At 59.5% G+C, this 57671-nt stretch carries 49 protein-coding genes (2 of these 49 only partly in view); 18 read left to right on the top strand and 31 right to left on the bottom strand.

The window, feature by feature from the left end; all coding sequences use genetic code 11:
* From HX823_RS18300 to hflK (HX823_RS18275), 6 genes are all read right to left on the bottom strand, one after another.
* On the bottom strand, positions 1 to 283 hold the 5' end (the start) of the coding sequence (locus HX823_RS18300; protein WP_177075858.1) for a DUF692 domain-containing protein. The gene continues 563 nt to the left of window position 1, outside the view; only the first 283 of its 846 coding nucleotides appear in the window; it begins with the start codon at positions 281 to 283; its stop codon lies beyond the left edge, outside the window.
* Positions 284 to 348: 65 nt separating this feature from the next.
* Positions 349 to 603 (bottom strand): membrane protein, encoded by a 255-nt coding sequence (locus tag HX823_RS18295; RefSeq protein WP_038845436.1) that lies wholly within the window; start codon positions 601 to 603, stop codon positions 349 to 351.
* Positions 604 to 719: 116 nt separating this feature from the next.
* On the bottom strand, positions 720 to 2606 hold the full coding sequence (locus HX823_RS18290; protein ID WP_028618562.1) for a cation-translocating P-type ATPase: 1887 nt from the start codon (positions 2604 to 2606) through the stop codon (positions 720 to 722).
* Positions 2603 to 3637, bottom strand: coding sequence for a protease modulator HflK (gene hflK / locus HX823_RS18285; protein WP_177075856.1), 1035 nt, complete (start codon positions 3635 to 3637; stop codon positions 2603 to 2605). The genes HX823_RS18290 and hflK (HX823_RS18285) overlap by 4 nt, the downstream gene beginning before the upstream one ends.
* On the bottom strand, positions 3634 to 4623 hold the full coding sequence (gene hflC / locus HX823_RS18280; protein ID WP_371317969.1) for a protease modulator HflC: 990 nt from the start codon (positions 4621 to 4623) through the stop codon (positions 3634 to 3636). Before hflC ends, hflK (HX823_RS18285) begins: the two co-directional genes overlap by 4 nt.
* A gap of 12 nt (positions 4624 to 4635) precedes the next feature.
* Entirely contained in the window at positions 4636 to 6540 is a 1905-nt protein-coding gene (gene hflK, locus HX823_RS18275) for a protease modulator HflK (RefSeq protein ID WP_177075854.1), read from the bottom strand.
* 304 nt (positions 6541 to 6844) lie between these two features.
* Here hflK (HX823_RS18275) and HX823_RS18270 point away from each other — a divergent pair, with 304 nt between their 5' ends.
* Genes HX823_RS18270 through HX823_RS18245 form a run of 6 tightly spaced genes read left to right on the top strand, consistent with a single transcriptional unit; the run spans position 6845 to position 12526 of the window.
* On the top strand, positions 6845 to 7468 hold the full coding sequence (locus HX823_RS18270; RefSeq protein ID WP_177075852.1) for a CDP-alcohol phosphatidyltransferase family protein: 624 nt from the start codon (positions 6845 to 6847) through the stop codon (positions 7466 to 7468).
* A gap of 11 nt (positions 7469 to 7479) precedes the next feature.
* Positions 7480 to 9228, top strand: a complete 1749-nt coding sequence (locus HX823_RS18265) for a bifunctional alpha/beta hydrolase/class I SAM-dependent methyltransferase (protein ID WP_177075849.1) — start codon at positions 7480 to 7482, stop codon at positions 9226 to 9228.
* Between the two features lie 2 nt (positions 9229 to 9230).
* Positions 9231 to 10529 (top strand): phosphatase PAP2/dual specificity phosphatase family protein, encoded by a 1299-nt coding sequence (locus HX823_RS18260; RefSeq protein WP_177075847.1) that lies wholly within the window; start codon positions 9231 to 9233, stop codon positions 10527 to 10529.
* Positions 10519 to 10962 (top strand): hypothetical protein, encoded by a 444-nt coding sequence (locus HX823_RS18255; RefSeq protein ID WP_033897222.1) that lies wholly within the window; start codon positions 10519 to 10521, stop codon positions 10960 to 10962. Before HX823_RS18260 ends, HX823_RS18255 begins: the two co-directional genes overlap by 11 nt.
* Before the next feature lie 9 nt (positions 10963 to 10971).
* Positions 10972 to 11592, top strand: coding sequence for a 1-acyl-sn-glycerol-3-phosphate acyltransferase (locus HX823_RS18250; protein ID WP_177075845.1), 621 nt, complete (start codon positions 10972 to 10974; stop codon positions 11590 to 11592).
* Between the two features lies 1 nt (position 11593).
* A complete protein-coding gene (locus tag HX823_RS18245; protein WP_010207670.1) occupies positions 11594 to 12526 on the top strand; it encodes a phosphatidate cytidylyltransferase in 933 nt (310 codons plus the stop codon).
* Between the two features lie 21 nt (positions 12527 to 12547).
* Here the strand turns inward: HX823_RS18245 and HX823_RS18240 are convergent, their stop codons facing one another.
* Positions 12548 to 13021 (bottom strand): Lrp/AsnC family transcriptional regulator, encoded by a 474-nt coding sequence (locus HX823_RS18240; protein ID WP_025854407.1) that lies wholly within the window; start codon positions 13019 to 13021, stop codon positions 12548 to 12550.
* Positions 13022 to 13156: 135 nt separating this feature from the next.
* Between HX823_RS18240 and HX823_RS18235 the strand changes: the two genes are divergently transcribed.
* The 3 genes from HX823_RS18235 to pbpC all read left to right on the top strand — a co-directional run bounded on the left by HX823_RS18235 (position 13157) and on the right by pbpC (position 21949).
* Positions 13157 to 13786 (top strand): LysE family translocator, encoded by a 630-nt coding sequence (locus HX823_RS18235; protein WP_177075843.1) that lies wholly within the window; start codon positions 13157 to 13159, stop codon positions 13784 to 13786.
* Positions 13787 to 13863: 77 nt separating this feature from the next.
* Positions 13864 to 19668 carry an MG2 domain-containing protein gene (locus tag HX823_RS18230; RefSeq protein WP_177075841.1) on the top strand — a complete coding sequence of 1935 codons (5805 nt, stop codon included), beginning with the start codon at positions 13864 to 13866 and terminating at the stop codon, positions 19666 to 19668.
* Positions 19649 to 21949 carry a penicillin-binding protein 1C gene (gene pbpC / locus HX823_RS18225; RefSeq protein ID WP_177075839.1) on the top strand — a complete coding sequence of 767 codons (2301 nt, stop codon included), beginning with the start codon at positions 19649 to 19651 and terminating at the stop codon, positions 21947 to 21949. Before HX823_RS18230 ends, pbpC begins: the two co-directional genes overlap by 20 nt.
* A 168-nt stretch (positions 21950 to 22117) precedes the next feature.
* On the opposite strand, the gene HX823_RS18220 is transcribed toward pbpC, so the two are convergent.
* The 18 genes from HX823_RS18220 to mnmG all read right to left on the bottom strand — a co-directional run bounded on the left by HX823_RS18220 (position 22118) and on the right by mnmG (position 39587).
* Positions 22118 to 23287: a Fic family protein gene (locus HX823_RS18220; RefSeq protein WP_256350153.1), complete on the bottom strand. Its 1170-nt coding sequence runs from the start codon at positions 23285 to 23287 to the stop codon at positions 22118 to 22120.
* 142 nt (positions 23288 to 23429) lie between these two features.
* Positions 23430 to 23813, bottom strand: a complete 384-nt coding sequence (locus HX823_RS18215) for a hypothetical protein (protein ID WP_038845407.1) — start codon at positions 23811 to 23813, stop codon at positions 23430 to 23432.
* Positions 23814 to 23873: 60 nt separating this feature from the next.
* Positions 23874 to 25706, bottom strand: coding sequence for a glutamine--fructose-6-phosphate transaminase (isomerizing) (gene glmS / locus HX823_RS18210; RefSeq protein ID WP_038845405.1), 1833 nt, complete (start codon positions 25704 to 25706; stop codon positions 23874 to 23876).
* Positions 25707 to 25716: 10 nt separating this feature from the next.
* Positions 25717 to 26484, bottom strand: a complete 768-nt coding sequence (locus HX823_RS18205; RefSeq protein ID WP_038845403.1) for a DeoR/GlpR family DNA-binding transcription regulator — start codon at positions 26482 to 26484, stop codon at positions 25717 to 25719.
* 128 nt (positions 26485 to 26612) lie between these two features.
* On the bottom strand, positions 26613 to 27980 hold the full coding sequence (gene glmU / locus HX823_RS18200; protein WP_177075837.1) for a bifunctional UDP-N-acetylglucosamine diphosphorylase/glucosamine-1-phosphate N-acetyltransferase GlmU: 1368 nt from the start codon (positions 27978 to 27980) through the stop codon (positions 26613 to 26615).
* Between the two features lie 123 nt (positions 27981 to 28103).
* Positions 28104 to 28520: a F0F1 ATP synthase subunit epsilon gene (locus HX823_RS18195; protein WP_003177061.1), complete on the bottom strand. Its 417-nt coding sequence runs from the start codon at positions 28518 to 28520 to the stop codon at positions 28104 to 28106.
* A 44-nt stretch (positions 28521 to 28564) separates the two neighbouring features.
* Positions 28565 to 29941 (bottom strand): F0F1 ATP synthase subunit beta, encoded by a 1377-nt coding sequence (gene atpD, locus HX823_RS18190; RefSeq protein WP_010207684.1) that lies wholly within the window; start codon positions 29939 to 29941, stop codon positions 28565 to 28567.
* A gap of 27 nt (positions 29942 to 29968) precedes the next feature.
* Positions 29969 to 30829 (bottom strand): F0F1 ATP synthase subunit gamma, encoded by an 861-nt coding sequence (gene atpG, locus HX823_RS18185; RefSeq protein ID WP_034139931.1) that lies wholly within the window; start codon positions 30827 to 30829, stop codon positions 29969 to 29971.
* A gap of 50 nt (positions 30830 to 30879) precedes the next feature.
* Positions 30880 to 32424 carry a F0F1 ATP synthase subunit alpha gene (gene atpA, locus HX823_RS18180; RefSeq protein WP_010207686.1) on the bottom strand — a complete coding sequence of 515 codons (1545 nt, stop codon included), beginning with the start codon at positions 32422 to 32424 and terminating at the stop codon, positions 30880 to 30882.
* A gap of 21 nt (positions 32425 to 32445) precedes the next feature.
* The gene (locus tag HX823_RS18175) at positions 32446 to 32982 is read right to left on the bottom strand and encodes a F0F1 ATP synthase subunit delta (protein ID WP_010207689.1); all 537 of its coding nucleotides are present in this window, start codon (positions 32980 to 32982) and stop codon (positions 32446 to 32448) included.
* A 12-nt stretch (positions 32983 to 32994) separates the two neighbouring features.
* On the bottom strand, positions 32995 to 33465 hold the full coding sequence (locus HX823_RS18170) for a F0F1 ATP synthase subunit B (RefSeq protein ID WP_008439543.1): 471 nt from the start codon (positions 33463 to 33465) through the stop codon (positions 32995 to 32997).
* Positions 33466 to 33521: 56 nt separating this feature from the next.
* Positions 33522 to 33779: a F0F1 ATP synthase subunit C gene (gene atpE, locus HX823_RS18165; RefSeq protein ID WP_002555987.1), complete on the bottom strand. Its 258-nt coding sequence runs from the start codon at positions 33777 to 33779 to the stop codon at positions 33522 to 33524.
* Between the two features lie 134 nt (positions 33780 to 33913).
* A complete protein-coding gene (atpB, locus tag HX823_RS18160; RefSeq protein WP_016978714.1) occupies positions 33914 to 34783 on the bottom strand; it encodes a F0F1 ATP synthase subunit A in 870 nt (289 codons plus the stop codon).
* A 16-nt stretch (positions 34784 to 34799) separates the two neighbouring features.
* Positions 34800 to 35207 carry a F0F1 ATP synthase subunit I gene (locus HX823_RS18155; protein WP_010565865.1) on the bottom strand — a complete coding sequence of 136 codons (408 nt, stop codon included), beginning with the start codon at positions 35205 to 35207 and terminating at the stop codon, positions 34800 to 34802.
* Positions 35208 to 35355: 148 nt separating this feature from the next.
* A complete protein-coding gene (locus HX823_RS18150; protein ID WP_038845392.1) occupies positions 35356 to 36228 on the bottom strand; it encodes a ParB/RepB/Spo0J family partition protein in 873 nt (290 codons plus the stop codon).
* A 9-nt stretch (positions 36229 to 36237) separates the two neighbouring features.
* Positions 36238 to 37035, bottom strand: a complete 798-nt coding sequence (locus HX823_RS18145) for a ParA family protein (protein WP_016978715.1) — start codon at positions 37033 to 37035, stop codon at positions 36238 to 36240.
* An 18-nt stretch (positions 37036 to 37053) separates the two neighbouring features.
* Positions 37054 to 37698 carry a 16S rRNA (guanine(527)-N(7))-methyltransferase RsmG gene (gene rsmG / locus HX823_RS18140; RefSeq protein WP_177075835.1) on the bottom strand — a complete coding sequence of 215 codons (645 nt, stop codon included), beginning with the start codon at positions 37696 to 37698 and terminating at the stop codon, positions 37054 to 37056.
* Entirely contained in the window at positions 37695 to 39587 is a 1893-nt protein-coding gene (mnmG, locus tag HX823_RS18135) for a tRNA uridine-5-carboxymethylaminomethyl(34) synthesis enzyme MnmG (RefSeq protein WP_025999919.1), read from the bottom strand. The genes rsmG and mnmG overlap by 4 nt, the downstream gene beginning before the upstream one ends.
* Before the next feature lie 564 nt (positions 39588 to 40151).
* Between mnmG and HX823_RS18130 the strand changes: the two genes are divergently transcribed.
* The 3 genes from HX823_RS18130 (at position 40152) to HX823_RS18120 (ending at position 44123) form a co-directional block, all read left to right on the top strand.
* Positions 40152 to 40658, top strand: coding sequence for a sigma-70 family RNA polymerase sigma factor (locus tag HX823_RS18130; protein ID WP_038845386.1), 507 nt, complete (start codon positions 40152 to 40154; stop codon positions 40656 to 40658).
* Positions 40658 to 41593 carry a FecR domain-containing protein gene (locus HX823_RS18125; RefSeq protein ID WP_177075833.1) on the top strand — a complete coding sequence of 312 codons (936 nt, stop codon included), beginning with the start codon at positions 40658 to 40660 and terminating at the stop codon, positions 41591 to 41593. Before HX823_RS18130 ends, HX823_RS18125 begins: the two co-directional genes overlap by 1 nt.
* A gap of 91 nt (positions 41594 to 41684) precedes the next feature.
* Complete coding sequence (locus HX823_RS18120) at positions 41685 to 44123, top strand: TonB-dependent siderophore receptor (protein ID WP_177075831.1); 2439 nt, start codon at positions 41685 to 41687, stop codon at positions 44121 to 44123.
* A gap of 19 nt (positions 44124 to 44142) precedes the next feature.
* On the opposite strand, the gene mnmE is transcribed toward HX823_RS18120, so the two are convergent.
* The 5 genes from mnmE to rpmH form a co-directional block, all read right to left on the bottom strand.
* The gene (mnmE, locus tag HX823_RS18115; protein ID WP_177075829.1) at positions 44143 to 45513 is read right to left on the bottom strand and encodes a tRNA uridine-5-carboxymethylaminomethyl(34) synthesis GTPase MnmE; all 1371 of its coding nucleotides are present in this window, start codon (positions 45511 to 45513) and stop codon (positions 44143 to 44145) included.
* 79 nt (positions 45514 to 45592) lie between these two features.
* Positions 45593 to 47275, bottom strand: coding sequence for a membrane protein insertase YidC (gene yidC, locus HX823_RS18110; protein WP_038845378.1), 1683 nt, complete (start codon positions 47273 to 47275; stop codon positions 45593 to 45595).
* A 2-nt stretch (positions 47276 to 47277) separates the two neighbouring features.
* The gene (gene yidD, locus HX823_RS18105) at positions 47278 to 47523 is read right to left on the bottom strand and encodes a membrane protein insertion efficiency factor YidD (protein WP_003213574.1); all 246 of its coding nucleotides are present in this window, start codon (positions 47521 to 47523) and stop codon (positions 47278 to 47280) included.
* The gene (gene rnpA, locus HX823_RS18100; protein ID WP_016978720.1) at positions 47516 to 47920 is read right to left on the bottom strand and encodes a ribonuclease P protein component; all 405 of its coding nucleotides are present in this window, start codon (positions 47918 to 47920) and stop codon (positions 47516 to 47518) included. The genes yidD and rnpA overlap by 8 nt, the downstream gene beginning before the upstream one ends.
* Positions 47921 to 47936: 16 nt before the next feature.
* Entirely contained in the window at positions 47937 to 48071 is a 135-nt protein-coding gene (rpmH, locus tag HX823_RS18095) for a 50S ribosomal protein L34 (protein ID WP_003213577.1), read from the bottom strand.
* Between the two features lie 584 nt (positions 48072 to 48655).
* Here rpmH and dnaA point away from each other — a divergent pair.
* Genes dnaA through gyrB form a run of 4 tightly spaced genes read left to right on the top strand, consistent with a single transcriptional unit; the run spans position 48656 to position 54861 of the window.
* A complete protein-coding gene (gene dnaA / locus HX823_RS18090; RefSeq protein ID WP_038845370.1) occupies positions 48656 to 50173 on the top strand; it encodes a chromosomal replication initiator protein DnaA in 1518 nt (505 codons plus the stop codon).
* 38 nt (positions 50174 to 50211) lie between these two features.
* Entirely contained in the window at positions 50212 to 51315 is a 1104-nt protein-coding gene (gene dnaN, locus HX823_RS18085; RefSeq protein WP_016970682.1) for a DNA polymerase III subunit beta, read from the top strand.
* A gap of 20 nt (positions 51316 to 51335) precedes the next feature.
* Positions 51336 to 52439, top strand: a complete 1104-nt coding sequence (recF, locus tag HX823_RS18080; RefSeq protein ID WP_012721452.1) for a DNA replication/repair protein RecF — start codon at positions 51336 to 51338, stop codon at positions 52437 to 52439.
* Between the two features lie 4 nt (positions 52440 to 52443).
* A complete protein-coding gene (gene gyrB, locus HX823_RS18075; protein ID WP_017528682.1) occupies positions 52444 to 54861 on the top strand; it encodes a DNA topoisomerase (ATP-hydrolyzing) subunit B in 2418 nt (805 codons plus the stop codon).
* A gap of 106 nt (positions 54862 to 54967) precedes the next feature.
* On the opposite strand, the gene HX823_RS18070 is transcribed toward gyrB, so the two are convergent.
* On the bottom strand, positions 54968 to 55690 hold the full coding sequence (locus tag HX823_RS18070) for a response regulator transcription factor (protein WP_038847382.1): 723 nt from the start codon (positions 55688 to 55690) through the stop codon (positions 54968 to 54970).
* Between the two features lie 254 nt (positions 55691 to 55944).
* Between HX823_RS18070 and HX823_RS18065 the strand changes: the two genes are divergently transcribed.
* Positions 55945 to 56862, top strand: a complete 918-nt coding sequence (locus HX823_RS18065; RefSeq protein WP_177075827.1) for a FecR domain-containing protein — start codon at positions 55945 to 55947, stop codon at positions 56860 to 56862.
* A gap of 3 nt (positions 56863 to 56865) precedes the next feature.
* Positions 56866 to 57671 carry the start of a CHASE2 domain-containing protein gene (locus HX823_RS18060; RefSeq protein ID WP_177075825.1) on the top strand. The gene runs 1474 nt beyond the window's last position, so 806 of the gene's 2280 nt are visible here — the first part of the coding sequence; it begins with the start codon at positions 56866 to 56868; its stop codon lies beyond the right edge, outside the window.

The raw sequence follows: 57671 nt of genomic DNA, 5'->3' as shown, positions 1-57671 counted from the left end.
AAACCCACGCCGGCTGGATGCGCTCGGCGAGCTGTTTGATCTGCTTCAGGTAATCGGTATCAAGGGCATGGGGCCCGCCGATGGACAAGGACACCCCGTGCATCACCAGGGGATAACGCTCGGCTATCGCATCCAGGTAATACAAGGCTTTACCGCCCTGGACCAGGTAATTCTCGGAGATCACTTCAAACCAATCCACCGCCGGTGATTGTTCAAGGATCTGTTGGTAGTACTCACTGCGTAAACCCAGGCCGTAACCAAGGCTCGGAAGAGAGGAAGGCATAAGACACTCCTGGGAAAGTGTCCGCAGCGGTGGGGGCGACCGCTGCGGGTGCACTTGGCGGTCGGTTATTCGCCGACTTTGCCGCCAGCCTTGGTGCACGCATCGGCACTGGCCACTGCCTTGAAGCCCTGGCCTTTGCAAGAACCCTGGCCTTTGCAGGCGTGGTCCTTGGTTTTGCAGTCGTTCTGGCCTTTGCACGCATTGATGCCATAGCAGTGAACAGCGGTGTCAGCGGCTTGAGCCTGAGTGACAACACCGGCAAACATAGTGGCAGCGGCCATTGCGAGAGCGGCACCAGCAGCAGCGGATTTGATGTTCATTGTTGTATTCCTCATGATCGTAGGGGTGTCGGTCTGAACGGATTGTTCAGTCTCGACACACCACTAGAGTGAGGCCCCTCAGCCGCGTTACAGCCGTGTGCAAATATTTCTGAAAATTATTCTTCGAGCTTTAAAAGGGGCTCCTGGAAGCGTAGCAAACGCCCGGCGTTCCCCAGTACCAACAAGGTGCTGAGGTTATGCAACACCGCTGCAATCATGGCGCCCGCTGCACCCAACCAGCCAAACGCGGCAAACACGACGATGGCCAAGGTCCAACCCAGGCCGATGATCACGTTGACCTGCAAGGTCTGCCGGCACTGGCGGCTCAAGCGCACACAGGTGCCCAGGCGCCGCAGGTCGCTGCCGATCAGCACCACGTCCGCCGACGCCAGGGCAATATCCGCCCCGCCCGCGCCCATGGCCACACCGACCACACCGGCCTTGAGCGCCAGGGAATCGTTGATGCCATCCCCCACCACCATCGGGCGAAAGCCGCTGCCGATTTCACCCAACACGCGGTTGAGCTTGTCTTCCGGCAAGGCCTGCGCTTCGACATCGCTGATGCCCACCTCCAGCGCCAGGCTGTTGGCCACGCTTTGGCGATCGCCGGTAAGCAGCAGTTGGCGACCCAGGCCCAGATCACGCAGTTCTTGCAGCGCCTGGCGAGCCTCCGGCTTGACGCTGTCGGCCAGTAGCAGCCAGGCGAGGAACTGCCCATTCAGCGCCAGCCCGGCGATGGGGCCATCGTGGTTCGGCACGACGGTGGTGACGATACCCAGTTGCTCGAACAATTCCGGCCGACCCAAGGCCGCTTCACCCTGATCGGTCTGCGCCACGACGCCCAGCCCCTGACGCTCACGGATATCCGTCAACGCCAGCAGTTGTTCCTGCGTTGCCAACCCCGCCAACGCCCGGCTGACCGGATGGCTGCTCGCAGAGCCCAGGCTGGCCGCCAGATTCAGCAGCACCTGGCGATCCGGCGCGGTGGTTTCGATGGATTGCAGGCGCAGGGTGCCGAATGTCAGCGTCCCGGTCTTGTCGACCACCAACGAGGTCAGGTCCGCCAGCTCTTCCAGAAACGCCGAGCTGCGAATCAAAATCCCATGCCGCGCCGCGACTGCTATCCCGGCAATCGCCGTGGCCGGCGCCGACAGCACCAACGCACACGGGCACGCCGCCACCAGCACCGCGAGCATCGCCTGGGCGTCGTTGGTCACAAACCAGGTCACCGCCGCCAGCAACAACACCAGCACCATATAGCTGCCGGCATAACGTTCCAGCAGGCGTGTGATCGGCGGCTTGGAGCGCTCGGCGTTCTGCATCAGCGCGATGACTTTGCCCAAGGTGGATTCATTGCCCGTGCGCGTCACTTGCAGGCGCAGCAAGCCATCCAGGTTGATCGCCCCGCCAAACACCTGCACACCCACACTGGCTTCCAACGGCACCGACTCACCGGTAATCGGCGCGGTGTCCAGGCTCGCCTGGCCCGACAGCACCACGCCATCGGCCGGCACCCGGTCACCGGCGCGCACCTCGACCACATCGCCGGTGTTCAGCGTGCCGTTATCCACTTCGACAATGCTGCCGTCGGCCTGCACCAAGCGCGCGTGGCTGCGCGTCAGCTTGCCCAAGGCATGGATCGCTTCCTGGGAGCCGATCACGCTGCGCTCTTCCAGCACATGGCCGAAGATCATGATGATCGGCAGCAACGCCGCCGTCAGCAGATCCCCTGTGGCCCAGGCACCGAGCATGGCCAGGGCGATCAGTTGATCGGTGATGCCATGCAAACTCGGAAACCGCAGGCTGTACCAGGCCGAACGCATCACCGGCACGGCCACCAGCAAGGACGCGACGCCCAGCAGCAACTGGCTTACGCCGGTCTGGTCGGGCGCGAGCCAACGCCATACCAGGCCCAGCACCAGCAACCCCAAGGCCAGCATGGCCAGGGTCAATTGCCGGGCAGCGCTGCGCTGTTCGGCGGAGGTCAGCATAGGTGCGCTCATTGTTCGGCTCCCTGGATGATCAAGCGGGAGTCGTCTTTCGGATCGACCGTGGTCACAGAGCCGGCTTGGCCGAGAATTTTCGGCACGCGCTCGCGGTACAGGCGCAACAGCAAGCCCGGGTCTTTCACTTGGGCCAGGCTGGCGACGGTCGCGGTTTGCGCCTGGGCATTGGCCAGGCGTTCGCTGGCCTGGGCGTGGGCGACTTGCACCAGGCGGTCGGCCTGCTGGGTGGCGGTCTGGGTGAGTTTTTCCGCGTCGGTGCGCGCGTTGGCCACGGCCTTGTCGGCTTGCTGGCTGGCGGTCAGCACGGCGTTGAACGCATTGACTGCCGGGCCCGGCAGGCTCGATTGCACATCGACACGGGTGACTTCGATGCCCAATCCCAACCCCGTAGAAGCCAATTCCGTGAGACGTTTATTGATGCCTTGCACCAAGTCGCCACGTAACCGCTCACGGCGCTCGGCGGCGCCGTTGTCGGTGCCGATCAGTTCAGGTCGCGCCACCAGAATCGTGTCCAGGTCCCGCGCCGCGGTGAGGGCCACGGCGCTGCGCGTCACCAGTCGATCCAGTGCCGGCAGCACATGATCGCCTTGCAACACAAAGGCATAGGGTTCGGTGACTTTGTAGAACACCCGCACATCCAGTTGCACCACGCCGGCATCGCCAGTCAGCAGGTAACCGGAACCCGCCAGCGCATCACTCAAGGGCGTGGCGAAGCTGGCCACGCGGTCGGCCTGAACCGCCGCGTCGGAGCGCAGCAGGTTCTCCACCCGGCGTTCGATCACCCGATCAGCTGCCGGTAGCAACACCACCTGCTCGAACGGCTGCGGCCACGCCAGCAACAGCCCGGCATTCTGAATACGGTCGAGGGCGCCAAAATGCAGGACCACCGCCCGGTTCTGCGGGTCGATCTGGCGCACATTGGAAAACGCCCAGGCCAACGCCGCCAATACCGTCACCGCGTACAACGCCAGGAAGGTCAGGCGCCCGGCCTGTATCCAGGGGCTGTCCGGGCTGTCATGCATCGTCATGGCTGGACGTCCTTCGGCCCGTCCACCAAGGCGCGAAACGGTGCCGCGTCGGTGCGCAGGATGATCTTGGTACCTGGCGTGACCACAGTGCCCAAGGTATCCAGAGAGCGCAGCAGGTTGTACAGCTGTGGATTACCCGCATAGGCACGGCCATAGATCTGCGCCGCTTCGACCCGCGACTGGGCCTCGATATCGGCAGCCTTCACCGTGGCATCGGCCTGCACGATGCGCGCATCACGCTCGGCGGCTGAACGGATCTGCGCGGCTTCGCGCTTGCCCACGGCGGTGCGTTCGGTGGCGATGGTTTCACGCTCGGCGCGCATGCGGTCGACGGTGGCGGTGAGGGTGACCGACGGCAAGGTCAGCCGTTCGATGCCGACCTGGGCCACACGCACGCCGTAGGTGGTGAGCAATTGTTGATCAATCTGCTGGCGCAACTGCGCTTCGAAATCAGCGATGCGCACCTGGCTGGCATCGGTGTTGATCAGGCTGGACAGGTCGAAGCTGGCGGCCGTGGTTTCCAGCGCCGAACCCACGAAGGTACGAATCTGCCGCGCCGCTTCATCCGGCTGGTTCTGCACAGCGCGCATGAAACGCTGCACGTTGTCTGCGTCGCCCTGCACCTGCCAGGCCACATAGGCCTGCACGATAATCCGCAGGCCATCGCGGGTGCCCACATCCTGCAAACCACTGGAGGTGGTGCGCAGGCGCAAATCCACCGGGATCGCCGCTTCGAACGGCGCCGGCCAACGCCAGCCCAAGCCCGGTTCCAACAACACCCGCGACGGGTTACCGAAACGGGTAATCACCGTGGCCTCGCCGGAACGCACCTGCACCAGGCTGGCGGCAGCGACCGCAAACAGCACCAGCAACAGCGCCCAGGCCATACGCCGCCAGGGGAACGGGCCGGACGCTTGTTCGTCACCGTGATGATGGTGGTGGTGATGGCCGTGATGATGACCGTGATCGTGAGAATGAGCGCTCAACAGACAGACTCCTTATTGAACGGCTTTACGCGGCACAGAAGGATCGGCCGGCAAGGTAAAAGAACGCAGATCGATCGTCGGCGCGCCGTCGGCACCCAGGCGATGATCCAGAATCAGCAGCTTGGCGTGGGCCAGGCCCTGGCTGAGTTGGCCGAGGTACTGTTCCAAAACGAACGCCTGGCCGGCCGTGGCATAGGCCTTTTGTTCGGCGGCAAAACGCAGGTTGGCCGCCTGGGCGCCCGCGTTCACTTCACGGGCAGTGGCTGTGGCCTGATCGCGGGCGGTGCTGGCTTGCAGCAACGCCTGGTTGGTTTGCTCACTGGCCGCACCGCGTTCGCGAGAAATCAGAGCCTGGGCACCGATCTGCGCAGCCTGCACACCGTGGTAAGCGTTGGCGGCGCCGGCCGGTGGATGGATCGCCTCCACCACCGTGGCGAGAATTTCTACGCCGCTGTCGAGTGTTTGCAGGTCGGCCTGCACGGCGCGGCCGATTTCGTCGGCCAGGCTCGTGCGTTGTTCACCGAGCAATTCGTCGAGGGTACGCGAGGCAAAATCATGCACAAGGATGCGGCTGGCGGTGCTGCGGATCAGGGTCGGCACGTCCGCGCTGTTATAGGTGGCGGCGAGCGCGGCCTGGTCGGTGAGGCCGATGCGGTAGACGAACCGCACATCCATATTGACGATCTGGAAGCTCTGTTTGTCGCCGCTGCTGCTGGCGATCACCTGGGACTTGTCATTCACATGGCTGGCGTCCCACAAGCGGTTGGCAATCAGCGGCGCCGGGCCTTCGGCAGGCGCCAGCTCCGGTGTGGCGGCTTCGCTGACGCTGGTGGCCAGCTCATGCACTACGCCGTTTTCCACACTGATCACGCGGCCCAGTGGCCACGGCAATCCCGCATGCAAGCCAGGGCCGAAGACCTGCACCGGCTTACCGAAACGTTCATAGATCCCACGGCCTTGCAGGGGCACTTCGTGCACGCCAGTAAGCGCCCAGCCTACCGCCAGCACCACCAGCAACACCGGCAGGAACGCCCGACGCATGTAGGTAAATGCCCAGATCTGGCGCAGGTCGATGCCAAAGCGGTTGTGCAATTCATGTTGCAGCGCGAGTAAGGGCTGCGGCGGCCAGCGTAACAATCCGGCGATAAAGCTTTGCGCCATCAAACGCGGTTCCACGTGGGGCTGACGTGGGCTGAACAGCGACAACACAGCTCTTAATAGAAACTCCAGCGAGACGAGCGCCGGCAGCACGCCGATCAATACGGCCAACCTCAGCGGCCAGACGGCGTTGGCCCCGGCAAACAGCAGGCACACCGCACTGACCACCAGGCAAATAATCGCAACCCGGCTCAACTGCCCCAGTTGCGAGGCTTCCGGCCATTGCGCTGTGGTCTCCTGGGCAAGGCGGCGTTCAAACACCAGCACACCAAACGCCAACCCCAACGCCAGCGCGGCGCCGATGCTTGCCGATTGACCGACCGCTGCGGCGGGCAGCGCCAGGTTCCAGAACTCGACAATGCTGACCAGTGCCAGCAACGACCAGCCGCCGAGCCACAACACTGGCGCACCGATCTGCTTGCCAAAGCGCTCCAGGAGGCGCGCGTAGCGGCTTGCGTCTTCAACCGGCACATCAACCGATGGTTCTTCCAACGCCTGCGCACGCCAATCCGCCACCCACCACGCCGATTGCAAGCCGGCCACCAACAACAACAACGCCGACGCACAGTTGATCAACACCACCGGCCAGATCGACAGCGGCGCAAACAACGCGACAAACAGCGCCAGCACCCAGCCGGCAACGGCCAACACCGTCAGGCTGATACCGGCCTGGCGCAATCGGCGGGCATGGAACAGCCCCTGTTGAAAACGCGGAAGGCCTTCCACCGAAGCGCCGTCAGCTTCCAGATCCACTTGCATCCACTTATGTCCACATGCACACAATTCGTTACGATATAACACGGAGCGTGAAATTTTTGTTCGAATACAACGCAAATCCCCTGTGGGAGCGGGCTTGCTCGCGAATGCAGAGTGTCAGTCATTTGATAGTTGGCTGATCCAACGCTTTCGCGAGCAAGCCCGCTCCCACATTTGTTCTTCAGCGCGTTCGATATCGTGACTAACCCCCCAGAAACACGCGCCATCACTGGTGCAGGCCACGATGAATCGGGCACACTCCAGAACAGTTTTTCGCGGGTCCACGGACAAGGAAGCGTCACTCCCCATGATTTCGATCTATCAGCTCAAGCCGCGTTTTCAAAACTTGCTGCGCCCGCTTGTGCAGCGCCTCTATGACAATGGCACCACCGCCAACCAAATCACCGTGCTGGCCGGCGTGATTTCCTTGCTGGTCGGCCTGTTGATTGCCAGCTTCGCCCAACACCTGTGGCTGTTTGCGCTGATCCCGCTGTGGATGATCCTGCGCATGGCCCTCAACGCCATCGACGGCATGCTTGCCCGTGAATTCGGCCAGCAGTCACGCCTGGGCGCCTACCTGAATGAACTGTGCGATGTAATCGCCGACAGTGCGCTGATCCTGCCGTTTGCGCTGATCCAAGGCGTGAGCCTGGCGCCGGTGCTGCTGGTGGCGTTGCTGGCGGTGTTCAGCGAATACGCCGGCGTGCTGGGGCCGATGGTGGGCGCATCGCGGCGCTATGACGGGCCGATGGGCAAAAGCGATCGCGCGTTTGTACTCGGGGTACTGGCCACCGGCGTCGCTCTGGGCTGGCTGGGCGCGGGTTGGGTCGACGCGGTGATGTGGCTGGTGGCCGCCCTGCTCGCCTACACCTTGGTCAACCGCGTGCGTCAGGGCCTCAAAGAACAACAAGAAACCTCACCGATTGCATAAGGATTTTTGCGATGCGCGAACAGCAACAGCACACCTTCAGTACCCACGACGGCGTCGAGCTTTTCTACCGGCACTGGCCGGCCACGCAAACGACCGGGCCGCGCAAGGCAATCGTGTTGTTCCATCGCGGCCATGAGCATTCGGGGCGTATCGCCCACCTGGTGGATGAGCTGAACCTGCCGCAGTTTGATTTCTTCGCCTGGGACGCCCGTGGCCACGGCCAATCCCCCGGCGAGCGCGGTGACAGTCCCAGCTTCGCCACCAGCGCCCGTGATGTGCAGACCTTCTGCGACCACATCGGCGCCACCTATGGCATCGAGGAAGACAACTTCGCCGTCATTGCGCAAAGCGTCGGCGCGGTGATTGCTGCGACGTGGGTGCATGACTACGCGCCGAAGATTCGCGCGCTGGTGCTCGCCTCCCCGGCGTTCAAGGTCAAGCTCTACGTGCCATTCGCGCGACCGGGCCTGGCGTTGATGCGCAAGTTGCGTGGCAACTTTTTCGTCAACAGTTACGTCAAGGCCAAGTTCCTCAGCCATGACCCGGAGCGCGTCGCCTCCTACGACAGCGATCCGCTGATCACCAAGGCCATTTCGGTGAATGTGCTGCTCGGCCTGTACGAAGCGGCCGACCGGGTTGTCGCCGATGCCCAGGCGATCCAGGTGCCGACCCAATTGCTGGTCTCGGGTTCCGACTTCGTGGTGCACCGCAAACCCCAACAGCAATTTTTCGACCGCCTCGGCAGCCTGAAAAAAGAGCTGCACATTCTCCCCGGTTTCTTCCACGACACCCTGGGCGAACGTGACCGCGCCTCCGCTGTAAGCAGCGCCCGGCGTTTCATCCTGCAGAACTTCGAACACCCGCTGGACCGCGCCTCGCTGCTGGATGCCGACAAGCTGGGCGCTACTTGCGCCGAGTCCGAAGCCCTCGCTGCGCCGCTACCGCGCAACTCTTTGCGCGACCTGTACTGGCGCATGACCCGCGCCAGCATGGGCCTGGGCAAGAACCTGTCGGACGGCGTGAAGCTGGGCTTCGACACCGGTTTCGACTCCGGTAGCACCCTCGATTACGTGTACCGCAACACGCCCACCGGCAAGGGCGGGCTGGGACGGATGATCGACACCAACTACCTCAACTCCATCGGCTGGCGCGGCATTCGCCAGCGCAAGCTGAATGTGGAGGAACTCCTGCGCCTGGCGATGGCCAAGTTGCGTGGAGAAGATCGCGAAGTGCGTATCGTGGATATCGCCGCCGGTCATGGCCGCTACATCCTCGAAGCCTTGCAGGGCGTGTCGCCGCTGCCGGAATCGATCCTGCTGCGCGACTATAGCGACATCAACGTGCGCGACGGGGGTGCGCTGATTCGCGAGAAAGGCCTGGGGGACATTGCGCAGTTCGTCAAAGGTGATGCATTCGACCGTCTGGATCTGGCCGCGCTGGAACCCAAGCCAACGCTGGCGGTGGTGTCCGGGCTGTATGAGCTGTTTGCCGATAACGGCATGGTCGGCGGCTCGCTGGCGGGCCTCGCTGAGGCCGTAGAGCCCGGCGGCTATCTGGTCTACACCGGCCAGCCATGGCACCCGCAACTGGAGCTGATCGCCCGTGCGCTGACCAGTCACCGCCAGGGCCAGGCCTGGGTGATGCGCCGCCGCAGCCAGGCGGAAATGGACCAACTGGTAGAAGCCGCCGGTTTCCGCAAGATCACCCAGCGAGTGGATGAGTGGGGCATTTTCACCGTGTCCCTGGCACAGAAGATCTGAGCATGCGCGAACCCGGCTTATTGAAACCCGCAGTCCTGTGGCTGCTGCTGTTGGCGCCGCTGTTTTTCAGCACCTACGGCTTTGCCACCTGGGTCACCAGCCAGCGCAGCGACGTCGGCACGCTGGTGTTCAGCTGGGAAACCCATATGCCGTTCTGGGCCTGGACCATCGTGCCCTACTGGTCCATCGACCTGCTCTACGGGTTTTCCCTGCTGCTGCCCAACACCCGGCATGAACTGAAGCAACATGCGCTGCGTTTGCTGAGTGCCCAGGTGATCGCCGTGAGCTGCTTCCTGATCTGGCCGCTGCGCTTCACCTTCGAACGGCCGGAGTTGGACGGCGTATTTGGCTGGCTGTTTGCGGTGCTGGCGGGGTTCGACAAGCCGTTCAACCAGGCGCCGTCCCTGCATATCGCGTTGCTGGTGATCCTGTGGGTCATGTACCAACGCCATACCCAGGGATTCTGGCGCTGGCTGGTGCATGGCTGGTTCGCGCTGATCGGCATTTCGGTACTGACCACTTATCAACATCACTTTATCGACTTACCCACAGGCGCCCTCGCCGGGTGGCTGTGTGTGTGGTTGTGGCCGGTGGAACATCCGAGCCCGTTGTTGAATGCACGGCTGACGCGGGATCCCAAGCGCTGGCGGTTGGGGGTGCGGTATGGCCTTGGCGCGTTGCTGTTGGCGATTCTTGCGTTTGTACTGGGCGGTGGCGGGTTGTGGATACTTTGGCCAGCGGTTTCCCTCGCCTTGATCAAGGCCAATTACTTCGTGCTCGGCGCTGCGGGCTTCCAGAAACGCGCGGACGGCCAACTGACACCCGCCGCGCGTTGGCTGTATGCCCCTTATCTTGCCGCCGCATGGATCAACTCACGCCTGTGGACACGCAAGCATCCACAACCTGACCTGATTGTGGATAACGTGTGGCTCGGGCGTATTCCTACAACAAGTGAGCAAGAACCCTTCAAGGCCATCGTCGATCTCTGTGCCGAATTGCCGATTAATCCACAGGGCCGCGCTTACCACGCCATTCCCGTGCTGGACCTGATTGCCCCGAGTCCCGCCGAATGCCTGCAAGCCGCGCAAGCCATCGAACGCTTGCGCACTAGCGGCCCTTTGCTGGTCTGCTGCGCCCTCGGCTATTCGCGCAGCGCCACCGCCGTCGCGGCCTGGCTACTGCACACCGGGCGCGCCGCGACGATAGAGGATGCGCTGACTATCATTCGTACAGCGCGGGCCGATGTGGTCCTGCACCCCGCACACCGTGAAGCTTTGGAGGGTTTACCCCATGCCCGCTGATATGGAACTGCAGGTTGTCGCCAGCTTGTTGCGTCGTGGTCGCTCGCTGGATCAGTTATCCACAGGGCTGACCCTGGTTGGCGTACTGTTCGGCCTGGCTCAACTGCTGATGGCGAGTATTGCGCCGATCTGCCTGCTGCTAAGCCTGTGGATGATCATCCTCGGGCTGCTGCAAAAGTACTGGGCGCTGCGCGTGGCCTTCGACGCCGACCTGTTCGCGCTGCTGGCCCGGGACATCGACCGCACCCCGGACCTCGACCAGGCTTTGCAAACCCTTGGCCTGCAATCGGCCAAGCGCATTGGCCGGCCCTGGACCGAGCGCCGTCGTGGCGCGCTCAAACTGTTGCGCAAACAAGCCTGGCTGCTGGGCGCGCAAGCGCTGCTGACCCTGGGCGTGATCCTCGCCAGCCCTTGGCTGCCTTTCGCCGGATAAGGAATCCCCATGTTCGAACCCGTGATCGCCACGCTGATTACCTCCATGGCCCGCACCGTCACCGGCGCCCGCAGCCTGTGGCTGGGGTGCGCGCCGGTGCCGGTGCAACGCATCTACTTCGCCAACCACAGCAGCCACGGAGACTTCGTGTTGCTGTGGGCCTCGCTGCCACAGAACCTGCGCAAATTCACGCGCCCGGTGGCCGGCAGCGATTACTGGAATACCAGCGCCCTGCGTCGCTACATCATCAACCGCGTGTTCAACGGCGTGCTGATCGACCGCGAACGCAAGGACCCTGTGGATAACCCTTTGCAACCCATGCTCAACGCTCTGGAAAGCGGCGATTCGCTGATCATCTTCCCCGAAGGCACACGCAACCTTGAAGACGGCCTGTTGCCGTTCAAAAGTGGCTTGTATCACCTGGCGAAAAGTTACCCACAGGCCGAATTGGTCCCGGTGTGGATCGCCAATCTCAACCGGGTCATGCCCAAGGGCCGCGTCCTGCCGCTGCCCCTGCTGTGCACCACCAGCTTCGGCGCGCCGCTGCAACTGGAAGAAGGCGAAGACAAAACTGCCTTTCTCACCCGCGCCCGCGACGCCCTGCTCGCCCTTGCCCCGGAGCCTGTCTGACATGGATAGCCAAACCCTGATGTTGTTCGGCGGCATCGGCGCCATCCTGGTGCTCGCCTCGCTGATCGGCCTGATCCTCAAGCTGCGCACCCGTGGCAGCCCCAATGCCGTCATCGACAACCTCAATGCGCGCATCAACGCCTGGTGGGTCATGGTGGTGGTCATCGGCATCGCCTTCTGGCTCGGCACCGGTGCGGTGATCCTGCTGTTCTACGCGGTGTCGTTCTACGCCCTGCGCGAATTCCTCACCCTCACACCCACCCGCCGCAGCGACTACCCGGCGCTGGTGGCCGCGTTCTACCTGGCGCTGCCGCTGCAATACCTGCTGATTTACTCGGACTGGTACGGGCTGTTCTCGATCTTCATCCCGGTGTACGTATTCCTGCTGCTGCCGATCCTTGCCTCCCTGGGTGGCGACAGCACGCACTTCCTGGAACGCGCGTCGAAAGTGCAGTGGGGCCTGATGATCGCAGTGTTCTGCGTATCCTTCGTGCCCGCCCTGCTCACCCTCGACATCCCCGGCTACGAAGGCCGCAACCTGCTGCTGATTGCCTACCTGGTGATCGTGGTGCAACTGTCGGACGTCTTGCAGTACGTGTGTGGGAAATTGTTCGGCAAGCACAAGATCGCGCCGAACCTGTCACCGTCGAAAACCGTGGAAGGCTTTGTCGGCGGCATCCTGCTCTCATCCCTGATCGGCGCGGCGCTGTGGTGGACCACGCCGTTCAACCCGTGGCAGTCGTTCTTGATTGCACTGCTGATCAACCTGCTCGGGTTTGCCGGCGGCATCGTCATGTCGGCGATCAAACGCGATCGCGGCGTGAAGGATTGGGGCCATATGATCGAAGGGCACGGCGGGATGCTGGATCGGTTGGATTCGGTGTGCTTTGCGGCGCCGATTTTCTTTCATCTTGTGCGGTATTGGTGGACCTGAACAAGCCGGCTCCTACAGTCATTAACCCGGCAAATGCCCCAGCGGCAACGCCCCTGGGGTTTTCACGGTCTGGATCGCGAAGTTGCTGCGGATATCCCTCACCCCCGGCAGCTTCAGCAAACTACCCGTGACGAACCGCTCATAGCCGCGCAAATCCGGCACCACCACCTGCAACAGAAAGTCAGACTCCCCCGACACCAGGAACGCCGAGATCACCTCTGGCAGCGCCGTCACTGCCTCGCGAAAGGCGTTGGCCTCGGTGTCGTTATGCCGCTCCACTTTCACGCCCACGAACACCATCATCCCCAGGCCCACTTCATCGCGATCCAGCGTGGCCTGGTAGCCGCGAATCACGCCGGCTTCTTCCAGCAGGCGCACGCGCCGCAGGCAGGGTGAGGCAGACAGCCCAATTTCGTCCGCCAGCTGCACATTGCTCAGGCGGCCGTCGCGTTGCAGGGCTTCGAGAATCTTGCGGTCAAAAGCATCGAGTTTCAGATTTGGCATAAGTGGATGGCTTATAGAGCAATAAGTGGCAGATAGTGCCAAGACTAGACGCTTTTCTGGCTGACTACGCAAGCACCTGCCCCGCCCTTCGGCCCTAGAATTGGCCGACACACAAGGGGGTGGAACATGGCGGAACTCTGGTTGTTTCTGGTGGCTCTTTCGGTGGCGTATCTGCTGCCAGGGCCGGACATGATCCTGCTGCTGCAGACCGGCGCGCGCCAGGGCAGGGCCTTGGCGCTGACCACGGCGATTGGCCTGGGACTGGCCCGCGCCTGCCATGTGGCCCTGGCGGGCATGGGCTTGGCGACCTTGTTCAAGGTGGCGCCCTGGACCTTTGATGCAGTGCGGCTGGGTGGTGCGGCCTATCTGTTGTGGCTGGGGGTGCAGTGCCTGCGGGCAAATATGCTACCGACGCTCGATACGGCCAACGCCACGCTGACAACACGTGCCTGGCGTGCCGCGCTGCAACGCGGCTTGCTGACCAATCTGCTCAATCCCAAGGCGCTGCTGTTCTGTTCGGTACTGCTGCCGCAATTCATCGACCCGCAAGCCGGCCCCGTGGCGGCGCAATTCGCGCTGCTGGGGGTGATCCTGGTCGCGGTCGGTTTCGCCTTCGACTGTTGCTATGCCCTGGCCGGCGCGCGCATTGGCCAGTGGCTGGCACGCAATCGCTCGGCGCAGCGTGTGCAGCAATGGCTATTCGGCAGTCTTTTGATCGGTTTTGCGGTGCGTCTCACTTTTGTGCAACACGCCTAGCGGTGCAGCGTATCGGCGTCATCTTTTGTATCAAAGACGCGTGTAAGATACGCCGCACTTAGCCAGGGATGCTCACCATGTTCGATTCGTTCAAAGCGATCAGCCGCCGTATTGTCGGTGCGTTGTTGACTGTGGTGGGGGCCGTCTTTGGTCAGTGGCATCCGCCGCTCTGGCTGCGTGCAGTCGGGCGTGGGCTGGCGAACCTGGGCAGCAAGGCGCGCGCTTATCCGCGTCAAACCGGTGCCGGCTTAGTGGGCCTGGTATTGCTGGCCGCCGCCGGTTTCTACGGCTGGCATTGGTACTCCAACCTGCCACAGCCGCATACCGCGAGCTACTCGCTGCACAAACCCAACCTTACCGACTACACCCAGCAAACGCCGGTTGTGGATAACTTGCAGGTGCGCTTTGGCGAATCCGTGGCTCCATTGTCGGCCATCGGCAAACCGGTCACCGAGGGTATTACCCTCAAACCTGCGGTGGCGGGCACCTGGCGCTGGGCGGATGACCGCAGCCTGTTGTTCGTGCCGGAAAAAGACTGGCCCATCGACGCCCATTACACCCTGGACATGGCGAAGAAAAACCTGCTCGCCGACGGCGTGTTGCTCGACCAGTACAGCACGCAGTTTTCCACCCAACCGTTCCGCGCCACCCTGGCGCAAAACGAGCTGTACCAGGACCCGTCCAACCCGACGCTGAAACAGCTGGTGGCGACCTTCCATTTTTCCCACCCGGTGGATGAAGACAACCTACGCAAGCGCGTCACGGTAACCCTAGGTAAAGGCCTGGCCTACCGCGACGCCCAGTTGCCCAACCGCCCGGAAATCACCTTCGACGAGAAAAAACTCAACGCGTACGTGCGCTCCGCCGCCCTGGCCACGCCACTGGAAAGCACGCCGGTCAGCGCCAAGCTCGACGAAGGCATCAAGGCCCGCGACGGTGGCAACGCCAGCACCGCGCCGCTGGTGTCGGAAGTCACCGTGCCCGGCCGCTATCGCCTGACCTTCACCGGCGCCGAAGTGAGTTTTGTCGACAACGCACGGGGTGAACCAGAGCCGGTGTTAATGTTCAGCAGTTCCAGCGCTGTCGCCGACGAGACCATCGCCGGTAAGGTCCAGGCCTGGTTGTTGCCGGAAAAAGCCCAGGACGACACGCGCCCCTACAGCAGCAACGACATCGACGACGTCCTGCTCGCCCGCAGCACCAGGCTCAACCTGACCCATGTGCCCAGCGTCGAACCGCTGAATACCCTGCACGCCTTCAAATTCAAGGCCCCGGCCGGGCGCGCGGTGTACGTGCGCGTCCCCGCCAACCTGGAAGCCATCGGCGGCTACCTGGCGAAGAATCCTACGGCTTCACTGATCAGCATGCCGGCTTACCCACGCACCTTGCAGTTCCTGTCTGACGGCGCCTTGCTCAGCCTCAATGGCGAAAAACGCCTGGGCTTCATGGCTCGCGGTGTGCCTGGCGCCCATGTGGAAATCGCCCGCCTGCTGCCCAACCAGTTGCAACACCTGGTGGACCAAAGCAGCGGCAGCTTTGCCCGGCCGAACTTCGGCAACGAATATTTCGATCGCATGGTCGAGCGTCAGTCGCTGGATATCCCGCTGTCATCCAATGACCCGGCGAAAACCGTCTACGACAACGTGGACCTCAGCCACTACCTCACCGCCAATGGCGGCCGGCGCGGCATTTTCGTGCTCAAGCTGAGCCCGCAGGATGACCCGGCCCAACGCACTTTCGAGTACGACCGCAGCAGCACCAGCGACCTGCGTTTTATCGTGGTGACAGACCTGGGCATCATCGCCAAGCGCTCCAGCGATGGCAGCCATGACGTGTATGTGCAGTCCATCGGCAACGGTTCGCCGGTGTCCGACGCGCAAGTCGACATCATTGGGCGTAACGGTCTGCCGGTGAGCAGCGGCCGCACCGATGCCGAAGGCCACGCGCACTTCGCCAAGCTGGATGAGTTGCGCCGTGAGAAAACGCCGCTGATGTATGTGGTCACTCGCGGCAATGACCAGTCGTTTTTGCCGATCGCCCGTCAGTCCCAGCAACTGGATCTGTCGCGCTTCGATGTAGGCGGTTTGGAAGAAGACGGTGCGATCGATCGCCTCAGCGCCTACCTGTTTACCGATCGCGGCCTGTACCGTCCTGGCGAAACCGCGCACCTGGGCATGATCGTGCGCAGCGGCAACTGGAAAGGCGCCTTGCTGGGCCTGCCGGTGGAACTGCAAATCACCGACCCCCGTGGCCTGGAAGTGATTCGCCAGCCGTTGAAGCTGTCCGCCAGCGGTTTTGAAACCTTTGATTTCCCCAGCAGCGAAGTCGCCCCCGCCGGAGAATACACCGCGACCTTACAGCTGATCGGCCAGAAGCAGACCCGCACCGACCTGGGCAGCGTGAGCTTCAAGGTTCGCGACTTCGAGCCGGACCGCATGAAGGTCAGCCTGAGCCTGCACGACACGCCTGTGCAGGGCTGGATCCCACCGGACCAGGTGGTGGCCAAGGTCACCGCGATGCATCTGTTTGGCGCCCCGGCGTCCGGCCGTCGCGTGACCGCCAAAATGTCCCTGAGCCCGACGCTCGCGGCGTTTGATCGTTACCCGGATTACCGTTTCCGCCTCAACGACTCCCTGGAAGACGCCACCACGGAAGACCTGGCCGAAACCACCGTCGACGATAACGGCCAGGCCGTGCTCGACCTCAACCTGCAACGCTTCGCCAACAGCACCTATCGCCTGCAGGTGATGAGCCAGGTGTTCGAAGCCGAAGGCGGTCGCAATGTAGCGGCGCAAAGCGCCTTGCTGGTGTCGTCCGCGCCCTACCTTGTGGGTGTGAAAAGTCAGGACTCGCTGTCGTACGTCGCCAAGGATGCGCCGCGCCAAGTGCAATGGCTGGCCGTCGCGCCGGACCTTTCGCCGCTGGCGGTGGACGGCCTGACCACTGAGGTGGTCGAGCACCGTTATGTGTCGGTGCTGGTGAAACAATCCAACGGCACCTACAAGTACGAGTCGCGTATCAAGAACATCAGCCAGCCGGCCTCACCGCTGGTGATGACCCAGGAAGGCGCCAAGCAGGCCCTGAACACCGGCACACCGGGTGACTTCACCCTGCAATTGAAAGACGCCAACGGCAACCTGCTCAACCAGATCGACTACAGCGTGGCAGGGCGTGGCAACACGTCGCGCTCGCTGGAACGCAATGCCGAGCTGCAACTGCGCCTGGATAAACGCAGCTACGCCACCAGTGATGAAATCGCCATCAGCATTCGCGCGCCGTATACCGGTGCCGGCTTGATCACCATCGAGCGGGACAAGGTCTACACCCAGCAATGGTTCAAGGCCGACAGCACCAACAGCGTGCAACATATCCGCGTGCCGGCGGGGCTTGAGGGCAATGCCTACGTCAACGTGCAGTTTGTGCGCGACATGGGCTCGGCCGAGGTGTACATGAGCCCGCTGTCCTATGGCGTGGTGCCCTTCAGCATCAACCTGGATGCGCGGCGCATGGCGTTGAAGGTTGAAGGCCCGGCGAAGATCGAGCCGGGGCAGATGCTCGACATCAAGGTCAACGCCGACCGCCCAGGCCGAGCAGTGGTTTATGCGGTGGACGAAGGCATCCTGCAAGTGGCGCGCTACCAGACGCCGGATCCGCTGGGCTTCTTCTTCCAGAAGCGTGCGCTGGAGGTCGGCACCAGTCAGATCCTTGACCTGATCCTGCCGGAATTCAGCCGCCTGCTTAGTGGGGCAGCGCCCGGTGGCGATACGGAAGGCGCCCTGGCCAATCACCTCAACCCGTTCAAGCGAAAACACCAGCCGCCGGTGGCGTGGTGGTCTGGACTGGTCGACCTGCCCGCTGGCGAAACCGTGCTGCATTACCAGGTGCCGGACAGCTTCAACGGCAAGCTGCACCTGTTTGCAGTCGCGGTGGACAATGACAGTGTGGGCGTCAGCGAGGCCAATACCGAAGTCCGCGGCCCGATAGTAATCACGCCCAACGTGCCGGCCTTTGTGGCGCCGGGAGATGTGTTCAACGTCAGCGCCGGGGTGTTCAGCAACCTCGACGCGGCGGCAGAGGTGAAGTTTGAACTGCAGACCAGCGATGGCCTGAAGGTACAGGGCGACAAGGGCAGCACCTTGTCCCTGCAACCGCGCAAGGAAGGCACCGCCGAGTTCAAGATCAAGGTTGGCGAGACCCTGGGTTCGGCGGACCTGCGGTTTGTCGCAGTGCTGCCGGATGGCAAACGCATCCAGGTGGCCGAAACCACTTCGATCCGCCCACTGAGCGAACATCGCGTCGCCCTGAGCCTGGGCCGCTTTGAGAGCGCCAGCAAAGAGCTCAAGCCGACCCGCGAATTGTTCAGCCAACTGCGCGACGTACAGTTGGGCGTGGCGGCCTCGCCACTGGTGTGGGCCAACGGCCTCAAGCATTACCTGGACGACTACGGCTACGCCTGCACCGAGCAACTGGTGTCCAAGGCCATGCCGGCGTTGATCTGGGGCGGCAACGCACCTGAGGCCGAACAGGCCTTCGGCAGTGCGGTGCGCATGCTGCGCCAGCGCCAGAACCAGGCCGGCGGCTTTGGTTTGTGGGCGGCCAACCCGGACGTGGCGCCGTACGCCAGCCTGTACGCCACCGACTTCCTGATCGAAGCCAAGGAGCGTGGCCTACCGGTGCCGGAAGACCTGTTGGTGCGCTCGAATGCGTACCTGACCGACCTGGCCAATGGCCCTAGCGAGGGCCTGTCGGAATTGCGTAACCGCGCCTACGCCAGTTACCTGCTAAGCCGTCAGGGGATTCTGGTAAGCGGCGCCTTGAGCGATATCCGCGAGCGCTACGAAGGCTACTTCAAGGACAGCTGGCAGAACGACTTGGGCGCCGCCTACCTGGCGGCCAGCTACAAGCTGCTCAAGCAGGATCGCCAGGCTGACACGCTGTTCCGCAAAATCCCCTGGCGCTCGCTTGTGGATAAGTGGGACAGCGACGGTTTGTACTACGACCCGCTGGTGCACGACGCCGAACACCTGCACCTGTTGGCGCGACATTTCCCAGAGCTGATGGACGATGTGCCTACAGCGCTGCTGGATAAACTCGGTAAGCGCCTCAACGAGCAGCGTTACAACTCGCTGTCGGCAGCCCTGCTGCTGCGCGCCCTGGACAACTACGGCCAGCGTGCGCAAAGCGACATGACCCTCAAGGCCACGGCCTGGCTGGGGGACAAGCAGCAGCAATTGCTGGAGATGGCCGGTCAGCCACCCCGTGCCGCCGTGCCGGGTGCGACGCAGAAGCTGGTGATGGAAAAATCCGACGGCCCGGCGGCGTTCTTCATGCTCAGCGAAGCCGGTTTCGACAAGGGCACCAAGCTCAAGCCGATCACCAATGGCCTGGAGATCATCCACGAATACCTCGACCTCAAGGGCGAGCCGGTGAGCAAGGTCGTGGTAGGTGATGAGTTCCTGGTGCGTCTGCGTCTGCGCGCGACCGACCGTGACCAGGTGCAGCAAGTGGCCGTGGTCGACCTGCTGCCGGGTGGCGTCGAGCCTGTGTATAACTTGCCGCCGGAGCCGGAAGCCGCCAGCAGCGAGGAAGGTGAAGGCGAAGAGTCCGAGTACGTGGAAGAGGACAGCCAGGAAGAAGAAAGCTGGCAAGCCCCCATCGGCGAAACCGAACTGAGTAACTGGCAGCCGGAGTACGTGGACGTACGTGATGATCGAGTGGTGTTGTACGGCACCGCGCTGCGTGACGTAGGCACTTTCGTGTACCGCGTGCGCGCTACCAATGCCGGCACGTTCAATACGCCACCGGCCTACGCCGAAGGCATGTACGAAACCACGCTGCAAGGGCGCGGCAAAGTAGGCCAGCTTGAAATTACCAAGCCTTAAGCGCCTGACACTGCCGCTGTTCGCAGCGGCGGTGATCCTGGTGGGGCTGCGAATGTGGCCCCATGCGCCGCTGGAGCAGACCGTCACGTCATCACGTGTGGTGTTGGCCGATGACGGCTCGCTGCTGCGCATGACCTTGGCGGATGACGGGCAATACCGTCTTTGGCTACCGCTGGAGCGGATTTCTCCTTCATTGGTCGAAGCCTTGCTGCTCAAGGAAGACCGCAATTTCTACTGGCACCCGGGGATCAATCCCCCGGCGTTACTGCGCGCGGCCATGGCCACCTACAGCGGTGGCCAGCGCCAGGGTGGCTCGACCTTGAGCATGCAATTGGCACGGCGCCTATGGGACTTGAACACCCGCCAAGTGCCGGGCAAGTTGCAGCAGATGGCCTTGGCGCTGTGGCTGGAGGCGCGCTACAGCAAGCACGACATCCTTGAGGCCTACCTGAACCTGGCGCCGATGGGCGGCAATATCGAAGGTGCCGAGGCGGCCAGCCGTATCTACTTCGGCAAGTCGGCGACGCAGTTGTCGCTTTCCGAGGCGTTGGCGCTGGCGGTGATCCCACAACAACCGGGGCGACGCGCGCGCTTCGGCCCGTCGCTGCAACAGGCGCGACAGCGCTTGATGGATGACTGGCGCGAGACTTATCCACAAGACCCGCGCAACGCCAGCTTGTTGGACTTGCCTCTGGAAGCACGCAGCCGCCAGCAGATTCCGTTCCTGGCGCCGCATTTGAGTGAACAACTGCTGGCGTCCCAGCCCGGCAATGAGCTGAACAGCACCCTCAGCCTGCCGCTGCAAAAATTGCTCGAACGCCTGATCACCGGCTTCATCGCCGAACGGCGCAGCACGGGTGTGGAAAACGCCACGGCGATCCTGATCGACAGCCGCGACCAGAGCGTCAAGGCATTGGTCGGGTCGGCGGACTACTTATCCACAAGCCTTCACGGCCAGGTCAATGGCGTGCTGTCGCGGCGCTCACCAGGGTCGACACTCAAGCCGTTCCTGTACGGGCTGGCGCTGGACCAAGGGGTGATTCACCCCATGAGCATCCTCAAGGACCTGCCGAGTAACTTCGGCTACTTCCAGCCGGAAAATTTCGACGGTAGTTTTGTCGGGCCACTGACGGCGCGGGACGCCCTGATCCGTAGTCGCAACATCCCGGCGGTGTGGCTCGCCAGCCAGGTCAAGTCGCCCTCCCTGTATGGACTATTACAACGCGCCGGGATCAAAGGCCTGCATGACGAAAGCCATTACGGCCTGGCCCTGGCCCTCGGTGGCGGTGAAATGACCCCGGAAGAATTGGCGCGTCTGTACGTGATGTTGGCCGGGGACGGGCATCTGCGGCCTTTGCGCTACTTGCAGGAACAGCCCCAGACCACCGGCGTCCCACTGCTGACGCCCCAGGCCGCGTTCATGGTGCGCGATATGCTGCGCCGAAACCCTCGCCCGGATGGTCTGCCCGGACGCCACTGGCGTACCGCCTGGAAAACCGGCACTTCCTGGGGTTTTCATGATGCGTGGAGTGCAGGACTGGTGGGCCCCTACGTGCTGGTGGTGTGGGTGGGTAATTTCGATGGCCGGCCGAACCCAGCATTTATCGGTGCCAAGACTGCCGCGCCCTTATTCTTTCGCATCGCAGACGCCCTGCCCCTGGCGTTGCCCAACGTGGTCATCAAGGCTGACAAAGCGCCCGTAGGGCTGGTGCGCATCGATGTCTGCGCCGCGTCCGGCGAGTTACCCAACCGCTGGTGCCCGCAAACCCGCAAGACCTGGTACATCCCCGGCGTATCGCCAATTCGCGTGTCCAACCTGCACCGCCCGGTGCTGATCGACACCCGCACTGGCAAAGCCGCCTGCCCGCCGTTCGATGCGCAATACACCCGCGAAGAAGTCTTTGAGTTCTGGCCCAGCGACGTACAACGCCTGTACCGCGCCGCCGGCCTGCCGCGCCGTACGCCGCCCAACGTGATGAAAAACTGCCAGCCCAACCGCCTCAGTGACCAGAGCGAAGCCCCGCAGATCCGCTCGCCTCTGACCCAGGTGAGCTATCAATTGCGCCTGTCCCAACCCCAGGAAAGCATCCCGCTGAATGCCAACGCCGCCAGCGATGCAGCGACGCTGTACTGGTTTGCCGATCAAACCTTGATCGGCCAGGGCCCGCCGCAAACCACACTGAACTGGCGACCGGGCAAGTCGGGGGAGTACCGGTTGCGGGTCAGTGATGATCAGGGGCGCAGTACGAGTCGAGGGTTGAAGGTGGAGTTTGTGCCCTGATCAGGCATCTTCATCGCTGAAACTGCCCTTGCTCACCCGTTTGGCAAAATGCCTGTACGCAACCCCCATTTTGCGCTGCTCAAACAGTGAGAACACTGGCGTACCCCCAGCATCGCTACCAGCGCGCCGTAGCAACTGCCGACACGCCACCACGCAGGCTTTTGCCTCTTAATAAAAGCGCCGGTGAAGGTCCGGAAAGATCATCTGCGCAAACCACACGGGAAGCCCAGGATAGATCGAACGTGACTTGGCCGACGGCGCCTCGACGACGCCCATGTCAATCAATTTTTTGAGCTGATCACTCGCCACTCGATCATGAAGCCCAGAAAAGGTCTTGAAATCTGCTCGGGCAACCTCGCCTTGAGTCAGCAAGATATGAATAGCCTTGGCCATATCCTGCTTTACCCCGGACTCTAGAAAGCGACTCTCGAGTCCAATCACTCTTTCAAGTCGCTGGCGCAAGCTGACAAGCCCCATGGATTGCTCTACGTAATCCATTTGGTCGATACATACTTGCAGCATGAACTCTACAAACTCGAACAACCCGCGTTGGGTCAACTGACCTCGACCATCGAGATCACCTCGACGAGGCTGATCAGCAGCTCGCAGGCGCCCATAGTATTCATCCTGTTTTCGTGCCAGCCCTCGAGAAAGCGACCAAAGAGGCGACGCAAGCCCAAGTCGCATCAACTGCAAATGCGTGACCATGCGGACCACCCGGCCATTGCCATCCTCAAATGGATGAACAAATGCGAGACGATGGTGGTAAGCCAGTGCGCTGAGAACTCGGGAGGTCAGGTCGGGTTGCCCGCCGTATACCTGCTGCAGGCGTTTGAGCATTGGCGTGACGGACTCCCAAGCAGGCGCAGCATGGTCACCTACCAGCACGTTGCGTTGTGCTACATCCCGCAACTGACCGGGTACAAGTAGCCGGCCATCACTGAGCCGCAAATCTTCATCACTGGCATTAGCAAAAAGATGGCGATGAATGACAGATATGAGCTTAGGGGCAAAGAAATCACCCCAAGAGGCTTCGATTGATTTTGGCCGACGTACCGCGCGTTCCAACAACTCCTGAACACCGATATGACTTTCGGCCAGCTCACGCAGGTGTTTAGAGTCACGCCGGGGGACTCGCGCAGACAACGTTGCAGGCTCAGTGAATTGGCCTTCAATGAGATTGCTGTAATAGCTGTTGGTGATTCGCATCAGGCCGCCGATCCGGATGGCGGTATTTTCGGGAAGTAGACCCGTGAGTTTCCCTGCACGAAACGAAAGCGTTTCAGCCGTACGTAAAATTGACGCAGGGAAACCAGGAGATGGCCAGACAGGTTCCAACTAGTGGTTTCCGGAGATGAATTGCTGCGTCATTTTCCGCACCTTTTTCCGATTTATTTTCGGATCTATTTTTCCTTTGAGCCCAATATTAACGGGATATACAGACAGTTTTATACAACTATTTCAGGGAAGACTTTCCGATTTATTTTCTGATTTTTTCAACTGCCTCAATGAGCTCTACATAGCTGGACTCCCCTCCACCCGTCGCCCCCGACAACCAACCCCAAACAAAGCTCAGCGTGGTTACCCCGGCAGCATCCAAACCGACCGTGCCACGCGACCAACCGGACAACAGCTCACCGTCCAAGGTCAGGCACTGAAACAGCAATTCGATAGTGTCTGGACCTGTCACTCGGCCCACTTGCGTGCCCAGGCGAATGCGTCCGCCCTGGTAAGTGCTGGAAATGGCATCACCCTCGACAAGGTAATGAAACACCGTGTCCGAGCCGGAAAGCCCCTGGGCGTTGTTGGCGACGGTGAAGCGGCGGTTGTTCAAGCGCTGGTGGAGCTGGGAGGGGGTTTGCATCGAGGGCGCGTCCTTTCGCGAGAGCCTGGAGACCCGGGCGGGCCTCCAGGATGTGGCGGGTTACTCCACGGTTACCGACTTCGCCAGGTTGCGCGGCTGGTCGACGTCAGTGCCCTTGAGCACGGCCACGTAGTACGACAGCAACTGCAGCGGGATGGTGTAGAGGATCGGCGACAGGGTGTCGTTGATGTGCGGCATGTTGATGACGTGGGTGCCTTCGCCGTTGGTCATGCCAGCCTTTTCGTCAGCGAACACCACCAGTTGGCCGCCACGGGCGCGGACTTCCTGCAGGTTGGACTTGAGCTTTTCCAGCAGTTCGTTGTTCGGCGCCACGGTGACCACCGGCATGTCGTCATCCACCAGGGCCAATGGGCCATGCTTGAGTTCGCCGGCCGGGTAGGCTTCGGCATGGATGTACGAGATTTCCTTGAGCTTGAGCGAACCTTCCATCGCCACCGGGTATTGCGCGCCACGGCCGAGGAACAGGGTGTGGTTCTTGTCGGCGAACAGTTCGGCGACTTTTTCCACGGTGCTGTCCATGGCCAGCGCTTCGCCGAGGCGGGTTGGCAGGCGGCGCAGTTCTTCAACCAGCGTGGCCTCGACGCCTTCGGCCAGGGTGCCGCGCACTTGACCCAGGGACAGGGTCAGCAGCAGCAGGCCCACCAACTGGGTGGTGAAGGCTTTGGTGGATGCCACGCCGATTTCGCGACCGGCTTGGGTCAACAGGGTCAGGTCGGATTCACGCACCAGGGAGCTGATGCTGACGTTGCAGATCGCCAGGCTGGCCAGGAAGCCCAGTTCCTTGGCGTTGCGCAAGGCGGCCAGGGTGTCGGCGGTTTCGCCGGACTGGGAGATGGTCACGAATAGGGTGTCGGGCTGTACCACCACCTTGCGGTAGCGGAATTCGCTGGCGACTTCGACCTGGCACGGGATGCCGGCCAGTTCTTCCAACCAGTAACGCGCAACCATGCCGGCGTGGTAGCTGGTGCCGCAGGCGACGATCTGCACGTTGCGCACTTTGGCGAACAGCTCGGCAGCCTGTGGGCCGAAGGCGTTGACCAGCACTTGGTTCTGGCTCAGGCGACCTTCCAGGGTGCGTTGCACCACAGCCGGTTGCTCGTGGATTTCCTTGAGCATGAAGTGGCGGTATTCGCCTTTGTCGGCGGCTTCAGCGCCGTCGCGGTACTGCACGGCTTCACGCTCGACGGACTGACCGTTAATGTCCCAGATTTGCACGCTTTCACGGCGGATGTCAGCGATATCGCCTTCTTCCAGGTACATGAAGCGGTCGGTGACCTGGCGCAGGGCCAGTTGGTCGGAGGCAAGGAAGTTTTCGCCCAGGCCCAGGCCGATCACCAACGGGCTGCCACTGCGAGCGGCAACCACGCGGTCCGGTTGGCTCGCACTGACCACGGCCAGGCCATAGGCGCCGTGCAGTTCCTTGACCGTGGCCTTGAGGGCGGTGGTCAAGTCGCTGTGGTCCTTGAGCTTGTGATTGAGCAAGTGGGCGATGACTTCGGTGTCGGTGTCCGAGGTGAACACGTAGCCCAGGCCTTTCAGTTGTTCGCGCAACACTTCGTGGTTTTCGATGATGCCGTTGTGCACCACGGCCAGGTCGCCGGAAAAGTGCGGGTGAGCGTTGCGTTCGCACGGCGCACCGTGGGTCGCCCAACGGGTGTGGGCAATGCCCAGACGGCCAACCAGCGGCTCGCCGGCCAGGGCCTGCTCCAACTCGCTGACCTTGCCCGGACGGCGCATGCGCTCCAGCTTGCCGGCGTTGGTGAAGACGGCCACACCGGCGCTGTCATAGCCACGGTATTCCAGGCGCTTGAGGCCTTCGATCAGGATCGGGGTGATGTTGCGTTCAGCGACTGCGCCTACGATGCCACACATGGTGTTTCTCCTAGATGATTGCCGCGCATATCAGCGTAATGCCGCGGGCTTGGATCTGGTCGCGGGCCTCAAGCGGCAGGCGATCATCGGTGATAAGGGTATGGACGCTGCTCCAGGGCAGTTCCAGGTTGGGAATCTTGCGGCCGATCTTGTCGGATTCGACCATGACCACCACTTCCCGGGCGACCTCGGCCATGACGCGGCTCAGGCCCAGCAATTCGTTGAAGGTGGTGGTGCCGCGCAGTAAATCGATGCCATCGGCGCCGATAAACAGTTGGTCAAAGTCATAGGAACGCAGCACTTGCTCGGCGACCTGGCCCTGGAACGAGTCCGAATGCGGGTCCCAGGTGCCGCCGGTCATCAGCAGCACCGGTTCGTGTTCCAGTTCGCTCAACGCACGGGCGACGTGCAGGGAGTTGGTCATCACCACCAGGCCGGGCTGGTGGCCCAACTCGGGGATCATGGCGGCCGTAGTACTGCCGCTGTCGATGATGATGCGCGCATGTTCACGCAGACGCATCACGGCGGCACGGGCGATGGCGCGCTTGTACACCGAGATGGGTTGGGTCGCGTCGCCCACCAGTTCCTGGGGCATGGTGATGGCGCCACCGTAACGGCGCAGCAGCAGGCCATTGCTTTCGAGGGCGGCCAGGTCCTTGCGGATCGTAACTTCCGAGGTTTCGAAACGCTTGGCCAACTCGTCCACGCTGACTTCGCCCTGTTCATTGAGCAAGGTCAGGATATTGTGGCGTCGTTGGGGGGTATTTCGTTTCGACATTTTGGCTTTAAGTTTCGTTTCGAAAGATAACGAAGGCAATCAAAACCTATTCGGAGAAAATCGTCAATATGCGGGTATAAAAAAACCTGTGGGTGGTTAGCCAACAGGTTTCAGTGAGTGTGGATAACTCAGGTCTTTTTGATTTTGACCGGGCGCTTCCAGCCGTCAATGTTGCGTTGGCGGGCGCGGGCTACCGCCAGTTGAGACTTATCCACATCCTGGTTGATGGTTGAGCCGGCGGCGGTACTGGCGCCATCGTCGAGGGTAACCGGGGCGACCAGCGAATTATTGGAACCGATAAACACGTCCGCACCAATGGTGGTCTGGTGCTTATTGGCGCCATCGTAGTTGCACGTGATGGTGCCGGCGCCGATATTGGTTCGCGCGCCGACCGTAGCATCCCCCAAGTAGGTCAGGTGTCCGACTTTGGCTTCGGCATCCAACTTGGCATTTTTCAGTTCAACAAAGTTACCCACATGGGCCTTGGCTCCCAGCACGCTACCTGGACGCAGTCGCGCAAACGGACCCGCATCGCTGCCCTCCCCCATCACCGCGCCGTCCAGGTGACTGTTGGCCTTGACCACCACACCTTTGCGCAGGGTGCTGTCCTTGATCACACAGTTCGGGCCAATCACCACGTCGTCTTCGATGATCACGCGGCCTTCGAGGATCACGTTGATGTCGATCAGCACATCGCGGCCGACGGTCACTTCACCGCGTACGTCGAAGCGTGCCGGGTCACGCAACGTCACGCCTTGGGCCATCAGGCGACGGCCTTCGCGCAATTGGTAGTGACGTTCCAGTTCGGCGAGTTGCTTGCGGTCGTTGGCGCCCTGCACTTCCATCGGGTCGTGGGGTTGCTCGGTGGCGACCAACAGGCCATCGCTTACCGCCATCTCGATGACGTCGGTGAGGTAGTACTCGCCCTGGGCGTTGTTGTTGGACAGACGGCTCATCCAATCGCCGAGCTTATCGGCAGGGACCGCCAGGATCCCGGTGTTGCCCTCGGTAATGGCGCGCTGGGCTTCGCTGGCATCTTTGTGCTCAACGATAGCGGCAACCTTGCCATCGGCGTTGCGCACGATGCGCCCGTAACCGGTGGGATCATCCAGTTCAACCGTCAGCAGGCCCATCTGGCCAGGCACGACGTGCTTGAGCAGGCGCTGCAGGGTTTCGACTTCGATCAGCGGCACGTCACCGTAGAGAATCAGCACAGTGTCGGCGCTGATGAAGGGCACGGCTTGAGCGGTGGCGTGGCCGGTGCCCAGTTGTTTGTCTTGCAATACGAAATTCAGATCGTCCGCGGCGAGGCGTTCACGCACCGCATCGGCACCATGGCCAATCACCACGTGAATGCGCTGCGGATCGAGTTGCCGGGCGCTGTCGATAACATGGCCCAGCATGGAATTGCCGGCAACCGGGTGCAGCACCTTGGGCAGGGCCGAACGCATACGGGTGCCCTGGCCTGCGGCGAGAATGACGATTTCAAGAGACATGAGTGGCTACCAATCCTGGGCGGTCCGGCTTCAGACCAGAGAAGTGTTTTGCAAAAAAAGAAAAAGGGTAGCCGAGGCTACCCTTTTTAATCAATCGCGCTTGAAGCATGACGGCATGGCCGCTTACTTCTTGCGGATCTGCTGGAGCGTGCGCAGCTGAGCTGCAGCCTCGGCCAGACGTACAGCAGCAGCGCTGTAGTCGAAGTCCGCACCCTTTTCGTTCAGGGCCTTCTCAGCAGCCTTGACGGCTTCCTGAGCGGAGGCTTCATCCAGGTCGCCAGCACGTTGCACGGTGTCGGCAAGTACCTTGACCATGTTCGGCTGAACCTCGAGGAAACCACCAGAGATGTAAAACACCTCTTTTTCCCCGCCTTGCTTGGTCAGAGTGATCGGACCTGGCTTCAAGCTGGTGATCAACGGCGCGTGACCCATGGCAATACCAAGGTCACCGAGTTCGCCGTGTGCAATCACCATCTCTACCAGACCGGAGAAAATTTCCCCTTCCGCGCTGACGATATCGCAATGGACTGTCATAGCCATCTGATTGCCTCAACCTGATGAGCGCCCGTTTCCGGGCGCCTGGATTACAGTTTCTTGGCTTTCTCGATCGCTTCTTCGATGCCGCCGACCATGTAGAACGCTTGTTCTGGCAGGTGGTCGTAGTCACCGTTGAGGATGCCTTTGAAGCCAGCAATGGTGTCTTTCAGGGAAACGTATTTACCCGATGCACCGGTGAAGACTTCAGCCACGAAGAACGGCTGCGACAAGAAACGCTGGATCTTACGAGCACGGTTTACCAGCTGCTTGTCGGCTTCCGACAGCTCGTCCATACCCAGGATCGCAATGATGTCCTTCAGTTCTTTGTAACGCTGCAGCACGTACTGAACGCCGCGAGCGGTGTCGTAGTGCTCCTGGCCGATCACGTTCGGGTCCAGCTGGCGCGAAGTCGAGTCGAGTGGATCGACCGCTGGGTAGATACCCAGGGAAGCGATGTCACGGGACAGTACGACGGTGGCGTCCAAGTGGGCGAAGGTGGTCGCTGGCGACGGGTCGGTCAAGTCATCCGCAGGTACGTATACCGCTTGGATCGAAGTGATCGAACCTTCCTTGGTCGAAGTGATACGTTCTTGCAGAACGCCCATCTCTTCAGCCAGGGTCGGCTGGTAACCTACTGCCGAAGGCATACGGCCCAGCAGTGCGGATACTTCAGTACCGGCCAGGGTGTAACGGTAGATGTTGTCGACGAACAGCAGAACGTCGTTACCTTCGTCACGGAACTTCTCGGCCATGGTCAGGCCAGTCAGTGCTACGCGCAGACGGTTACCCGGCGGCTCGTTCATCTGACCGTAAACCAGTGCCACTTTGTCCAGAACGTTGGAGTCCTTCATCTCGTGGTAGAAGTCGTTACCCTCACGGGTACGCTCACCCACACCGGCGAACACGGAATAACCGCTGTGCTCGATGGCGATGTTACGGATCAGTTCCATCATGTTTACGGTCTTGCCTACACCGGCACCACCGAACAGACCGACTTTACCGCCTTTGGCGAACGGGCAGACCAGGTCGATAACCTTGATGCCGGTTTCCAGCAGGTCGTTGCCGCCAGCTTGTTCCGCGAACGAAGGTGCTGGACGGTGAATGCCCCAACGCTCTTCGGTGTCGATCGGACCAGCTTCGTCAATCGGGTTGCCCAGTACGTCCATGATCCGGCCCAGGGTCGCTTTACCGACCGGTACGGAGATGGCTGCGCCAGAGTCGACAACGTCCAGACCGCGCTTCAAGCCTTCGGTGGAACCCATCGCAATGGTACGAACTACGCCGTCGCCCAGCTGCTGCTGAACTTCCAGAGTAGTGTCCGCGCCTTGTACTTTCAGCGCGTTGTAGATGCTCGGTACGCTGTCGCGTGGAAATTCCACGTCGATAACGGCGCCGATGATTTGAACGATACGTCCGCTACTCATAGCTGGATCCTCTGAATATTTGAACCGTTAAACCGCGGCAGCGCCGCCGACGATTTCCGAGATCTCTTGGGTGATCGCAGCCTGACGCGCCTTGTTGTAGATCAGCTGCAAATCGCTGATCAGATCACCGGCGTTATCGGTAGCGTTTTTCATCGCGATCATCCGCGCCGCTTGTTCAGCTGCGTTGTTCTCGACCACCGCCTGGTACACCTGCGACTCCACGTAGCGCACCATCAAGCCGTCAAGCAGCTCTTTGGCGTCCGGTTCGTAGAGGTAGTCCCAGTGGTGCTTGAGTTCCTGATCCGGAGTCGCCACCAGTGGAATCAATTGCTCCACGGTTGGCTGCTGGGTCATGGTGTTGATGAACTTGTTGGATACCACGGAGAGGCGGTCAATCCGGCCTTCCAGGTATGCATCCAGCATCACCTTCACACTGCCGATCAAATCATTGATCGACGGCTCTTCACCCAGGTGGCTGATAGCTGCTACGACGTTGCCGCCGAAGTTGCGGAAAAAGGCCGCACCCTTGCTACCAACAACACACAGATCGATCTCGACGCCCTTTTCGCGGTTTACCGCCATGTCCTTGACCAGGGCCTTGAACAGGTTGGTATTCAAACCACCGCACAAACCACGGTCACTGCTCACAACCACATAACCCACACGCTTTACTTCGCGCTCGATCATGAATGGGTGGCGGTATTCCGGGTTGGCGTTGGCCAGATGCCCAATTACCTGGCGGATACGCTCCGCATAAGGACGGCTAGCAGCCATGCGCATTTGTGCCTTGCGCATTTTGCTGACCGCCACTTTTTCCATGGCGCTGGTAATTTTTTGCGTGCTTTTGATGCTCGCAATCTTACTGCGAATCTCTTTTGCGCCTGCCATGTAACACCTATCAGGTTAGCAAGCGGGAGCCTTGCGGCTCCCGCTGCGGCTTACCAGGTTTGGGTGGCCTTGAACTTCTCGATACCGGCTTTGAGGCCAGCGTCGATTTCGTCATTGAAGTCACCCTTCACGTTGATCTTGGCCAACAAGTCGGCGTGATCGCGGTTGAAGTAAGCAATCAGCGCTTGTTCAAAGCTGCCGACCTTGGCGATTTCGACGTCAGTCAGGAACCCACGCTCAGCGGCATACAGCGACAACGCCATGTCAGCGATCGACATTGGGGCGTATTGCTTCTGCTTCATCAGCTCGGTAACGCGCTGACCATGCTCAAGTTGCTTACGGGTCGCTTCGTCCAGGTCAGAAGCGAACTGGGCGAATGCCGCCAGTTCACGGTACTGAGCCAGAGCGGTACGGATACCACCGGAGAGCTTCTTGATGATCTTGGTCTGAGCGGCACCACCCACACGGGATACCGAAACACCGGCGTTCACTGCAGGACGAATCCCTGAGTTGAACATGGCCGATTCCAGGAAGATCTGACCGTCGGTGATGGAAATCACGTTGGTCGGAACGAACGCGGAAACGTCGCCAGCCTGGGTTTCGATGATCGGCAGTGCGGTCAGGGAACCGGTTTTGCCGGTCACTGCGCCGTTGGTGAACTTCTCTACGTACTCTTCCGAAACGCGGGATGCGCGCTCCAGCAGACGGGAGTGGAGATAGAACACGTCGCCTGGGTAAGCTTCACGGCCTGGTGGACGGCGCAGCAGCAGGGAAATCTGGCGGTAAGCCACTGCTTGCTTGGACAGATCGTCATAAACGATCAGCGCGTCTTCACCGCGGTCGCGGAAGAATTCACCCATGGTGCAACCGGCATACGGTGCTAGGTATTGCAGTGCAGGCGATTCCGAAGCACTGGCAGCCACGATGATCGTGTTTTTCAGTGCGCCGTTCTCTTCCAGCTTGCGAACCACGTTGGCGATGGTCGATTGCTTCTGACCAATGGCTACGTAGACGCAGAAAATGCCGCTGTCTTTCTGGTTGATGATCGCGTCGATCGCCAGAGCGGTTTTACCGATCTGACGGTCACCGATGATCAGCTCACGCTGGCCACGGCCGACAGGGATCATGGCATCGACAGCCTTGTAGCCAGTCTGTACAGGCTGGTCTACCGACTTACGCCAGATCACGCCTGGAGCAACTTTCTCGACCGCGTCGGTCTCGGTGTTGCCCAGTGGACCTTTGCCGTCAACAGGGTTACCCAGTGCGTCGACTACGCGACCCAGCAGTTCCTTACCAACCGGAACCTCCAGGATGCGGCCGGTGCACTTGGCGCTCATGCCTTCAGCCAGAGACTGGTAAGCGCCCAGGATTACGGCACCTACGGAGTCCTGCTCCAGGTTGAGGGCCATACCGAAGACGCCGCCCGGAAACTCGATCATCTCGCCGGACATTACGTCGGCCAGACCGTGAATCCGCACGATACCGTCAGATACGCTGACGACAGTGCCTTCGTTACGGGCTTGGGAGGTCACATCGAGCTTGTCGATGCGGCCCTTGATAATTTCACTTATTTCGGAAGGATTGAGTTGCTGCATTGCTCTGCTGCCCCTTCAAACTCAAGATTTCAATGCTTCGGCAAGATTCGCGAGTTTGCCGCGAATCGAGCCATCGATAACCAGGTCGCCGGCGCGAATGACAATGCCCCCAATGAGGGACTTGTCTTCCGCAACTTGCAGGCGCACTTCCCGGTCGAGTCGTGCACTGAGAACCTTGGCGAGTTTGTCTTGCTGTTCTTGGTTCAATGCAAAAGCACTGGTCACTTCAACGTCTACCGACTTCTCTTGCTCGGCCTTGTACAGGTCGAACAGAGCGGCAATCTCCGGCAGAAGCAGGAGACGGTCGTTTTCGGCAACGACGTGGATGAAGTTCTGTACCTTCACATCGAACTTGTCGCCGCACACTTCAATAAAAGTGGCGGCCTTGTCTGCGCTCGTCAGTCGCGGGGCCTTGAGCACGCGCTGCATGGTGTCGTCTTGCGACACTGCTGCAGCCAGGCCGAGCATGGCTGACCAAGAGGCCAGCTGCTGGTGGGCCTGGGCGTGCTCGAAGGCTGCCTTAGCGTAAGGTCGGGCCAACGTGGTCAATTCTGCCATGATCGCCCTCGCTTAAATTTCAGCAGCCAGTTTGTTTACCAGCTCCGCGTGCGCGTTTTGATCGATTGTGGCACCCAGGATCTTCTCAGCACCGCCGACGGCCAGGGCACCCAGTTGGGCACGCAGCGCATCTTTGACACCGTTCAGTTCCTGCTCGATCTCGGCCTGAGCCTGAACCTTCACACGGTCAGCGTCGATACGGGCTTTTTCAACAGCCTCTTCAACGATCTGGTTACCGCGTTTCTTGGCTTGCTCAATGATTTCGGCTGCTTGAGCTTTCGCTTCGCGCAGTTGCTGACCCGCTTTATCTTGGGCCAACTCCAGGTCGCGAGCTGCTCGTGCTGCAGCGTCCAGCCCATCCGCGATCTTCTTCTGACGTTCGTGCAGAGCTGCGATGACCGGAGGCCATACGAACTTCATGCAGAAAACGACAAAAATCAAGAACGCTAAGGACTGACCAATAATGGTTGCATTAATGTTCACGCCAATACCTCGCTCATTCGTTGCACAACACACCAATCACTCGAAAAGACGAGTGATTAACCGGCGAGTTGACCAACGAAAGGGTTCGCGAAGGTGAAGAACAGAGCGATACCAACACCGATCATGGTCACGGCGTCGAGCAGGCCGGCGACGATGAACATTTTAACTTGCAGCATTGGAACCATTTCTGGCTGACGCGCTGCGCCTTCCAGGAACTTGCCGCCCAGCAGGCCGAAACCAATGGCAGTACCCAGGGCGCCCAGGCCGATCAACAGTGCAACAGCGATAGCGGTTAGACCAACTACAGTTTCCATCTTTCCTCCCGACTTTTACGTCGTATGGTTTAGGTTTTTTAGATTTTAAAGCGGTAAAACAAATCGTTTCATAGCCCGGTAGGGCCTACCTTCCCGTTTGACCGGGAAGGACATCAGACTAGTCGAGACTGGTCTTAATGGTTCTCTTCGTGCGCCATCGACAGGTAGACGATGGTCAGCATCATGAAGATGAAGGCCTGCAGGGTGATGATCAGGATGTGGAACACAGCCCACGCCCACTGCAGAACAATGCCCAGGCCGCTAAGCCAGAGCAGGCCGCTGCCGAACATCACAGCGATCAGAATGAACACCAGCTCGCCGGCATACATGTTGCCGAACAGTCGCAGAGCCAGGGAAATCGGCTTGGCGATCAGGGTCACGAATTCCAGCAGGAAGTTCACCGGGATCAGCAGGGCTTGAACGAAGATGTTCTTGCTGCCGAACGGGTGCAGTGTCAGTTCGCCGATGAAGCCGCCGATGCCCTTGATCTTGATGCTGTAGAAAATGATCAACGCGAAGACCGACAGGGCCATGCCCAGGGTAGCGTTCGGGTCAGTGGTCGATACGGCACGGAATGGGATGTGCGGGTCGCCGCTGATCGCCATGGCCAGCTGAGGAATCCAGTCAACCGGGATCAGGTCGACGGCGTTCATCAGGAACACCCAGACGAAGATGGTCAGTGCCAGCGGTGCGATCACCGGGCTACGGCCATGGAAGCTGTCTTTCACGCTGCCATCGACGAATTCGACCAGTACTTCAACGAAGTTCTGCAAAGCACCTGGTTGACCGGAAGTCGCCTTTTTTGCCGCCATGCGGAAAATGAAGACGAAGATCAGACCCAATGCGACCGACCAGCCCAGAGTGTCCAGGTGGAAAGCCCAGAAGCCCATTTCTTTGGCCTCTGCTGCGGAGTGGGCAAAGCCCCAGCCGCCATTAGGAAGCTGACCGAAGGTCAGGTTCTGCAAGTGGTGCTGGATATAGCCCGAAGCGGTTGTTTCTGCCATGGTTGCCTCAAACGCCCTAAGGTTTCGAAAGTCTTGTTTTCATTAGCAGGGGAGCGAACCAGCTGACCAGTTGGGTCAACACGAAGACGCCGAATACAGCCAGCGGCGCCAATGGCTTCACACCTGCAAAGGTCAGTGCAAACAGCACTGCCGTCAAAATCAGTTTCCCTGCCTCGCCGGCATAAAATGACCGGACGATAGCCTGGGCTGCTCGGGCGCCGGAAAACCGAAAGGCCCTGTGAGCAAAATACATATTGGGCAGCAAGGCTATCAGGCCTCCGCAGAGTCCTGAATATCCGGCAACGACTCCATGCCAATACCAAAGCGCCAATGCGGCGATCAGCAAAATGACAAATTGAGCCAATAAAACCGGAAAAACGGCCAAGCGATGGAACGGCAACGTGTTTGGCGTGCGGGTTTCCATCACTCTTGCTCCTCAATGGTCGGCTGCCGGAAATCAATAACTTGGCATAATTTGTGCCGACAAAATGCGCGCAGAGTATAGGGGCGGTTCTGCCCCTATTCAACTGTCGGGTAGTGATTTCCGATCACACGCTACATAAGCAAATGTTTCAGCGGATGTGGGCAAGGACGCCCTGGAGCTCATCAAGCGAGTTATAACCGATGACCAATTGCCCTTTACCTTTCTTGCCGTGGCGAATTTGCACCGCAGAGCCCAGGCGCTCGGCCAGGCGCTGCTCGAGACGGGCAATATCCGGATCAGGTTTGGTCGTTTCGACCGGTGCAGGTTTGCCGCTGAGCCACTGGCGAACCAAGGCCTCGGTCTGGCGAACGGTGAGCCCCCGTGCGACAACGTGTCGCGCCCCTTCAACCTGTTGATTTTCCGGCAAACCGAGCAAAGCACGGGCGTGCCCCATCTCCAGGTCGCCATGGGACAACATGGTCTTGATGACTTCCGGCAGCGCAATCAGGCGCAGCAAGTTGGACACGGTCACGCGGGATTTACCCACCGCCTCGGCCACTTGTTGCTGGGTCAGCTGGAATTCCTGTTGCAAACGCTGCAACGCGATCGCTTCTTCGATCGGGTTTAGGTCTTCGCGCTGGATGTTCTCGATCAACGCCATGGCGATGGCGGTTTCATCCGGTACATCGCGCACCATCGCCGGGATGGTTTCCTTGCCGGCCTGCTGGCTCGCGCGCCAGCGCCGCTCACCGGCGATGATTTCAAAGCGGCCGCCGCCAATCGGGCGCACCACGATCGGCTGCATAACGCCCTGGGCCTTGATCGAATTGGCCAGTTCTTCCAGCGCCTGGGGGTCCATGTCCCGGCGTGGCTGGTATTTGCCGCGCTGGATCAGATCCAGCGGCAGGTGTTGCAGCTCGCGCTCGTCGGCCTGCACCGCTTGTTCCTCAAGCGATGTGACGGTCGGACCACTCAACAGTGCATCCAGTCCACGTCCGAGACCTCGTTTCTTGACGGCCATGGGGATTCCTTAAGTTGGCTGGGCTGCAGCGGTGCGTGAGTTGCGGCGTTGGCGGCGAACCATCTCGCCGGCCAGCGCCAGGTAGGCAATGGCGCCACGCGAGGACTTGTCGTACGCCAGCGCGGGCATGCCGTAGCTTGGCGCTTCGGCCAGACGGATGTTGCGCGGGATCACCGTGTCGTAAAGCTGATCACCGAAATGTTCCTTGAGCTGCGCCGACACATCGTTCATCAGGCTCAGGCGCGGATCGAACATGGTCCGCAGCAAGCCTTCGATCTGCAGGTTCGGGTTGAGCAACTCAGCGATACGCTTGATGTTATCCACAAGGTCGCTCAAGCCTTCCAGTGCGTAGTACTCGCACTGCATGGGGATAATCACCCCATCAGCTGCCACCAACGCGTTCAGCGTGAGCATCGACAGTGACGGCGGGCAGTCGATCAAAATGTAGTCGTAATTCTCGCGGATCGGCGCCAAGGCGCTACGCAGACGGCTTTCCTTCATCTGCATTTCCAGCAGCACCACTTCCGCCGCGGTCAAATCGCGGTTGGCCGGCAGCAGTTGATAACCACCGTGTTCGGAGTAGTGCATGGCCTGGGCCAGGTCACACTCGCCAATCAGCAAGTCGTAGACCGAGTTTTCCAGGCCGTGTTTATCCACACCGCTACCCATGGTGGCGTTGCCCTGTGGATCGAGATCGATCAACAGCACCCGGCGCTTGGTGGCGACCAGGGATGCTGCGAGGTTGATGCAGGTGGTGGTTTTGCCCACGCCACCTTTCTGGTTCGCTATCGCGAATACCTTAGCCATTCTTGCTTGTGTTCCCAATCATGCCGTGCGGCGCAGTATCAGCAGATGGCGTTGGCCTTGGCAACCGGGTACGGCCAAGGCGTGTTCGCTATCGAGGTGGAAGTCTGCCGGCAATGCTAACAGCTCATCGCTTGGATGGACGCCCTTCATTGCCAGCCAGCGCGTATCGCGGTCGCCGAGGTGGCGGGTCCAGTTGCTGAAGTTCTCCATGCTGCTGAAGGCCCTGGAAACAATTCCGTTGAAAGGCTGTTCAGGCGTGAAGGCTTCGACGCGACTGTGGATAACGTGCAGGTTATCCAACTTGAGTTCGAGTTTGACCTGGGTCAGGAAGCGGGTTTTCTTGCCATTGCTGTCCAGGCAGGTCACTTGGGACTCGGGAAACAGGATGGCCAACGGAATGCCAGGCATACCGCCACCACTGCCCACGTCCAACCAGCGGCCGTTTTCGATGAAGGGCATCACGCTCAAGCTGTCGAGCAAGTGACGGGACACCATTTCGTCGGGATCACGCACCGCGGTCAGGTTGTAAGCCTTGTTCCATTTGATCAACAACGCCAAATACCCCAACAGCAACTCATGCTGGGTTTCGGTCAGGTCGACGCCCAACTGGCGTGCACCTGTGGATAACTCTTCTGCGTGTTGCAAGGTGACCAACGAACTCAAGCGCTTTGCTCCAACTGACGGCCCGCGCCGCGTTTTTTCAAATGAATCATCAACAGCGAAATCGCTGCCGGAGTGACGCCGGGGATACGTGAAGCCTGGCCCAATGTCTCGGGACGAGTTATCCCCAGCTTGCTTTGGATTTCTTTCGACAGCCCGGAAATCCCGGTGTAATCGATATCCGCAGGCAGCTTGGTGTCTTCACTGGCGCGCAGGCGAGCGATCTCGTCCTGTTGACGGTCAATGTATCCGGCGTATTTGGTCTTGATTTCAACCTGCTCGGCGACCTGTGGATCTTCTGCGCCCTGGCCGGTCACTTCGACCAGACCAGCGTAGTCGATTTCCGGACGCGACAGCAGGTTGAGCAAGTTGTATTCGTGGGTCAGCGGCGTGCCGAATTTTTCAGCGATCGCGTCGCCTTGTTCGGTGCCAGGACGAACCCAGGTGCTTTTCAGACGCTGTTCTTCCAACGCAATGCTTTCGCGTTTTTTGCAGAAGGCTTCCCAACGCACATCATCGACCAGGCCGAGTTCGCGACCCTTTTCGGTCAGGCGCAGGTCGGCGTTGTCTTCGCGCAGGATCAAACGGTATTCCGCCCGGGAAGTGAACATCCGGTACGGTTCCTGGGTGCCCAGGGTAATCAGGTCATCGACCAGTACGCCGATATACGCTTCGTCGCGACGCGGGCACCAGCTGTCTTTGCCTTGTGCACGCAGTGCTGCGTTGGTTCCGGCCAGCAAACCTTGGGCACCGGCTTCTTCGTAACCGGTGGTGCCGTTGATTTGGCCGGCGAAGAACAGACCGCCAATCACTTTGGTTTCCAGGCTGTACTTCAGGTCGCGCGGGTCGAAGTAGTCGTATTCGATGGCGTAGCCCGGACGCACGATGTGTGCGTTTTCCATGCCACGGATCGATTGCACGATCTGGATTTGCACGTCGAACGGCAGGGAAGTGGAAATCCCGTTCGGGTACAGCTCATGGGTGGTCAAGCCTTCGGGCTCGATGAAGACCTGGTGGCTTTCCTTGTCGGCAAAGCGGTGGATCTTGTCTTCGATCGATGGGCAATAACGCGGGCCGATCCCTTCGATCACCCCGGAGTACATCGGCGAACGGTCGAGGTTCGCGGCAATGATTTCGTGGGTGCGGGCATTGGTGTGGGTGATCCAGCAGCTCACCTGTTTCGGGTGCTGTTCTTTGGAGCCCATGAACGACATGACCGGAATCGGCGTGTCGCCGGCCTGTTCGGTCATCACCGAGAAATCCACAGAACGCCCGTCGATACGCGGCGGGGTCCCGGTTTTCAGGCGGCCAACACGCAGCGGCAATTCACGCAGGCGTTTTGCCAGGGCAATCGACGGCGGATCACCGGCGCGACCACCGGAATAGTTCTGCATACCGATGTGGATAAGTCCGCCAAGGAAAGTCCCGGTGGTCAACACCACGGATTCTGCGAAGAAACGCAGGCCCATTTGCGTGACAACACCGCGTACCTGGTCTTGTTCGACGATCAGGTCATCTGCGGCTTGTTGAAATATCCACAGGTTCGGCTGGTTTTCCAGGGTTTCGCGCACCGCCGCCTTGTACAGGATACGGTCGGCTTGAGCCCGGGTAGCCCTTACGGCTGGGCCTTTGCGGCTGTTGAGCACGCGAAATTGAATACCACCCTTATCGGTAGCCATGGCCATCACGCCGCCAAGGGCATCGATTTCCTTGACCAGATGGCTTTTGCCGATCCCACCAATGGCGGGGTTGCAACTCATTGCACCGAGGGTCTCCACGTTGTGCGTGAGCAACAGGGTTTTTACGCCCATGCGTGCTGACGCCAGTGCTGCCTCGGTACCGGCATGACCGCCGCCGATGACGATCACTTCAAAACGGGAAGGGAAATCCACCACGCACCTCGTGCCTGCTTATGTAGGTAATCAGGAATTGTCTGTTGAAAGGGTTTTGGAGCAATGGCTGCAAGTATAGGGACTTAGCCCTTCCTAAAGAACCCTTTGCACAAAATTTAACCAGCTGTGGATGAATCACAGACAATAGAAATTAAAAGAGAGAAATTTATTAAATCTTTGTTTTTATGTTTATTTCTATGCAGCTACCTTTCTGTGGATAGATCTCTACAGGCCTTTAATTACGTTGTGTACAGAGATTCAAAAGTCTGTGGTCATGTACCAATGAGGGGCTTGGATAAGTGCTTTAAGCCTGTGGATTAAACAGGTGCTTATCCACAGGTGGGTTTTTACTCAGGTTTCAGGCCCTGTTATCAACTGGGCACAGAGGCGGTTATTCACAGGGCTTAATCCACAGAAAGCGGTCACTTGGTGTGTATTTCGCCTACGGCCAAGCCCGCAGAATCGTCCGACTCGGCGATGAGCACTGCAAAAAGAGAGCTATTGTGAGAAAACGGCAGCGCAGTTAATAATAGCGATTATCATTAACCCGCCTTGTCATGCCCTATGTCCCCTCCTTCGCACACGTCCGCAGTCCAGCACATTTATGAGCAACACCATTCCTGGTTGCATGGGTGGCTCAAAGGTAAGTTGCATAACGCCTGCGATGCGGCCGACGTAGCTCACGATACGTTTGTGCGCATCTTGGGCGGACGTCATGCGGCGCAGATCCTTGAACCACGGGACTATTTGGCGACTATCGCGCGGGGCCTGGTGATTGATCGCTACCGTCGGCACGCCATTGAGCAGGCTTACAAGCAAACCTTGGCCGAACGGCCTGAAGCCACAGCTATCAGTGAAGAAGATAAAGCCATCATCATCGAAACCCTGGTGGCAGTGGATAAAGCCTTGTGCGGACTCGGCGAGCGAGCGCGGCGGATCTTCTTGCTGTCGCAGATTGAGGGACTGACTTATCAACAGATCGCCGACCAATTGCAGGTGTCACTGACTACAGTGAAGAAGCACATGATCCGAGCGTTGACCGAGTGTTCGCTGATCATGGCCAGCCTGTAATGGCGACGTCTGATCGCAAGACCTTCGAAGCCGCCGCCAGTTGGTATGTGCAGTTTCAATCCCAGCCACCTACGGCTGCGGAACGCTTGGCCTGGCAACAGTGGCTCAACGGCGATCCCTCCCATCAGGTCGCGTGGAACCAGATGGAACAGTTGCAGCGCAGCCTTGGCGCCCTGCCCCAAGACCTCACCCTGCGCGCCTTGTCGGCTACTCAACAACGTCGCCAGGTATTGAAGTGGGTGCTCGTATTGGGCAGTACGGGTTATCTGGGTTGGAATGTTCAGCAATACAGCAATGTAGGCGCCGACTACCGCACATCTGTAGGCGAACGCCGGCGTATCGAGTTGGCCGACGGCACGCGGATCCACCTCAATACCCGCACGGCGATTGACGTGGTCTTCGACGGGCGCCGGCGTTTGATCCGACTTCGCGAAGGTGAAGTACTTATCCACACGGGTAAGTCGGACGGGCAGCCCCCCTTTTATGTCGACACCCGCCAAGGCCGGATCCAGGCACTGGGGACCCGGTTTACCGTACGCCAATTGCCAGACACCACGCGTGTCGGGGTGCTGGAGGACCGGGTAAGGGTGTCGCCCGGTGATCAGCCCGATCATCTGCGATTGCTCAGTGCAGGTGAATGCGTCGACTTTGATCGTCAGAACGTAGGACCGAACCACGACTATCGAAGGTCCCAGGCTGCCTGGGTCGAAGGCCAGTTGATCGTGTTGGATGCTCGACTGGGGGAGGTGATCGACGAACTTTCACGCTATAGACCGGGTGTCCTGCAATGTGATCAGGCCTGCGCTCGACTGCGTGTTTCCGGGACGTTCCGTCTGGACGCTACCGACGCGGTACTGGCCAACCTGCAAGCCACCTTGCCGATTCAGGTGAGGTATTTAACGCGATATTGGGTTTCGGTGAAGCGAAGCAGTTGACCGAAAAAATTATCCACAAGGGGGTTATCTTTTTTTTGCCTGGATCGGCCCTACAGGTAATCACGATGCAACCTTCAGGGCTAACCCACTTATGCGCCTCCCCATCCAGTTCCGCCAGCGACTTTCCCTCCATGGCATGACCTGCAGCCTGCTGCTCGGCACGGCTGCCGTCGCCGGTGTCTTGCTATCCACAGGCGTCATGGCCGCCAGCGCGGTGCAACACTACGCCATTGGCGCCGGTCCTCTCGACAACGCCTTAAGCCAATTTGCGGCCAGGGCGAACGTGATCCTGTCTTTTTCGCCCCAGCAGACCGCGCGCTTGAATACGTCGGGGCTGGAGGGTAACTATTCGGTGGACCAAGGTTTTGCATTGTTGCTGCAAAACTCGGGGTTACAGGCGGTCGTCCAGGCCCCCGGCAGCTATGTCTTACAGGCTGTTCCTGCTGGCGAACTCACACTTGCGCCGACCACTGTCAGTACTTATCAACAGGTTGGTTTCAATCAAGAGATTGCTGGGGACGTGGGCTACAAGGCACAAAACAGCCGGATCGGCACCAAGACCAGCACACCTCTGTCGGAAACGCCCCGTTCGGTGTCGATCGTCACCGGCCAGCGCATCAAGGACCAGAAATCCCAGAGCCTGACTGAAGTCCTTGGCTACGTGCCAGGTATCTTCGCGCCGCCCTTCGCCGCCGGCGATGGTCTGGCGGGTGACCTGTTCTTCATTCGCGGTTTCAACGCAACGGATTACGGCTACGGCCTGCTGCGTGATGGCCTACGCGTTCAAGGTAATAGGTACGACACGACCAGCGAGCCTTATGGCCTGGAGCGGGTTGAAATCTTCCGGGGTCCTTCCTCCCTGCTCTACGGCGAAAATGCTCCTGGGGGCTTGGTGAACCTGGTCAGTAAACACCCCACGGCCACGCCACAGGGCGAGGTGCAGTTGGGCTATGGCTCGAACAACCGACGCCAAGTGGGTGTGGATATCTCGGGTCCGCTCAACGACAGCGACACTATTCTTGGTCGGGTAGTGATGCTCGGTCGCAAGTCCGACACACAGACCGATCATGTCCCGGACGATCGCCTCTACATCGCGCCATCCCTGACCTTGAACTTCGACGATTACAACAGCCTTACCTTGTTGGCCAATTACCAGAAGGATCACACCAACCTGGAACTCGGCCTGCCAGCCGCTGGCACCTTGCTTACAAACCCCAATGGCAAGTTGTCCAAACACACCATGCTCGGTGATCCGGACTGGAATACGTTCGAGCGCGAAGCCTGGAGCACCGGCTATGAATTTAGCCACAGTTTTAACGACGATTGGCAATTCCGGCAGAACTCACGCTACATGCAGTCGCGCATCAACCGTCATGAAACCTGGCCCGGTGCGCTGAACAACCGCGGCTTCGGCACTCAACTGAACATGACCGGCTACGATCGCTACAACAAGTCGATGGTCTACTCGCTGGATAACCAGCTGGAAGGCAAATTCCAGGTCGGTGGGCTGGAAAGCACCGTGCTGTTCGGCGCCAGCTATGACCGCACCTCATTCAATCAGGATTGGGACGCCGGGTTTGCCGGCACCATCAATGTGTATAACCCGGTGTACCTGCGGGATCCGTTGACCCCGGTGGCGGTGCAAAACACGTTGCTCGAACAGCAGATGAAAGGCGTTTATGCACAGGTCCAGAGCAAATATGACCACTGGTTGTTTTTGCTCGGCGGTCGTCAGGATTGGGTCGACAGTGATTTCCGTGACAAGGTGAACAAAGCCAGCAACACGGGATCGCAAGACCGTAAGTTCACCTACCAGGGCGGGGTGATGTACCAGTTCGACAACGGCCTGACACCGTATGTGAGCTATTCCACTGCGTTTGTCCCTGTGCAGCAGATCTCCAACGCCGGATCACCGCTGAAGCCAATCACCAGCAGCCAGTACGAACTGGGCGTGAAGTACGAGCCGATCGGCTGGGATACGGCGATGACCGTGTCGGTGTATGACTTGCGCAAGCAAGACGATACCTACCTCGACGCCACCACCAATAGTTACCGCCAGGTGGGCGAAAGCCGGGCCAAAGGTGCGGAAGTCGAGGTGAACAGCAACCTCACGCCCAACCTGAATGTGACGGCGGCCTATACCTACACTGATGCGCGGATTACCAAGGATTCAGCAACATCGCTGGTCGAGGGGCGTCAGATGACGGGGGTTCCGCGCAACCAGGCGTCGGTGTGGGGCAAGTACCGTTTCCTCGATGGCCAACTCAAAGGTTTGTCCCTGGGCGGCGGTGTGCGTTACTTCGACAGTACCTTTTCCTACACCGCACCCACGCTCTACGGGAAGTTGGACGCCGGCAGCGTCACCTTGGTGGATGCAGCCATTGGCTATCAGATCGACAAACACTGGTCCGTGGACGTGAACGCCAAGAACCTGTTCGACAAGGAATATGTTTCTGGATGCAACGATGCGGGCCGCTGCTATTGGGGTGACAGCCGTACCTTGCTCGGTACGGTGTCTTACAACTGGTAAGGCGTTGTGGATAACTCGGTTATTTACCGATACAGAAGCTGGAAAAAATCCGTCCCAGCAAATCATCGGAGCTGAATGCACCGGTGATCTCACCCAACAGTTGCTGTGCCTGACGTAAATCCTCAGCCAGCAGCTCCCCTGCGCCTGCCAAGGTCAACTGCGCCCGGCCGTGTTCCAACGCTGCTCTCGCATGGCGCAACGCCTCCAGATGCCTGCGGCGTGCGCTGAAGCTGCTTTCCGAGGTCTGCTCGTAGCCCATGCAGGCCTTGAGGTGCTCGCGTAGCAGCTCCAGGCCATCCCCTGCCGCTTTCGCGCTCAGGCTGATGGTGACATGGCCATCCGCGCTGGTTTCCATGGCAATGGCTTCACCGGTCAGGTCGGCCTTGTTACGGATCAAGGTGACTTTGGCCGGGTCTGGCCGTTGCTCAAGGAATTCCGGCCACAGTGCAAAAGGATCCACAGCCTCAGGCGCGGTGGCATCCACCACCAACAGCACCCGATCCGCTTCACTGATGGCTTTGAGCGCTCGCTCTACGCCAATCTTTTCCACTTGGTCATCGGTATCGCGCAAGCCAGCGGTGTCGACCACGTGCAGTGGCATGCCGTCGATGTGGATATGTTCACGCAAGATATCCCGCGTCGTGCCAGCAATCTCGGTGACGATCGCCGCTTCACGCCCAGCCAGCGCGTTGAGCAGGCTGGATTTGCCGGCATTGGGCCGACCGGCAATCACCACGGTCATGCCATCGCGCAACAAAGCGCCCTGCCCGGCTTCACGCAGTACTGTGGATAACTCGTCGCGGACTTTATCCAGCATCGCCAAGACAAGGCCATCGGCGAGAAAGTCGATTTCTTCCTCCGGGAAATCAATCGCCGCCTCCACGTAGATACGCAGGCTGATCAGCTGCTCGGTCAAGTTATGCACACGCGTGGAAAACGCGCCCTGCAGGGAGCGCAGTGCATTGCGTGCCGCCTGTGCAGAACTGGCTTCGATCAAGTCAGCGATGGCTTCGGCCTGAGCCAGGTCGAGTTTGTCGTTCAGGAAGGCGCGTTCACTGAACTCTCCTGGGCGAGCCAAGCGGCAGCCCAATTGCAGGCAGCGCTGCAACAACATATCCAGCACAACCGGGCCGCCATGCCCCTGCAATTCCAGGACATCTTCGCCGGTGAATGAGTTTGGCCCCGGGAAGTAAATCGCCAGCCCCTCATCCAACACACTTTTATCGGCATCGAGGAATGGCCCGTAATGGGCATATCGCGGCTTCAACTCGCGGCCGCTGATAGCCTCGGCCGCCTTACCGGCGAGCGGTCCGGAGATACGAACGATACCGACACCGCCGCGACCTTGAGCGGTAGCGACAGCAGCGATGGTTTCACGAGGAGCGCTCATCAGCAGGTTCCAGAACTAAAGTGACGGAAAGCAAAACGCCCCACTAGGGGGCGTCTTGAGTGGTTATCCACAGAGTAAATTACGCAGAGGCTTTTGCGGTAGCCGCTTCGATTTTACGTGTGATGTACCACTGTTGAGAGATCGACAACACGTTGTTGACCACCCAGTACAGCACCAGGCCCGCTGGGAACCACAGGAAGAAGAAGGTGAAGATGATTGGCATCATTTTCATCACCTTGGCCTGCATCGGATCCGGCGGAGTCGGGTTCAAACGCTGCTGGATGAACATGGTCGCGCCCATGATGATCGGCAGGATAAAGAACGGGTCTTTGATCGACAGGTCAGTTATCCACAGCATGAACGGTGCCTGGCGCATTTCCACGCTTTCCAGGAGTACCCAGTACAGCGACAGGAATACCGGCATCTGTACCAGAATCGGCAAGCAACCACCCAGCGGGTTGATCTTCTCTTTCTTGTACAGCTCCATCATGGCCTGCGACATTTTCTGCCGGTCATCGCCATGTTGTTCTTTCAGCGCTGCCAGTTTCGGGGCCACGGCGCGCATGCGTGCCATCGACTTGTAGCTGGCTGCCGACAGTGGGAAGAAGATCCCCTTGATCAGCATGGTCAGGAAGATGATCGAGAAGCCCCAGTTACCCACAATGCTGTGGATATGTTGCAGCAACCAGAAAATCGGCTGGGCGATGAACCACAGGAAGCCGTAATCCACAGTCAGTTCCAGACCTGGGGACAACTCTTTCAGCACAGCCTGGCTTTTTGGGCCGGCATACAGGGTGGCGCTGGTTTCAGCCTTGGCACCTGGTGCGACGGTCAACGCCGGGCCAGTGAAGCCAATGATGTAGTTACCTTGGCTGTCCTTGCGGGTTTGAACCAGGTTCGCGTCACCCTTGCTCGGGATCCAGGCGGTCACAAAGTAGTGTTGCAGCCACGCAACCCAGCCACCTTGGACGGTTTCTTTCAGCGAGCCCTTGTCGATATCTTTCATCGACACTTTTTTGTACGGTTCGCTACTTGTCCACAGGGCAGCGCCCAGGTAAGTCGCGGTGCCGGTGGCAGTGCTGGAAGAAGGATCGGAACTGGCGTCACGCTTGAGTTGGGCAAACAGGTTGCCGCTCCATGGTTTGTCGCTTTCGTTGTCGATCAGGTAAGTGACCTTCAAGTCGTACAGACCACGGGTAAAGCTGAAACGCTTGATGTAGTTGACGCCGTCGAGGCTGAATTTCAGGTCAACGTTCAACTGGTTCTGGCCATCAGCCAGTTGATAAGTCTTCTGTTCGGTCGAATAAACCGGACGACCGGTAGCACGCGCATCCGGACCGTTGGTGCCGGTCAGGCCACTTTGCGCCAGATAAGTACGTTCACCACCGTTATCGAACAGTTGGAACGGAACATCCGGATGGTCTTGGCGACGTGGATACAGCGGCAGTTTCAACTGCGCGATATCACCACCTTGTGGATCGATAGCCAGGTCGAGCACATCCGTTTTGACGTGGATGAGGTCTTTATTGGTGACCACTGGCGTTTCTAAAGGGGCGCTTGTCTCGCCATTCGCGCTGGGAACATCGGCACTCGCGGACGCATTGTTACCCAGCGGGGTGTCCGGAATAGCCGGCGCAGCCTGATTGGTAGCAACATTCTGAGTCGGCAGGGCAGCCTGGCCGTAGTCCTGGTTCCAGTTAAGAACCATGACGTAGGACACGATTGCCAGGGCGACGATCAGGATCGTGCGTTTAATATCCATGATTACTCGGCCATCGAAGAAGAACGGGAGGTAGGGATAGGCGGAACCGGGTCATAACCACCGGGATTCCACGGATGACAGCGACCTAAACGACGAAAGGTCAGCCAGCCACCGCGCAGAAGACCATGATTTTCTATGGCCTCTAACGCGTAGCAGGAACAACTGGGGTAGAAACGACAGTGGTTGGCCATCAGAGGACTAATGGCATAGCGATAAAACTGGATCGGAACGAGGGCCAGTTTACGCATCGGTACTGTCTACCCCTACAGTTTCGGTGTTGGCTACTGGAGCTGGTTTGTTGGTACGCGCCAGACGTTTCCAGAGCTTGCCGAAATGCTGAATCAATTCGGGGTTTTCTACATCACCCAAGCCTTTGCGCGCGACGATAACAATATCCCAACCAACCAGAGTGTCCTGGTGGAGGCGAAACGATTCGCGCATCAGACGCTTGAGGCGATTGCGCTCAACGGAGAGCTTTACGCTCTTCTTGCCGATCACCAACCCGAGACGGGGGTGATCAAGATCGTTGTTACGCGCAAGGAGCAGGAGATTTTTCCCCGGAACCTTGCCGGTGGGGGAGTCAAAGACTGCCTTGAAATGCCGGGGGGTTAGCAGACGCTTTTCCCGACTGAAGTCCTGACTCACCACCAGTACCGGATTATCAAACTGCCAGACGCGCACGACCTTTGGCGCGGCGACGCGACAGGACAGCACGGCCGTTCTTGGTGGCCATGCGAGCACGGAAGCCGTGGGTACGGGCGCGTTTGATGGTGCTTGGTTGGAAAGTACGTTTCATGGCGTTGTTACCTGGTTCGTCCACAACGGGCCGGAATGGCCCCCGTTTTAAGAGACCGGCGATTCTAGAGAAAGCAAGCCTCTAGGTCAATTTCCAACCAGCTTTTCCTTTAATTAGATATCTACCGCCCATCTGCCTTTTCTGTCCGCTCGGCTTTCCCTAGTCAGGGCATAGATATAAAAATAAAGAAGGAAGTTATTTAAAGCTTTTCTGTAAAGCTTATAAAAGCTAGGCAGCCATTCATCTGTGGATAACTACCTTAAGACCATATTCCACGTGCTGTACAGAGAATGACAACACGGGGGAGAAACGGTGCTCTGCCTGTGCTGCGCTGTCGGATAAGCTGTGGGTGGAATGGGTTGTTATCCACAGGCCAGTTACCCACAGACTTTCGACCCCACTTGTGCAACGAGCTCAGGGGCGTTTATCCACAGAGCTTATGCACAGACCATTGGTCGCCTTTTTTACCGTTAAGGCGTTGATTTTGGCTGGCCTGTGATCAACCTACATGTGGATAAGTGGGCGGCTCGCCGCTACAATGGCGGCTGTTTTTGCCTCACCGGCTTTCAACTTAGGGGATATCCGTGTCAGTGGAACTTTGGCAGCAGTGCGTGGAGCTTTTGCGCGAAGAGCTGCCTGCCCAGCAATTCAACACCTGGATCCGTCCGCTACAGGTCGAAGCCGAAGGCGACGAGTTGCGTGTCTACGCGCCCAATCGTTTTGTTCTCGACTGGGTCAACGAGAAGTACCTGAGCCGCGTTCTCGAATTGCTCGATGAACATGGCAACGGCCTCGCGCCTGTTCTCTCCTTATTAATAGGCAGCAAACGTAGCTCGGCGCCTCGCGCTGCGCCGAATGCGCCATTGGCCGCGGCTGCGTCGCAAGCCCAGGCGGCAGCAGCACCTGCTGTCAGCGCGCCGACGCCTGCACCTGCGCCCTCCAAATCCTCTGCGCAAAAAAATGCAGCAGAGAATGAAGAGCCGTCCCGCGACAGCTTTGACCCGATGGCAGGCGCTGCCTCCCAACAGGCCCCGATCCGCGCCGAACAGCGCACCGTGCAGGTCGAGGGCGCGCTCAAGCACACCAGCTACCTGAACCGCACCTTCACCTTCGAGAACTTCGTCGAAGGTAAATCCAACCAACTGGCTCGCGCAGCGGCCTGGCAGGTTGCTGACAACCCCAAGCACGGTTACAACCCGCTCTTCCTTTATGGCGGTGTTGGCTTGGGTAAGACCCACTTGATGCACGCTGTGGGTAACCACCTATTAAAGAAGAACCCGAATGCCAAGGTCGTGTACCTGCACTCGGAGCGCTTCGTGGCTGACATGGTCAAGGCCTTGCAGCTCAATGCCATCAACGAGTTCAAGCGGTTCTACCGCTCGGTTGATGCGTTGCTGATCGATGACATTCAATTCTTTGCCCGCAAAGAGCGTTCCCAGGAAGAGTTCTTCCACACCTTTAACGCCCTGCTCGAAGGTGGCCAACAAGTCATCTTGACCAGTGACCGTTACCCGAAAGAAATCGAAGGCCTGGAAGAACGTCTGAAATCTCGCTTCGGCTGGGGCCTGACCGTTGCGGTAGAGCCGCCGGAGCTGGAAACCCGCGTTGCGATCCTGATGAAAAAGGCCGACCAGGCCAAAGTCGACCTGCCCCACGATGCGGCGTTCTTCATCGCTCAACGCATCCGCTCCAACGTGCGAGAGTTGGAAGGCGCGCTCAAGCGGGTTATCGCGCACTCTCACTTTATGGGCCGCGACATCACCATCGAGCTGATTCGTGAATCCTTGAAGGACTTGTTGGCACTGCAGGACAAACTGGTGAGTGTGGATAACATCCAGCGCACCGTTGCCGAGTACTACAAGATCAAGATTTCCGACCTGCTGTCCAAGCGCCGGTCGCGCTCGGTGGCACGTCCCCGTCAGGTGGCCATGGCGCTCTCCAAGGAGCTGACCAACCACAGCCTGCCGGAAATCGGTGATGTGTTTGGCGGACGCGACCACACCACGGTCTTGCATGCGTGCCGCAAGATCAATGAACTTAAGGAATCCGACGCGGATATTCGCGAGGACTACAAGAACCTGCTGCGTACACTGACCACTTGATGACACCAGCGCAGCTTATTAAGGCAAGGGACTAGACCATGCATTTCACCATTCAACGCGAAGCCCTGTTGAAACCCCTGCAACTGGTCGCAGGCGTCGTCGAGCGCCGACAGACCTTGCCGGTGCTTTCCAACGTATTGCTGGTAGTCGAAGGCCAGCAATTGTCCTTGACCGGTACTGACCTGGAAGTCGAGCTGGTCGGTCGTGTGCAGCTGGAAGAGCCCGCCGAACCCGGCGAGATCACCGTCCCGGCGCGCAAGCTGATGGACATCTGCAAAAGCCTGCCGAACGACGCGCTGATCGACATCAAGGTTGATGACGCGAAGTTGGTGGTCAAGGCCGGTCGCAGCCGCTTTACCTTGTCCACTTTGCCGGCCAATGATTTCCCGACAGTGGAAGAAGGCCCTGGCTCGCTGACTTGCAGTCTGGAGCAGAGCAAACTGCGTCGTTTGATCGAGCGCACCAGCTTCGCCATGGCTCAGCAGGACGTGCGTTACTACCTCAACGGCATGCTGCTGGAGGTGTCGGAAGGCATCATCCGCGCCGTGGCTACCGACGGTCACCGTCTGGCCATGTGCTCGATGCGCGCCGATATCGGTCAGCCGGACCGTCACCAGGTGATCGTACCGCGCAAAGGTATCCTTGAATTGGCGCGTCTGCTCACCGAGCCGGAAGGCAACGTCAGCATCGTGTTGGGTCAACACCATATACGTGCGACCACCGGCGAGTTCACCTTCACCTCCAAGCTGGTTGACGGCAAGTTCCCGGATTACGAGCGCGTGCTGCCTAAAGGTGGCGACAAGCTGGTATTGGGTGATCGTCAGGCGTTGCGTGAAGCGTTCAGCCGTACCGCGATTCTGTCCAACGAGAAGTACCGTGGCATTCGTCTGCAACTGGCCAATGGTCAGCTGAAAATCCAGGCGAACAACCCGGAGCAGGAAGAAGCGGAAGAAGAAGTGGGCGTCGACTACAACGGTGGCTCTCTGGAAATCGGCTTCAACGTGAGCTACCTGTTGGATGTACTGGGTGTAATGACCACCGAACAGGTTCGCCTGATTCTGTCGGACTCCAACAGCAGCGCCCTGGTACAGGAATCCGATAACGACGACTCGGCGTATGTTGTCATGCCGATGCGCCTGTAATCATGCTCAGCAGAAGCTAGATGTCCCTCAGTCGCGTCTCGGTCACCGCGGTGCGCAATCTGCACCCGGTGACCTTCTCCCCCTCTCCCCGCATCAATATCCTCCACGGCGCCAACGGCAGTGGCAAAACCAGCGTGCTGGAAGCCATTCACCTGCTGGGGCTCGCTCGTTCCTTTCGCAGCGCTCGCTTGTTACCGGTGATTCAGTACGAGCAATTGGCGTGCACCGTGTTTGGCCAGGTCGAACTCGCTGAAGGTGGGCACAGCAGCCTGGGGATATCCCGTGATCGCGGCGGGGAGTTCCAGATTCGCATTGACGGGCAAAACGCGCGCAGTGCTGCGCAGTTGGCAGAGATCCTGCCGCTGCAATTGATCAACCCCGACAGTTTCCGTCTGTTGGAAGGTGCACCAAAAATCCGCAGGCAGTTCCTCGATTGGGGAGTGTTCCACGTGGAACCGCGTTTCATGGCCACATGGCAGCGCCTGCAGAAGGCCCTGCGGCAGCGGAACTCATGGCTGCGGCATGGTACACTTGACGCCGCTTCGCAAGCGGCCTGGGACCGGGAACTGTGCCTGGCCAGCGACGAAATTGATGAATACCGCCGTGCCTATATCAAAGCCTTGAAACCAGTCTTTGAGCAGACCTTGAGTGAGTTGTTGGATCTCGAGGGGCTGACGCTGAGTTATTACCGTGGTTGGGATAAAGAACGTGAGCTGAGTGCAGTGCTCGCGACATCCTTGCAGCGGGATCAGCAAATTGGCCATACCCAGGCCGGACCCCAACGGGCTGATTTGCGTCTTAGGTTAGGCGCTCATAATGCCGCGGACATCTTGTCCCGTGGTCAGCAGAAGTTGGTGGTGTGTGCGCTGCGTATCGCCCAGGGCCACCTGGTTAGCCAGGCCCGACGCGGACAATGTATTTATCTGGTGGATGACTTGCCGTCGGAACTCGACGAGCAACACCGCCGCGCGCTATGCCGCTTGTTGGAAGAATTACGCTGCCAGGTGTTTATCACCTGTGTAGACCACGAATTATTGAGGGAAGGCTGGCAGACGGAAACGCCAGTCGCTTTGTTCCACGTGGAACAAGGCCGTATCACCCAGACCCACGACCATCGGGAGTGAAGGCATGAGCGAAGAAAACACGTACGACTCGACCAGCATTAAAGTGCTGAAAGGTTTGGATGCCGTACGCAAACGTCCCGGTATGTACATTGGCGACACTGATGACGGTAGCGGTCTGCACCACATGGTGTTCGAGGTGGTCGACAACTCCATCGACGAAGCTCTGGCCGGTCACTGCGACGACATCAGCATCATCATCCACCCGGATGAGTCGATCACCGTGCGCGACAACGGTCGCGGCATTCCGGTAGACGTACACAAAGAAGAAGGCGTTTCGGCGGCAGAGGTCATCATGACCGTGCTCCACGCTGGCGGTAAGTTCGATGACAACTCCTACAAAGTCTCCGGTGGTTTGCACGGTGTAGGTGTGTCCGTGGTGAACGCACTTTCCGAAGAGCTGATCCTGACAGTTCGCCGCAGCGGCAAGATCTGGGAGCAGACCTACGTCCACGGTGTTCCACAAGAACCGATGAAAATCGTCGGTGACAGCGAAACCACCGGTACGCAGATCCACTTCAAGCCATCGGCTGAAACCTTCAAGAATATCCACTTCAGCTGGGACATCCTGGCCAAGCGGATTCGCGAACTGTCCTTCCTCAACTCCGGTGTCGGTATCGTCCTCAAGGACGAGCGCAGCGGCAAGGAAGAGCTGTTCAAGTACGAAGGCGGCCTGCGTGCGTTCGTTGAATACCTGAACACCAACAAGACTGCGGTCAACCAGGTGTTCCACTTCAACATCCAGCGTGAAGACGGCATCGGCGTGGAAATCGCCCTGCAGTGGAACGACAGCTTCAACGAGAATCTGTTGTGCTTCACCAACAACATTCCTCAGCGCGACGGCGGTACTCACTTGGTGGGTTTCCGTTCCGCACTGACGCGTAACCTGAATACCTACATCGAGGCCGAAGGCTTGGCCAAGAAGCACAAAGTTGCCACCACCGGTGACGATGCGCGTGAAGGCCTGACCGCAATTATCTCGGTAAAAGTACCGGATCCTAAGTTCAGCTCCCAGACCAAAGACAAGCTGGTGTCTTCCGAAGTGAAGACCGCCGTGGAACAGGAGATGGGCAAGTACTTCTCCGACTTCCTGCTGGAGAACCCGAACGAAGCCAAGCTGGTCGTCGGCAAGATGATCGACGCCGCCCGTGCCCGTGAAGCCGCGCGTAAAGCCCGTGAGATGACGCGCCGTAAAGGCGCGCTGGATATCGCCGGCTTGCCAGGCAAACTGGCTGACTGCCAGGAGAAGGACCCTGCCCTCTCCGAACTGTATCTGGTGGAAGGTGACTCTGCTGGCGGTTCCGCCAAGCAGGGTCGTAACCGTCGCACCCAGGCCATCCTGCCGTTGAAGGGTAAGATCCTCAACGTCGAGAAGGCCCGCTTCGACAAGATGATTTCCTCCCAGGAAGTCGGCACCTTGATCACGGCGTTGGGCTGCGGTATTGGCCGTGACGAGTACAACATCGACAAGCTGCGCTACCACAACATCATTATCATGACCGATGCTGACGTCGACGGTTCGCACATTCGTACCCTGCTGCTGACCTTCTTCTTCCGTCAGTTGCCGGAGCTGATCGAGCGTGGCTACATCTACATCGCTCAGCCGCCGTTGTACAAAGTGAAAAAGGGCAAGCAAGAGCAATACATCAAAGACGACGACGCCATGGAAGAGTACATGACGCAGTCGGCCCTTGAAGATGCCAGCTTGCACTTGAACGACGAAGCACCGGGCATTTCCGGTGAGTCGTTGGAGCGTCTGGTAAACGACTTCCGCATGGTGATGAAGACCCTCAAGCGTCTGTCGCGCCTGTACCCTCAGGAACTGACCGAGCACTTCATCTACCTGCCGGCCGTCAGCCTGGAACAGTTGGGTGATCATGCAGCGATGCAGGATTGGCTGGCTCAGTACGAAGTGCGCCTGCGCACCGTCGAGAAGTCTGGCTTGGTGTACAAAGCCAGCCTGCGTGAAGACCGTGAACGTAACGTGTGGCTGCCAGAGGTCGAACTGATCTCCCACGGCCTGTCGAACTACGTCACCTTCAACCGCGACTTCTTCGGCAGCAATGACTACAAGACCGTGGTTACCTTGGGCGCTCAATTGAGCACCCTGTTGGACGACGGCGCTTATATTCAGCGTGGCGAACGCAAGAAGCAGGTCAAGGAATTCAAGGAAGCCCTCGACTGGCTGATGGCGGAAAGCACCAAGCGCCACACCATCCAGCGATACAAAGGTCTGGGTGAAATGAACCCGGATCAGCTGTGGGAAACCACCATGGACCCAGCCCAGCGTCGTATGCTGCGCGTGACCATCGAAGACGCCATTGGCGCGGACCAGATCTTCAACACCCTGATGGGTGATGCGGTTGAGCCTCGTCGTGACTTCATCGAAAGCAATGCCCTGGCGGTTTCCAACCTGGACTTCTGATCCCGGTAAGCCTGCCAAACTAAAAAGGCCAACGCTTAGCGTTGGCCTTTTTTATTGGGTGAAAATCAGCGAATTTGAAAATGCTCCACGTGGAACATCAGCGTAATCAGCCTTGAGAAGCTGCCGCCACACTCTCCAATCGATACCCATACCCATAGATCGTCAGCAACTGCCAACCCCGATCCGCCGTCAGCCCCAGCTTGTTTCGTAGCCGGTAGATATGCGTATCCAGCGGCCGTGACGACACCATTTCTTCATGGGTCCAGAACCGCTCGTAGAGGTACTCGCGAGACAGTGGTCGGGCCAAGTTAGCGAACAGACAGCTGGCCAGACGATACTCCCGTTCCGTGAGGTTGATCGGTTTTCCCGCTCGGGTCACTGTCAATTCGGCGTCATCAAAGGTCAGGTCATTGAAGCTCTGCACTTCATGGGTGGCAGACTTCTGCAGGCCATGCCGACGCAGAACGGCAGTGACCCGTGCTTTCAATTCATTGGGGCGGAAAGGTTTGCTGACGTAATCGTCCGCGCCGCTGTTGAGCGCGGTGACGATGTCGCTCTCGGCATCACGGCTGGTGAGCATGATGACGGCAGGTGGCGACTCCATGTGTTCGCGGGTCCAGCGCAGCAACGCGATGCCGGTGATGTCCGGCAATTGCCAGTCGAGTATCAGCAGGTCGAAGGTTTCCCGGCGCAGTTGGCGTAACAGGTCTTCACCGCGTTCGAAGCAATGCAAGGACCAAGGCTGTTCGGCGGTGCTGGGGATTTGTCGCAGTGTCTGTTCCACCCGGCGCAGTTCGGCGGGTTCGTCATCCAGTATTGCGACACGCATGGGTGGGTCCTTTCATTTGAAGAGTGCGACAGCCGTCGGCCGGTTTTTGAATCTGAAGAATTGTGCGCAGATTCATCGACCCCTCGGATCTCTCTATACGCTGGGATCAATGAGCGGTTAACCCATTGAAAGTCCTCGATACCAATGTGGGAAAGATACCGGCTCCTGACCCTAAGGAAAAGGATCAGCCGACGCATGCGCTGCCGTAAACTCCTGTGCGCTGATGTCTGTTGCCCTCTGGAACCCTGACTTGTATGAGCGCCATGTTTCTTTCTCCTAATTGCCTGCGCTGCGCCCTTCCCTCTTTGTTGATCATGATGGTGGGCTCGGCGGGCGCTGCTACAAAGATTCGTACACCATACATCGACGATGACTTTTTATGCCGGGTCCAACCTCTGCCTGCCGTAGTCCAGCATCTCACCGGTGAAGCCTGGAAACTCGATACTCAGGGCAAGACGATTCCCTTGCTCGAAGGCATGTCTATTGATGAACAGGAAGGTGTGAAGACCTCGGCGTCGGCGTTCGTCAGCCTGTTGCTGGGTGATGGATCCCGCGTGGTATTGCCCTCTGATTCTCAGGTGCGGCTGCGCTTGGAGAAGAAGCTGTCGATTCCCCAAGTGGTACTCGAACAAGGCCAGGCCGAGGCGTATGTGATCAAGCGTGCCAGCGATCATGATCGCTTCCAGATCGTAACGCCGGTCGGTGTGCTGGGTGTGCGAGGCACGCACTTTCGGGTGCGCAATGAGGCTGAGCGATCGTTGTTGGAAGTATTGGATGGTCAGGTCGCCGCCAGCCGGGATCGGACAGGCGAGATCAAAGTGGCTGCACGCCAAGGCCTGCTCTTCAAGAAACAGGGCGACCTCAATCCCGTAGAACTGCTGGCCGCACCGAAGCTCATCGGGCAGGACGGCCAGAAAGGCGACGCACCGATCTGGAGCTTATACCTTCGGCCATTGCCCGGCGCCCAGCGCTACCGTGCCCAGGTCGCCACTGACAAAACCTTTATGAACATCAAGCAGGAAAACTTTTCCAGCACGCCGAAAATGAGCTTCACTGGGCTCAAAGCTTCGTTCTATCACGTGCGCTTGTCGGCTTACGACGAAAACGGCCTGGAGGGAGAAACCGGGGTCTATGACATTTTCTACTACCCGCCCACTGCTCAGGTACATTGACCAATGATGCTCTGGGGCAAGGCCGAAAAACGTCAACCCACCCATGCCCAGCGCCTGTTCCACGGCCTGGTGCGCGAGTGGTTGTGGATAGGTTTACTGTTGTTGCCCATCACCGCCTACCTGTCGCTGAGCCCGGGCCTGGCCTTGAACAATCCGTTATACGACAGCCTGCGTCGCCTCACACCCCTACCCGTCGATCCACGGATCCTGCTGGTGACGATCGATGATTCCAGCCTTAAGAAGCTCGGACGATGGCCTTGGCCACGCAGCCTGCACGCCGACCTGATCGACCGCCTGAGTGCCGCGCAACCGGCGGGCATTCTGTTCGATGTGATCTTCAGTGAGCGCGGCGACCCCGCCAATGACAAACGCCTGGCCGAGTCGGTCTGCAACGCCGGCAATGTCTTGCTACCCCTCCTCCGTGAAGGTGCTGCGAGCTACAGCCAACCGGACACGCAGATGATGCCCTTACTCAAATGCGCCAAAGGTCTGGGCCACATCAATGTTGAAGCAGACAGCGATGGCGTGGTCCGCAGCCTCTATCTGCGTGAAGGCCCGCCCGATGCCACGGCGTTGCAATTGGCGTGGCTGGCCTACGAGATGAGTGGCGAGTTGTCTGAAATGCCGGGCGAGCCTCTGCAATCGCTCACTCAGCACTGGCATCGGGAGCACGCTATTCGCATCCCGTTTATTGCCCCTCATACGCATTTTCCTAGCGTGTCCTACGCCAGCGTATTGCGCGGTGAAGTGGCTCCCGAGCAACTGCGTGGTCGCCTGATCCTGGTGGGGTCGACCGCCTCCGGGATGGG

The organism is Pseudomonas sp. P7759, assembly GCF_013386445.1.
Classification (GTDB): domain Bacteria; phylum Pseudomonadota; class Gammaproteobacteria; order Pseudomonadales; family Pseudomonadaceae; genus Aquipseudomonas; species Aquipseudomonas azotoformans_A.
This window is presented reverse-complemented; position numbering and strand designations above follow the sequence as displayed.

Bases quoted from the DNA above. Each gene is read 5' to 3' on its own strand.
- HX823_RS18295 (WP_038845436.1), bottom strand. From the start codon at position 603: ATGAACATCAAATCCGCTGCTGCTGGTGCCGCTCTCGCAATGGCCGCT.
- HX823_RS18290 (WP_028618562.1), bottom strand. From the start codon at position 2,606: ATGAGCGCACCTATGCTGACCTCCGCCGAACAGCGCAGCGCTGCCCGG.
- hflK (WP_177075856.1), bottom strand. From the start codon at position 3,637: ATGACGATGCATGACAGCCCGGACAGCCCCTGGATACAGGCCGGGCGC.
- hflK (WP_177075854.1), bottom strand. From the start codon at position 6,540: ATGCAAGTGGATCTGGAAGCTGACGGCGCTTCGGTGGAAGGCCTTCCG.
- HX823_RS18270 (WP_177075852.1), top strand. From the start codon at position 6,845: ATGATTTCGATCTATCAGCTCAAGCCGCGTTTTCAAAACTTGCTGCGC.
- HX823_RS18265 (WP_177075849.1), top strand. From the start codon at position 7,480: ATGCGCGAACAGCAACAGCACACCTTCAGTACCCACGACGGCGTCGAG.
- HX823_RS18260 (WP_177075847.1), top strand. From the start codon at position 9,231: ATGCGCGAACCCGGCTTATTGAAACCCGCAGTCCTGTGGCTGCTGCTG.
- HX823_RS18255 (WP_033897222.1), top strand. From the start codon at position 10,519: ATGCCCGCTGATATGGAACTGCAGGTTGTCGCCAGCTTGTTGCGTCGT.
- HX823_RS18250 (WP_177075845.1), top strand. From the start codon at position 10,972: ATGTTCGAACCCGTGATCGCCACGCTGATTACCTCCATGGCCCGCACC.
- HX823_RS18245 (WP_010207670.1), top strand. From the start codon at position 11,594: ATGGATAGCCAAACCCTGATGTTGTTCGGCGGCATCGGCGCCATCCTG.
- HX823_RS18235 (WP_177075843.1), top strand. From the start codon at position 13,157: ATGGCGGAACTCTGGTTGTTTCTGGTGGCTCTTTCGGTGGCGTATCTG.
- HX823_RS18230 (WP_177075841.1), top strand. From the start codon at position 13,864: ATGTTCGATTCGTTCAAAGCGATCAGCCGCCGTATTGTCGGTGCGTTG.
- HX823_RS18215 (WP_038845407.1), bottom strand. From the start codon at position 23,813: ATGCAAACCCCCTCCCAGCTCCACCAGCGCTTGAACAACCGCCGCTTC.
- glmS (WP_038845405.1), bottom strand. From the start codon at position 25,706: ATGTGTGGCATCGTAGGCGCAGTCGCTGAACGCAACATCACCCCGATC.
- HX823_RS18205 (WP_038845403.1), bottom strand. From the start codon at position 26,484: ATGTCGAAACGAAATACCCCCCAACGACGCCACAATATCCTGACCTTG.
- glmU (WP_177075837.1), bottom strand. From the start codon at position 27,980: ATGTCTCTTGAAATCGTCATTCTCGCCGCAGGCCAGGGCACCCGTATG.
- HX823_RS18195 (WP_003177061.1), bottom strand. From the start codon at position 28,520: ATGGCTATGACAGTCCATTGCGATATCGTCAGCGCGGAAGGGGAAATT.
- atpD (WP_010207684.1), bottom strand. From the start codon at position 29,941: ATGAGTAGCGGACGTATCGTTCAAATCATCGGCGCCGTTATCGACGTG.
- atpG (WP_034139931.1), bottom strand. From the start codon at position 30,829: ATGGCAGGCGCAAAAGAGATTCGCAGTAAGATTGCGAGCATCAAAAGC.
- atpA (WP_010207686.1), bottom strand. From the start codon at position 32,424: ATGCAGCAACTCAATCCTTCCGAAATAAGTGAAATTATCAAGGGCCGC.
- HX823_RS18175 (WP_010207689.1), bottom strand. From the start codon at position 32,982: ATGGCAGAATTGACCACGTTGGCCCGACCTTACGCTAAGGCAGCCTTC.
- atpE (WP_002555987.1), bottom strand. From the start codon at position 33,779: ATGGAAACTGTAGTTGGTCTAACCGCTATCGCTGTTGCACTGTTGATC.
- atpB (WP_016978714.1), bottom strand. From the start codon at position 34,783: ATGGCAGAAACAACCGCTTCGGGCTATATCCAGCACCACTTGCAGAAC.
- HX823_RS18155 (WP_010565865.1), bottom strand. From the start codon at position 35,207: ATGGAAACCCGCACGCCAAACACGTTGCCGTTCCATCGCTTGGCCGTT.
- HX823_RS18150 (WP_038845392.1), bottom strand. From the start codon at position 36,228: ATGGCCGTCAAGAAACGAGGTCTCGGACGTGGACTGGATGCACTGTTG.
- HX823_RS18145 (WP_016978715.1), bottom strand. From the start codon at position 37,035: ATGGCTAAGGTATTCGCGATAGCGAACCAGAAAGGTGGCGTGGGCAAA.
- HX823_RS18130 (WP_038845386.1), top strand. From the start codon at position 40,152: ATGTCCCCTCCTTCGCACACGTCCGCAGTCCAGCACATTTATGAGCAA.
- HX823_RS18125 (WP_177075833.1), top strand. From the start codon at position 40,658: ATGGCGACGTCTGATCGCAAGACCTTCGAAGCCGCCGCCAGTTGGTAT.
- HX823_RS18120 (WP_177075831.1), top strand. From the start codon at position 41,685: ATGCGCCTCCCCATCCAGTTCCGCCAGCGACTTTCCCTCCATGGCATG.
- mnmE (WP_177075829.1), bottom strand. From the start codon at position 45,513: ATGAGCGCTCCTCGTGAAACCATCGCTGCTGTCGCTACCGCTCAAGGT.
- yidC (WP_038845378.1), bottom strand. From the start codon at position 47,275: ATGGATATTAAACGCACGATCCTGATCGTCGCCCTGGCAATCGTGTCC.
- yidD (WP_003213574.1), bottom strand. From the start codon at position 47,523: ATGCGTAAACTGGCCCTCGTTCCGATCCAGTTTTATCGCTATGCCATT.
- rpmH (WP_003213577.1), bottom strand. From the start codon at position 48,071: ATGAAACGTACTTTCCAACCAAGCACCATCAAACGCGCCCGTACCCAC.
- dnaN (WP_016970682.1), top strand. From the start codon at position 50,212: ATGCATTTCACCATTCAACGCGAAGCCCTGTTGAAACCCCTGCAACTG.
- recF (WP_012721452.1), top strand. From the start codon at position 51,336: ATGTCCCTCAGTCGCGTCTCGGTCACCGCGGTGCGCAATCTGCACCCG.
- gyrB (WP_017528682.1), top strand. From the start codon at position 52,444: ATGAGCGAAGAAAACACGTACGACTCGACCAGCATTAAAGTGCTGAAA.
- HX823_RS18070 (WP_038847382.1), bottom strand. From the start codon at position 55,690: ATGCGTGTCGCAATACTGGATGACGAACCCGCCGAACTGCGCCGGGTG.
- HX823_RS18065 (WP_177075827.1), top strand. From the start codon at position 55,945: ATGAGCGCCATGTTTCTTTCTCCTAATTGCCTGCGCTGCGCCCTTCCC.